Genomic DNA, 46,331 nt, shown 5'->3' with positions numbered 1-46,331 from the left:
TCGACGAACGCAACCGGCTCTACGAGCGTGGGACGGTCGTCGTCGACGACGGACGTATCACAGAGGTTCGGAAGTCCATCGACGGCGACGCAAGCATTGCGGCCGAGGAGGTAATCGACGGCGATGGAAAGCTCGTGATGCCGGGGCTCGTGAACGCCCACACACATCTCGAATTCACCCCGCTGATAGGTGCGTTCAGCGACCTCGGGTTGCTGGAGATGATGGGCAGCATGACTGCTATCTTCGGTCGTCTCGCCGATGACGAGTTCGACTATCTGGTGGAGGCTGGATACGAACTGGCCGCACTAAACTTCGCGCTTGGCGGCGTTACGACGGTCAACTCGATGGATGTCCAGCCCGGCGCAGGTGCAGAGGCGTTCGGCCAAGCAGGCCTGCGTGGCTTGTTCGGTCCGGTGATTACGGACCTCTTCTGGGATGAACCGATCGATGAACAGTTCGACCGCGCTCGCCAGTTCATCGAAGAGTATCACGATACCTACGGCGGGCGTATTCAGGCAACGATTTGCCCACACGACGACTGGTCATGTACACGTGAGCTATGGGAACGAACAGAGAGCCTCGCTTCAGAATACCCCGACTTGCTCGTGCATACGCATCTCCTGGAACTCGAAGAGAGTAACACGATGGCACGAGCCAACGGCGCCGCCGACTCGCTCGACCTGCTCGACGATGTCGGCCTCCTCGACGACCGCCTCCTTGCTGCGCATTTCCGTCTCGCCGACGAGGACGATATCGAGCGAACTGCAGCCTCGGAAGCGTCCGTCGCGCACTGTCCCTCTGTCTTCGCCTACTGGAACCCCGACGCTGAGATGCAGTGGACGCCGGTACCCGAGTTACGGTCGGCGGGCGTCGATGTCGGGCTGGGAATCGACGACCACTACTGGCACGATTCGTACAGCCTGTTCGGCGAAGCCCGACAGGCCCGCCTCGCTGCCAATCTCAAGCGGACGGCCGGACAGTACACCTCGATGGAGCTCGTCCGAATGCTCACCGTCGAGGGAGCACGGGCCTTGGGGATAGGCGACGAAATCGGGAGTCTCGAAGCCGGCAAACGTGCCGACTTGATCCTCCTGGATATAGAGAAGCCGAAGTTCACGCCCTTGACCAACATCCCCGCTCACATCGTAAACAACGCTGCTCCAGCCGACGTAGAGACGGTCATCGTTGACGGCGACGTGGTCATGCGAGACAGAAACCCGGTAACGATGAACGTCGACGAGGTGCGACGGCAGGCGGAGCAGGCTGTCGACCGCTTCGCAGACGAGACTGGATGGGAAATGGATATCGGCGGTGCTGAACCGCCGGGGACGCTTGATACTGTTCGAGACCTCCCGAAGCGAGGACCGACACGGCTGTTGTCGCGGCTCGCGCTTCAGTCAGTACGCGACACGTTTGAATGGTAATCAAAACTGGTACACCGCCGTCTCACTGACGATTACATATGATCATGGGACACACCAGAGTGAGGTGTGAGGGATGAATCGCCGGCGTGCAGATACAGCTGCCGGCCTCCTCGTCGCGGCTATCTGTCTCTTTGGCGGAGCGCTCAGCTGGCAAGCATACCAGCGACAGCAGGCGTTCGAACAGATGGGGTCGATGATGGGGATGGGGTCGTCGATGGGCGCTGCGCACGGAACGAGTCCACTCTGGTACGTCTTCGGGACGCTCTTCCTCTCCGCTGTCGTGGGTGGCGGGTATCTCTTGATTCGAGATGAGTTCACTGGCCCAGATGCAGAGACGCGTTCGCAGGCCTCGGAAGCGAGTGCGGAGGGTCCTGAGAGTACTGCGTCACCGGCGGAACAACCAGCTGGAGAGACCACTCCGAAATCGCAATCACAGGCCCGTGTGTTAGATCTCCTGCCGGAAGACGAGCGCCGTATCCTCGAACCAGTGCTGTCCTCACCCGGCCTCACGCAAATCGAACTGCGGGACCGCTCGGACTTTTCGAAGAGCAAGGTGAGCCAGACGGTCAGTGCCCTCGAGAAGCGCGGCCTGCTGTACCGCGAACGGCAGGGCCGAACGTATCGTATCTATCCGAGCGATGACCTGGAGCACAACCAGACCAGTTGATGACAGACGCAGGGGTCTTTATATCCAGAGTGGTTTTGGCGCATAACATTCGGAGATCGTCACGTTACGCTTCGAAAATATCCCGACTGAATTGATGAGTTAATCGGTCGAAATCTCCCGAAAAGGCCTCTCTAAATCCATTATAGGATGACGCCGAAATCGAGGAAAAATATGGTATCGTATAGACTCATACATGCACGTTGGCAACCGTTCGCTCGACGCGCATCGACTCCCGGAACCGCTGAATCGAATTGCCACCGTCGGCGAGAGACTGACGATTGTCGCCGTCGGACTGGTGGTAGTGGCCTTCCTGACGAACCCATCGCCCACCCAGGACCTGCTAGGGTGGGGGCTGCCGGTAACGCTGCCCGTGTCCCAGCCGCGATGGGGCCACTCGGTTGCGAGCTACATGATTGGCATGTGGCTTCTCGAGTTTACGTTCCCGCTGGCACTGTTGGGGGCGTACGACCGCTGGGCTGACTCGAAGACAGCGAGTCGCCGGTGGCTCTTGGCTATACCAGCAGCGTACATGCTCGTGCTGTCGCTGTACTGTCGAGTTGTCTACGTCCCGAACGTCACGCCCACCCCGCTGGGTCCAGCCGCAACCGGTCTGTGCTGGGCCTACTGTGCGACCGGAATTGGTCTCTGGAGTAACCTCGCTTTCGGTACGGCTGGCCTGGGACTGATTGCATGGGCTGCGTCCCGCCGAGAGTGGCAGTCGGATTGGCTGTTCGCGGTCCTATTCGGCGTCTTTTCGCTACCATTGGGCGTGCCAGCCATCTGGTATGGCTTCCGTTCCCGTCGTCGAAACGATAGCCTCTCGAACACAGATGCCTCGGGTAGGTCCTATCTCTCCTGACGGTCGGAGTTAGCTGCAGTTGCTTTCGTCGGGGTTCCACTTACACGCATCGCCCGTCACGAGATTGTTGTCGTCGATATAGGCTGATAGGCAGGCGTGGTTACAGAAGTAGTTGGGTGACCCACAGTCATCGGTGCAGTCTCGGACACAGATTGGCTCGTGGTCGAAGATACGTGACCCACAGTACGCACATGTTTCGTCTGCGTCAGGTGTCTCGACAGTCGTTGACATACGTTTGCGAAGTGGCGCGCTACTGAAAACGGTTCTTCTGAGTATGACGGCTACCTCACCAGTACTTAGCCAATCGACTCTCTTGGCTATCGGACGCGAATCGTGATTCACTGAAGATTCACATTCGGACGCACGCTTCTGCATGCTTCTGAGACAACGGAGTTCTCCACCCTGTCGAATTCGGCTGCTATGAACGGTCCTGTTTCTGAGAAACGATTAGAACGCTCTATACACGTTCTCGAACGCTCTCCTATGTCAGTTCACACCCATCGTGATAACTCCAAAGCGGGCCTACGACTACCTGAGGAGAAAGACAATGACCAATTTCACCATCGGCCGCTGGCTGCTCGTAGTGCTCGCAATCGTCGGCCTCGCGCTGGCCCCGGGGCTGGGGAGCGCACACGGTAACGACACGACGGCAGATGAAGCGCATCCGTATGACGAAACCGCTGACGACTGGCCGACGTGGATGGAAGACCACGTGACCGATCACATGGGTCCCGGCGCCGTTGAGTGGATGGAAGGCCACATGGGTGTGACCGTCGGCGAAATGGCCCAGGACCACGACAACCACCAGGGGACGAACGGACAGGACCACGCTGGCGACTATCACGGGCCCTACGGACAGGGTCAGACTGACGATCACCGCGGAACGCACGGACAGGGCCACTGCTGAGGACCCTGCCCAATTCGAATGCATCAACCGACCACCGCGACCCGCCAATACAGAATCATGACCCAACACACTACGCAGATTGGACGCACCGCTTATCGACTCACGTTATCCGTCGCCTTCGGACTGGTCGTGATGACTGGCACTGCTGCTGCCCACGGTGGCAGGGGCTACGGAGGTGGCATGATGGATGGATACACGATGGGAGGCGGCTGGGGACTTCTCGGCGGCGCAATGGGGCTTTGGGGACTCCTCTGGATGGGACTGCTGGTCGCTCTCCCGCTGTACCTCGTCTGGAAGCTCCGGACGCATCGAGACGACGAGCGTGGCGACCGCTCGATGGAGGTCCTCCGCGAACGTTACGCGCGTGGTGATCTCTCGGATGAAGAGTTCGAACAACGGCGAGAACAGCTGGAGCGGTCCCTCTGAAACGCGGTCTCGGACGGATATGGCAGACACAGTTCCCGCCTGTACTTCATCTGGACACTACTGTTAAATATACAACAATTGTACCATGGCGTATGAGCTACACGATGAAAACGTCTGTGACTGGTGCCTTCGACCAGGTGGTCGAACGGACCGTCGATGCGCTCGAAGACGAGGGGTTCGGTGTCCTCTGTGACATCGACGTTCGGAGCACGTTCGAGGAGAAACTCGGGGAGGAGTTTCGACAGTATCGCATCCTCGGTGCCTGCACCCCAGCGCTCGCACATGAAGGGCTGACCGCGGAGCGCGACCTGGGCGCACTCCTCCCGTGTAACGTCATCGTCTACGAGACTGACGATGGCGATGTCACCGTGAGCGCTGTCGACCCGCAACGGCTTGTCGGCATCGCGGACAACGATGCACTCGACTCGATTGCAACAGACGTTACCGACCGATTCGAACGGGTGTTATCGACAGTCGGCAACGGAACTCGATAGTCGCATGTCCGTCGACCAGACGTCCGATGGTCTGCTCCGGGCCGTCTTGCTCGTCCTCGCGGTCATCGTCTTGTTACCAGTGTTGATGATGGTGCTTGCGATGCCGATGATGGGGATGATGGGCTGGTGGTGGAACGGCGGGATGGCCGGTGGCCTCTCGCCACTGTGGGGTGTCGGGATGCTGCTTGTCTGGGTACTTGTTCTCGGTGGGATTGGGTACCTCTTGTATCGTGGTTTCGCCGGTCGCGCTGGAACGTCCGGGACCACTGACCCTGCACTCCGGGAACTTCGGATGGCATATGCTCGCGGTGACCTCTCCGGAGAGGAATTCGAAGAGCGCCGTACGAAACTTAGTCGCCAGGAGTCAAACTAGTCTAATAACAGAATTTCCAGCGTATTACCTCAGTCTTCTATCGATCTTTGTTATGTTAGGTGGAGTTGCTGTGATAGCTACTGATTTTTCAGAGGCGCAATATCGATATCTACGAAATAACTCGGATAGCACAAGACACTTGTCAGTTAGTAATCATCGTAATCTATGTCCAGTGTCCGTGGATCATTCCCCTGTTGTGCACTGGTGGTTTGTCTCACTGTCCTGCTTGCAGGCTGTGGAGGAACTCCCGCCTCACCGCCCGCATCACCGCCAGCAAATCCTGGTTCGCCACCTACAGCCCCAGCCGATTCAACCCCCACATCGTCTACGGAAACACCCATATCGTCCACAGAAACCCCCACAGAGGCGCAGAACATCCACAGTGATCCGTATTCTGTGACGCTCTACGTGAGTGCAAACCCAGTTAACGAGGAACCGGACATGAGTGCAGAGATTCCTTCACTGTCCACGGCCAACCTCACAAATTACCAACGGGAGCAAGTTAGTATGGTAATCGAAGCTGGTCAAACTGAACCCTGGAGCGGGCTGAGCAACGAAACACCTCCCAGAAACCTTCGACTGCTCGTCGCGGCTACTGATCGCCTCCCTCCTAGCCCAGAGAGTCGAATTCCATCGGAAGCTTGGCGTGTTGCACGAGAGACCACAGGGTATGTGGCCTACCAGAATGCAACCTATAGACTTCAGATGGTTAAGGTCGCACCGTAACCTCGCTCAGAGTCTTGACCCTTCTTCTGAATCTAAATAACTCAGTTGTCATTTTGTCAGGTAGTCCTATCGACAAAAGGTAACGGGCCGCAACCTCAACTGATACTGCGATAGCTGGGCCTTAGGTTCCCCATTCGAATAACCAACAGCTGGTCAATGGAGAGACTGGCGTTAGTCGGATTACAGCTGACACAACAGGTGCTGCTGCCGTCAACCACCCCTTTCATCGCGGTATCCCTCAAGAGCGCTGGGAATCAGAACCGGAATTTATTATAGCCGCGTTTGAAATCCGAATGAATGTACAACCGAATTCTCCTCTCGACCGACGGTACCGTCGCGTCTGAACAGGCTGCAGCACATGCTCTCGACCTCGCAGCCACCCACGACGCTACCCTCCATGTGCTCTACGTCGTTGACGAGGACGTCGTGACTGCGTACAGCGGCGACGAGTACGTCGACGAAGCTGAAGGCCCAGAACACGGCCTCGAAGAACACGGCGAAGATACGCTTTCAGAGCTCCGTACTCGAGCGTCGGAAGCCGGCATCGACATCGAAACGGCAATTCACCACGGTCGCCCCGCAGAGACCATCGTTGCGTACGCCAACGATCACGACGCGGACTTGCTCGTACTTGGCACCAAACGGCGGCCGGAAGAATATCGTGCTCTACTTGGGAGTGTCACTGACCGCGTCCTCCGATTGACGACACGGCCCGCGACGGTCGTAAAAACCGAAGTCAATGAGTAGCGAACGACCGTGGTCTGGTGTGATTGGCGGCTTCTCCGTGTAGAGCACAAGCAAAAGATTCCCCGGATTCAGTTCGGTATTGTCATTGCTAAAGAGAGCAGGTGATGGACTGCTCGCCCATTGGTTCGATCGGGTCGAAGACGGATCTGCAAGTCAACGATGACGAGTTATTGATTATTCAACGCGCGCTCGAACGCGTCGTGCAAGGTTACACCTATGCTGAAGCGGCTGAGGAACGCCTGTCGGCAAATCAGTGCTGGGCATGTTCTTCGAGGAACGTCGTGATCTCTATTTTACGCCGAAACTGGAGACGAGCGACTCAAGCGGCCGCAGAAGAACTTGAACCACTAGACGTACCAGATGTTCCCGCTGATAGAAGTATCCCCGAACAAGAAATCAGGACTATGGTTCGCGAGGAAATCTGCCGCCATCAGCAGTAGTGACAATCGTCTTTTCGGCTGGTACGCTAGCTTGCAAGAATCGTTACAGCGGGATTGACTACTGACCGTGGCCTGTGCAGTTTTAGTCAATACTTTTCTTATCTGACTGACTAAGAACCCTATTTTGAACCCACTAATATGTCTTAATGCTTTTCGACAGATTAAGGTGGGTCAGATACAGTTGCTTAATCAAATGGATCCCGCCGATTTCGAGGAGGGGCCAGGATGGATTGACCCATACGAGGACATTCCGTGCTACCAGCCTGCTGGACTCCCACCAGAGCTCACATACAGCGACGATATCCTCCGTGCCTACGGGGATGCACGCTATGCCCTCGGACAGCTCTCGACACTCCACGACGATATCGAGAACGAGAACCTTCTTATCGCACCGTTTGTCGTTCGAGAAGCGGCGATGAGCTCGCAAATCGAAGGGACTGATGTCACTGTCTCAGATATCGTTCTTCACAATCTCGACGACGATCCAGAGCGCTCAGCAGCCAATCTGCGGGACATCCGGGAGGCGTATAACTACGTCGAGGCGATCCGGACAGGCTTCAATGCCTTGGATGATGGCAGACAGACCGATCAAGAACTCCTCTGTGACCTCCATGCATCACTATTAGTTGACGTTCGCGGTGAGAACAAGCGTCCGGGACACATTCGCGATGATATTCCGGTCATGATTGGCCCGGACAACCACGTCGAAAACGCCCGATTCGTTCCGGCCAATCCAAACAGTGTTGCACTTCTTCTTGATCAGTTGCTCTCATACATTAGAAACGGAAGCTACCCGCCGCTGATCGATATCGCTATTACGCACTATCAGTTCGAGACGATTCATCCGTTCCGTGATGGGAATGGCCGACTGGGACGGCTTCTCATCATGCTACAGCTGTACCAGGCGAACCTGCTCTCAGAACCGTATCTCTACCTGTCGGCGTACTTCAACCACTATCGGACTGAGTACTTCGACCGCCTTCTCGCCGTGAGTCAGCACGGCGAGTGGGAATCATGGATTACGTTTGTCCTCAACGCGATTGCCGAACAGGCTATCGATGCCTATCAGTGTGGCATCGAGCTCGTAGCGCTCCGTGCGGACTACCGGAGTCGCTTTCCGAACAGTCCAGCAGTCCGAGATGTCATCGACCACCTGTTCGAAGAGCCGTATCTGCAGGCCCCACGGGCCATTGACGCGACCGGGCGCTCACGACAGGCAGTCTACGACGCGATTGAGAAGCTCAGCGATGAAGGGATTATTGTAGAATTGACTGACAAAGAGCGCAACAGAGTATACAAAGCGCCAGACATTCTTGCTCTCGTCGAATCTCCCTGAGTGCCGGTGAACCGCCTCTAAGTCAAGTGGTCCGAGACGGGAAGCGTCTCGTCATCACGGAAGACTTCGTCTTCCGTACGACCCCAGGGCGCTCGGCCTGCTACGCCTGTAGAGAAACAGACAGCCCTGCCGATGTCTTGTCCACAAGATCCAGTTTACCAATCGTGAACTACCCCTGCCTACTCGCTCACCGCTGACGCGGTTCGCTCCTTGAGGCAGGGGCTTCCTGCTTCCAAGACGCCCTTTGCAGATACCGAATCGGTATCCACAGGAAGCGCAGTCTCCACAGGCGCTATTTCGGAGTGTCCCACTCCTATATCTTCAAGACCGCGAGAAAGGATGTTCCACGCCGCATTTGCATCTCTATCCGCTTCAAATCCACAAGACGGGCAAGAGTGTTCGCGCACCCACAGCGGTTTGTCTGTCTCCACACCACAAGAGGCACACTCTTTGGTTGTCCCTCTTGGGTTGACCGCCACGAAGTGTGTCCCCTGACGCTCGCACTTGTATTCGAACAGCCGCAGGAACGTCCCCCACGCCGCACCTGCCCGGTTCCGTGAGTTGCCCGGCAGTTCGACCAACCCTTTCGCGTCCAAGTCCTCTACAGCCACCAAGTCGTACTCGGTGGCGTAGTAGTTCGACAACTTGTGGAGGAAATCACGACGCTTTCGCTTCAACTGGGCGTGGCGTTCAGCCACAATCTGCCGTTGTTTCTCCCAATTCGCAGAGCCGTGTTCTTTCCGAGATAGGTCACGTTGAGCGCGTTCCAGTCGTTCTCGCTCGTCGAACAGGTCAAGCGACCCGACCGCTGTGCCGTCCGTATCGTGGGCGTATGTGAGAATCCCTACGTCGATGCCGACGCACTTCTCGGGATTTACTGGTTTCTCGGGCGTGGTTTCGTCCACGTCGATGCCGAACGTGGCGAACCACTCTCCCGTGGGTTCTTGTTTGACTGTGACCTGTTTGATGGTCGCGTCCTCGGGAATGTCTCGGTGGAGGTGAATCGGAATCTCACCGATTTTGCTCAACCACAACGTAGGCCGACCACTCGTATTCTTGAGTTCGAAGCCGGACTGGTTGTAGGTGAGCGAGCGATACTCTCGTGGTGGTTTCCACTTGAGCATCCCCACGGCACGTCCGTTCTCTTTCTGTGCTTTGAGCGTGGAGAGGTTGTCGTAGACGCGCTTGACGACCATCTGCAACACTTTCGAGTGAATGTCGGTCAGGTCGTCCCACCACGCTTTGAGGGCGGGAAGGGTGTCCTGAACCTCGTATCGCGCGGGAATCTCGTCGGACTTGTTGAGTTTGTAGAGGACGTGATTGTAGAGTTGTCTACAAGTATCGACGTGGTACAGAAGCGTCTCAGTGAGGCGTTCTGAGGGATTGAGTCGATACTTGTAGTTGTAGTGCATCTATGTCTCTCGTTCTTCGATAAGTTCGTCTAGTTTCTCTTGAACGAACGAGGAGAGGTTCAGATGATTGTCCTGAATCCACTCCTCTTGGTCGTCACGGATGGAGATGTTTTTTCGTGTTGCCACACTATACTTTACACAAGTTGTGTAAATAATGTTTGTGGTTGGCGTGGGCCTGTGAGCCGGTCGTTGAAGTATGTATGTGAGATGATGACGGCGCTGTATCCCTCTCTACTGTGCTACTCGGTCGCTTCGCTCCTTGCGTTGATCCTTGAGGAAGGGGACTTAGCGCCTGCGTCCAGTTAAGCGGGCAGCGACCTTGGTTATAAAAAGCTTAAGATATGAGAAAGCTTCTATGACGGGCTCGTAGTGGCCATGACTCTCCGCATTGCAGAAATAATAATAATATTGTTATTAACCAAGCTCTAAATAATTATTAGAAATAGCGTCTAAATGGGTATATATTAACAGCTAATTTAATAATTATGGCTGTTCAGGACGAGATACGAGACGATTGCAATGGAACATGATCATGCTGCTGAGAATGGTCACGAGCACAGTGTTAGCGGCGGCGATAGCATCCGTAAACTCGGTGCCGTAGCAGGTATCAATCTGGTCGGATTCGTCGCTGAATTGACTGGTGGACTCTTGTTTGGTTCCGTCGCATTACTGAGTGATGCGCTACATATGCTGTTTGACGCGCTGGCGTACGTGATGGCCTTTGCAGCTGCAGCCGTCGCTGACCGGTACGACAGGTCGCCGGAGTGGTCCTATGGCCTGCACCGACTCGAACCGCTCGCCGCGTTTCTGAACGGTGCGCTGTTAATTCCAATGGTAATCTACATCGTCTACGAGTCTTATCAGCGGTTTCTGAACCCGATTGATATTGGAACAGGCCCAACACTCGCAATCGCAGTGGCTGGCCTCGTCATCAATCTCGTGTCGGTCTATGTCGTCCAGGGAGGTGAGATGAATCTCAACGAACGGGGAGCGTTTTATCATCTGCTCGGGGATGCCGGCGGATCGGTTGCTGTTATCGTTTCAGTGGTGGCCATTGACTTTACCGGTCTTCGAGTCATTGACCCCATTGTGGCTATCCTCATTGCCGGGATAGTCCTCTGGTCGGCTGGGAAACTCTTGCGAGGCAGCGGTATCATCTTCCTGCATAAAGGCCCCATCTCTGCTGAGGAAGTTGAGACGGCTGTTCTCCGTATCGACGGCGTCGAAGCTATCGAAGACCTCCACACATGGCAGATCTGTAGCGAACTGACAATCGCGACGTTACACCTACGGACGGCAGTCGAGACACTCTCCGCCGCGAACCGAATTCGCCGAGAGGTCCACGAGGCATTAGCCGATATTGGCGTGAATCACGCCACAATCGAATTCCTGCACAGTGAGCACGACGACCGCCTCGACGCCCACACTCACTGACGATGACTCCAACTACGACTCACGACGACACGCACCAGGACCACACTGGCACCCCGATGTATGAACTCTTGGAGGCAACCGAAAATAATGTCATCGCGCTCCAGATGCACAATGGAACACGATCAGGGTACCAGGAGTTCTACGAGTTGTTAAGTGAGAAAACCAGCCAATACGGGGCGATCCATGTCTACGAGGAGACCACTGACTGGACTGTGTGGACGTTCCTAACCCACCTGACTGGCCTGATCCCTGACCTACGATATGGATCGGAGTTCGCCATCAAGCGATACGCCGCAGTCGGTGACAACGTATGGGCGAGGCTCCTCTATGAATTGTGGAAGGTGATTCGTCCTCTCTGGCCCGTTGCACCGACGGAAATGCGGTATTTCGATGTCGATGACCGCGACGAAGCACTTCGCTGGGTCAAATTCGGTGAGATAGTATGAGAATCTCTCAGGTTACGCGTAATCCCCAGAGTGTGGGGTTCATTCGTTTCTCGTAGGCGCTATCATCGCGACGAATTCCCAGAAAGTAGCGATACACGGAACGTTGACGATTGTCGTCTCTGCCTTCTTCCCATTTGCTGAAGAGCCATGGCTGCGGGAACACTATGGCGAAGAGTATGAAGCATTCCGTGAGCGGACCCCTCGGTTTGTCGGGTGGGATTTGCTGACCAAACTCGTGGGCGTGTCGTAGGACTCTCTCGGTTTCACTACATTCTCAGTCTGCTGGGCTGAAATCGGCAATTTCGCTGGAGCGTGTTGCTGATTCTATCGAGTAGACTAGACTCCCAGTGAACAAAGCAATACTCCCGGCGATAAAGAGTACACCTAGCGGTGATGCTGGGTCAACGAAGACCCAGTACAGTGGCGCCGCAATCGATGGCCCCGCTGCGAGAATCGCGATTTTCGCTACCAGCGGGCCACAGCACCCACAGGTACACGAGCCAACAACTGTCGCTGTGCCTGCAGTCCCCTCTGTAAGTCCAGCACTCTCCTCGATTCGCCAGTACCGAGCGATAATCCCTGCATTGAATCCGATGAGCGAACTCAGGAGACCAACAACTATCACCAGCCCTGGAGAGATTGCGAGGAAGAACGGAATGTGCGGCCGGACGACTTCGAGTGTCGGCCAAGAAACCAGTTGATAAATGACCGGTAAGACGACCAGTTTCGGCTCGTGTGGTAGCCCTTCTTCGGGAAATACGGAGAGATATCCTGTAATGAAGAGGAAAAACAGCCCAACGACGACCGCCACACCAATGCCGAAACGCCGGGCCACTGGGTCACGGAAGACGTCTCGAATAACGTGGGCTGCATCTTTTTTGAGGATATACCCAACAGCGATGGGGAGACTCAATACCAGCAAGTATCCGAGGGGATGGGAGTTACTCGCTGGTCCTGGGATGAGATATGGGTAGGTCACCCACAGCCCCAAAATGAACCCAAGTCCGGTGTATCGAGGGCGCGTCCGCCATCTAAACCAACCGATTGAGAGACTCCCAATCATGATAGTAAGCCCGACAGCGAACGCTATCAAGGGGTACAACGACCGCGAAAACGGCATAGTCGCAGCCGAGTACTGGACATCAATCGAGAGTGCATCGAACAGAACAGCTCCCGTCGCTGCTGTTACGATACCGATAAAGACACCGGTGAGGGCCTGTTCGGGAGTGAGTCGACTATGTCGTTTGAATCCGACAGCTCCACCGACAATAGCAATCCCAACGAGGGTGAGCATGGCCCCGTGTATCTCTGTGAGACCAGCGGCTCCGGTCACGCTATGTGCTGACGCGGTTGGGACCTGTGTCAATGCAATAATACAGGAGACAAGCACCGTTCCTGTCCGAACCCCGACGCCAGTCGAGCGAGTATTTGCTGACCCAGGTTGTATCTGCCACTGAGACCGGGTTCCCGTACTCATAGTACTATAGAATTTGGGTCCATCGTTTTGCATCCACTGGTACACCCTTCGAATTCCGTTGTCGTCGTCGGGATTTATGAAACCACTCTGTCGATTCGCTCTTTTGCTTGCGATGCTTGTATGCTAGATGCTTGTATTTGCGTTTCATGTTCATCCGGAATCCATGAAGGCGATGAACTGAATGTGTTTGAGGAACCAAAACGGGAGGAATACACCGACCAGTGCAGCGAGTAGCACCGCCGTTGACACTTGCCACACAATCTCTGCGATGACTGTTCCAAGAACTAGTACACCGTTGTATGCGATGGCGTTTATGACGATATCCGCTCCTGACTCAGGACGAGGCCAGTCGAGTACAGTGACTGAAATTGTGGGTGCCCGGCCCGTCCATATCACCAGTATGAGTCCTCCAACCCCACAGGAGAACCATGCCAGTACGGTTGGTGGCCACGAGAAGAGAATCGTACTGACGATAATCAGCAAAAGGACCGGAAGTACCGTTCCGACGATTTCGATGGCAGTGAACTCTCTAAACACAGAATAGTCTGTGCCACTCTGCTCAATCATAATAGGCGTTCATCCATTGAAAGTTGGGTAAGTCCTATTCACTTCATGTCTCGAAATCGGGGCTAGCAGCACTGAAACTGCCAACATTCGGGCACTATTCTCTATATCGGTTTTCGCGGTTCGGGTATATCAACGCATGGCGATGTCCTATGATGTGGGAAGCCGCACCTGTCTCATAATCAGGTACTGTATATTGACCAGTATGGAGCGCAGACAACTTCTCAAAACTACCGGCTTGTTGACGACCGGTGGAGTCATTGGCCTCGCTGGATGCAGCTCAGCGGAAGATAACGGTAGCAACCGGACCAATACTAGAGAGCCGAACACTGTCCTGATGATTACTGAGGGCGGTGAGTACTATTTTGACCCAATCGGATTATTCGTCGAGCCTGGTGAGACTGTCACATTTGAAATCCGGGGTGGCCGTCATTCAGCGACAGCGTACACTGAGGAGGCTACTTCGGCGTCGGTAACGCGCATTCCTGTGGGTGCTGACTCTTTCAATAGTGGCACTCTCAACGCGCAAGGGGCCACGTTTGAGCATACGTTTGAAACAGCAGGGACATACGATTATTTCTGTATCCCACACAAAACCATTGGAATGGTTGGCCGCATTGTGGTCGGTGAACCTGGTGGACCGGCTCAGGGGAGTATGCCACCAGACGGTTCTGTCCCAGAGAGTCAAACAATCGTTAACCAGGGCTCGGTATCTTATGAAGACTTCACCGGATGATGTACGGTATGACCGATAGCTTGTGTCGATTCGCCGTGTAGAAGAAGGGACACATACGTGGTATCAGAATCCACCAGTCGAAGAAATATATGCACCTGCGAACTGTAATGCGTTGTACGCGCCGTGCATCAGGGCTGGGACGGTGAGATTGCCTGTGTACTCGTATGCGCCACCCAAGACCAGTGCCAAAATAAAGGCAATGGCAATGTAGACCAGTTTCCCCTCGCCCGACAACGAGAAGAGGTGGATTGATGCGAACAGTGCGCTTGCCAATATCACTGCTCTTGTGGGGTGGAGTGACTCTGCGAGTGTCCCCTGAACGAGTCCTCTGAACAGCAGTTCCTCACCTGGGCCCACTAACAGAAACGAGAGCGGGATGAGAATGAGAAACACGACTGGGTTCTGTTGACCGATGGTAACAACGGTGTTCTGCGCTGATTCGATATCCAGTATTGAGATTATTCCTGAGACTGACAACAGAAGAAGGATAAGAGCGATTGTCCCAACGACTGTGACTGCGATATCACGTTTATTAGGTACCGAAACGGGGACGAATCCGAATCCGAGCCCTCGAATTTTGAGATATACGAGTGCAAGGCCGCCAAAGGTGAGTCCCTGCAGTAGAACTGTACTCAGGAGTAGCCGTAGCGATGGCCGTGATGAGACATCGATTCCGACCACAAGCAGCACTGACGAGGCTCCAAGGACTACCACCGACCCGATAACGATTGGGACAAAGGTTAGTCCGATTGCAGTTGCGACAGAACGGATTCCTGTATCGAACCCGGATGTGTTATTCAATATGCTACCCCACCATCTAGCAACTGCTTATTTTTACCATGGTTATACATCTGGCGAGAATCATCAGTGACTCTGCTGTCAGCCTGTTTCTGAGACATTGTAATGCGCCGATAGCACGATTTTTGGGCCAACAAATTCAGTCAAGAATTCACAGTTCAGTAGTATAGTGGCACCTCGGATTCCTACCAACTGGGACACCGCCGCATGTTCATACGATACGGGCACCTTCTGTGTGATAAGGACCACCATGACTTCCGGGGGGACGTAACGATGTCTGATGATATCACTACACGGACCAGCGGTGACCGTGAACATGAGTCCCGGAAGCAGGAACCAGAGCGCGATGGCTCTGCCATCGAAGCCTGCCCAGAGTGTGGTGGTGGTATAATTGAAGACGAGGCTCACGGTGAACAGACCTGTGAGAGCTGTGGGTTAGTTTTCGAGGAAGCTCTCGTCGATCGAGGACCAGAGTGGCGAACCTTCGAAGCTGGCGACAACAGCAAAAAGAGTCGTGTAGGCGCTCCGACAACTGAGCTGATGCACGATAAGGGACTGAGTACAAAAATCAGCTGGCAGGACAAAGATGCCAATGGGGCAGCCATAGCTGCTCGGAAGCGGGCACGCTTACAGCGTCTTCGAACGTGGGACGAACGATTTCGGGCCAAGGACGCCACTGAACGGAACCTCAAACAGGCGTTCGGGGAAATCGACCGGATGGCATCCGCATTAGGTATCCCGGAATCTGTTCGTGAAACTGCTGGTGTACTATACCGGCGGGCAGCCGAAGAGGATCTACTCCCGGGGCGGTCAATAGAGGGCATGTCAACAGCAGCGTTGTATGCAGCCGCGCGGCAACAGGGAATGCCCCGTCCCCTTTCAGCGTTTGCTGATGTCAGTCGAGTCGAAGAGATTCGGATCCAACGGGCCTATCGATATCTCTCCCGTGAGCTCGGACTGACACTCGAACCCGAGGATCCTACGGAATACTTGCCTCAGTTCGCTTCTGCACTCGATGTGAGTGAGGAAGCACAGCGAGTGGCTCGCGACATTCTAGAAGTAGCGACTCAAAACGCGATTCAAAGTGGGAAGAGTCCAGCCGGATTAGCGGCCGCAGCATTGTATGCTTCTACCCACCTTACAAACGAGCAGTTAACACAAGAGACTGTGAGTAACGTCTGTCACATCTGCCAGACGACTATCCGGAGTCGCTATCAAGAACTCCTCGAAGTATACGCGGAACATCAATAACAGTGCCTGCATGTTCGAGACCCTTTCAGCGACTGAACACACCGAGTTGTATCGAATACACCGATGGTCGATTAGCATTCAATACCGCCATAACAAAACTCACATCTTCTCTCGCAAAAAAACGAGGCAGACAGCAAATGGGTGACAATCCGGGTTCTACCGTCGACACACCCCCTTTTCAGGCTGTTGTTGACGCGTTAGATGACCCAGATTGTCAAGCTATCCTCCGTGAAACAGTTGACCCTATGACTGCAACAGAACTTACCGAAGCGTGTGACATCCCTAAATCAACGTTGTACCGAAAACTGGACCTATTGAGCACGGCATCTCTCGTTCGAGAACGGGATCAAATAAATCCTGGTGGTGGGCGTGTCACGCAGTATGAACGGGACTTCGAGGATATCACCATTTCCATGACCAAGTCTGGTGAGTTCTCCGTCGCTGTTGACAGAGACCAGCGGACGACGGACGAACGGCTTGCAGATATCTGGTCCAAGATGGGTGACGAGCTGTGAACGCTGTTTTGACCGCAATTGCGGCCGTGAAGTTGGTGATTTTGCTCCTTGGTGGCGCAATTACCTATATTGCGTTTAGGGCTTATCGGCATACTAATTCCCCCTCGTTACGAGTGCTCGGTGTCGGATTCGGAATTATTACCTTCGGAGCGTTTCTCTCGGGTATCGCCAATCAGTTCTTTGCCGTCTCACTTGCAGTCGGCGTGCTCGCAAATAGTGTCTTCGTCGCTGCTGGTCTTGCTGTAATCATGTATTCACTCTACATCCAGCAGTGAATTTTCTCGGCGACCGGATTGAGCTTAATAGGTTTCATCCCCGATGATGTTATAGAACGATTCCCAAGGTGTTGTTTGCATCCGCAATTAGGTGAACTAGCTATTAGAACGAGCATGCGAACCTGATGCTGGCACAAAGTGTTTATCGACGAATCCAGACATTATCTCTATGAGCAGATTCAGCCCGGTCGTCTGGGGAAGCGTTCTCCTCATGCTCGTTATTCTCGCGTTCACGCTCTATCGGTTCAGTAGAAGTAGAGTCGCGTAGAGCCGACGCGTGTGGACAATAGGTCAACTGTATCGAACGATTCGCAATGCGAACACTACAGTGTGTGGAACTGTTCTATAACACTCTTTACATCTCTTACTTAGCGAGGTCTACTTGATGAGAACACACAATCAAGGAGTGGTAGTTCAGGATTATTCGATGTCCTTTGAAGATGAAGTATCTACACTTTCCGGGGTGTTATTTTGAGTGTCTCCTCCTTTTTCGCTCGGTACTTTTGCTAACTCGCCCCATCCTGATATTTCCCATTCTGGGCCGTCTTTAGCTGATGAGTCGGCAGTTGTATCTTCGTTTTTAGAACTATCGCCCGTCTCTCGACCTGCCGGCCCAACGAGTTCTACCGGTCGGAGCCAGACAACCCATATAATGCAAACTGCGACACCATAGCCGAGTATCCACACAAAATCGGCCACTAAAGGGAGATTCGCCTGCTCCATGGTGTAGACTAGCAGTCCCGAACCAGCGACGACTGTGGCACTAAGCAGGACAAGAAATGGTCCGTAGGGGAGTCCAGATTGTTCATCGGCAGTGGGACTCTGTTCGGTGTCTTCGGATGTGCTACTCATCGGTGTGAACCTCCGCTGGAAATCGTTTCAGCCCCGCTGTCTTCTGGTGGACGAATTCTGGAGAGGCGCATTGCATTCCCGGTGACGGCAGTCGTCATCCCTGCATCGCCGGCGAGCACTGCCAACCAAATTGGGACGTAACCAAACGGTACTGCCAATGCCAGTGCGGCCTTGACTCCGAGACTGGCCCAGATGTTCTGCTGGATAACGCCGTTAGCGTCATTGGCCAGTTCGTAGAGATACGGCAGCTTGCCCAGATCATCACCCATTAGTGCGATATCGGCCGTCTCCAGTGCCGTGTCCGTCCCAGCGGCGCCCATAGCGACGCCTACGGTAGCGGTGGCAAGGGCAGGGGCATCGTTTACACCATCTCCAACCATCGCGACACCGTCGTGCTCATCGGTGAGTTTCTCGATCGCAGTGACCTTATCTTCTGGAAGGAGTTCTGCGTGAAACTCATCGATACCCACCTGCTCGGCGATAGCCTGTGCAGTCCGCTCATTATCTCCCGTTAGCATCACTGTTCGTTTGACGCCGAGGTCTTGGAGTCGGGCTATCGTCTGTTTCGCTGCTGGCCTGACTTCGTCGGCGACGGCGATGAGCCCTTCTAGTTCTTCGTCTGTCCCGACAAGCACCACAGTCTTCCCTTCACTCTGGAGTTCTGGGACCGTCTCTTCCAGCAAATCGAGGCAATTATGCCGGTCACATAGTGACTGGGCTGTGTCGGTAACCACGCCTCCATCGGTGGTCGCGTGAACGTGTGACAGATCGAACTCAAGTTCTTCAAACAGGCCGGGCTTCCCGGCAAAGTGATCGGTCCCGTCAAGCTCTGCCCGAACCCCCTTACCGGTGATACTCTCGAAATCCGAGATTTCGCGCTCTGCGACGCTTGCACCGTCTGCTTCCGCGACTATTGCTTCTCCGATAGGGTGCTCGCTACGTTGTTCAAGGCCACGGGCACACCGAAGGACGTCGTCCTCGGAATTTCCATTGAGGGGGATGACATCAGTTACCGTGAGTTCCCCCTTCGTAAGTGTCCCCGTCTTATCGAATGCGACGGCGTCGACTTCGCCCATTGCCTCGAGATGGTTTCCGCCTTTAATCAGCACGCCGTTCTTCGCCGCGCTCGTAATGCCCGAGACGACCGAGACTGGCGTCGAGATGACGAACGCACAGGGGCAGGCGAGTACGAGCAATGTAAGCCCGTAGACGATAGCTGTTGGCCACGTCGTGCCGAGAACGTAGGGGCTCCCAATCGTGACGAGGATAGCAAAAGCGACGACAGCAGGTGTGTAGTACGCGGAGAATCGCTCGACGAACTGTTCGCGCTCGGTTTTGTTCGACTGGGCGTCCTCAACCATCTCGACGATACGCGAGAGGGTATTATCGCTCGCCGTAGCGGTGACTTCCACTTCGAGATACCCCTCTTCGTTGATTGTCCCGGCGTACACCTCTTCACCCTCGCTCTTATCCACTGGAACACTCTCGCCAGTGATTGGTGCCTGATTCACCGCACTCTCCCCGTCTACGACCGTGCCATCCATGGGAATCTTCTCTCCTGGCCGAACGACGACGATGTCACCGACCGTTATTTCCGCAACAGGAACAGTCTCTTCGCCCCCATTGCGTTTGACGACCGCTTCATCCGGAGACAGATCCATCAGCTCTTGCAGCGAGTTGCGGGCACGGTCCATCGAGTAGCGCTCGAGAAGTTCGGCCACGCTGAAGAGGAACGCAAGCGTCGCTGCTTCAAAATAGAGACCCTCCCCGAATGCAACACTTGCCACCAGGGCACCCAAGATCGCAATGGACATCAACAGATCAATGTCGAGGTTCCTATTTCGCAACGAGTAATACCCGTTGCGGAGAATTTCGTGGCCACCGAGCGCAATCGCGACAAGAAAGAGGGCGTCAGCTAACACCAGGTCGCTTCCGAAGAGGCTCGCGACCTGTATATTCTCCCCGGGTAGGAAGAATTCCAGCAGGAGTCCACCGGCGAGGAACACACCACTAATCCACGTCTTGATAGCCCGGCGGCTTCGCCAGATACTGTCACCAGATTCGCTATTATCTTTGTTACCCTGCTGTGCGGTCGTATCTGTAACTTCGTATCCTGCGCCCTCGATGGCGGCACTGATGTCTGAACCCGTCACGGTTGCAGAATCGTATGTGACTGTGATTTTCCCAGTCGTCGGGTGGGGTTCCGCCGTTGCAATGCCGTCGAGACTGTCCAGTGCCTTCGTGACCTTCTCCGCACAGGACGGACAATCCATTTCTGGGACAGAAAACTTCTCCGTGACCTCGTCGCTGTTTTCGACAGTGTAGCCAGCTTTCTCGACGCGCTCGGTGATAGCCTCCGTCGACGTGATGTCGGCCTCGTATGTGACTGTGAGAGTTCCTGTCGTCACCTGTGGCTCGATTTCTTTGATTCCCTCGACCTTGCTAACACTGTTTTCAACTTTCCCCGCACACGACGGGCAGTCCATATCGGGCACTGAGAGCTGTGCCACACTTCCATCATGGGCTATCGAAGGATCCGATACTTCATCTCTCTCTGAATGTTCACGATCAAAATGGTCATGTGAATGATCGTGTTCATGCGAGTCGTCTGTCTCATCTGACTCGTCACTGTTCTCGTCTGATGAGGTCATTAGCGAATTCTAGACAATCGTATTTTATTAAACTAGCTGTTATAAAAGCCGCATATGACAATAGGTACTATTAACAATATGCGCCTAAGTTAATAATACGGCCATCGATAAGATCTCGTTTTCGAGATTCCGTGTTCTCCGTCGCTATTCCATCGGTTGGGTCGTTCGCTCAGACGTCCTCTCGGACCGCTGCAAAGTTACAGTTAGTCGAGCACTGGCAAGGACAGAACTACCGATCGCTTCGACGGCGTCGTCATGTTTCGTGCCCGCCTCGATATCCAATATCTCACCGAGTGCATAGAGTTGGAATCGGTGCTCGTACGGTTGGCCGGGCGGTGGACACGGTGCTTTGTATCCTACTTCACCGCCACGCTGTCGACCCTGAGGAGCACCACCCAGTGTCTCTACAGTCGGTGTCCGCGGTATACCGGCGGGGATCGTGGTCCGCTCAGGAGGGATATTCCATATCGACCAGAACACTGGCTCATTTATCGGCCCACGGTCGTACTCTCCGGTAATCGCCAGTGCCGCTGTCGGATCCGGGTGATTCCGTATCTCGAACGGGGGTGACTCTCCAGCCCCATCACACGTGTACCGGGCTGGGAGTGTCCCCCCGTTTTCCATGGCAGGACTCGAGATATTAAATGAGCGTTGCGTATCGGTTGTTCGACTTGCACATCCAGCGATCAGTCCTGTAATTGAGGCGCTGGCCGTCTGTATCAGTCGTCGTCGAGTCAGTTTCATTGTATTGTCGTTTTAGAGGGTTCTGTCGTATGTATCAGGTCAGACAAGCGCGTAAATCATGAGCAAGCAAAAATACAGCAGTATAAGCACACCAAGAGCTCGGAGGCGGAATCGTCCGAGTTCTCCTTCCTCTGCCTCGTACGCTGTCTGAAACGCTGAAATATGCTCCTCAGATAATTCGTTAGGATGCTCTAGCCCCCGGTGTAAGTCTAGCCACTCTTGCTGGCTGAAAGGACGACCGCAGTACTCACACACATGGGGCGATTGGTCCTTTCCAATTGTATATTCGTGATTGCTCATATGTATGGAAGTGCCACCTCGGGGCGAGTGATGACCCACAGACTGGTCATCGTGTAGAACACCATCACCGCGATAAACGGATACTGTGACCTGATCGCCTGAATCCGACTGGGGAACAGGTCATAGGCCGCCGCATGTGCGACCCAGATAGCAACTAGATGGCCAATAACCACGGCCGCAATACCAACTCCACCGAACCAACTTGGCGGTTGATATACTGGGACTGTGCCGGGATCTGAAAACGGTGAGAGGAGTGCCAACCAGAGAGCTGGTGCGAGTTCAAGAAAATACCCGAGATAGTGAGCGAAGTGATACCCAGCAGCAATTGCAAGCAATGGTGGAGCAAACTGAACTGCCACCATGCGTGACTGGAGATAGGTCTCTGCAGTTCGTCGACTGAGTTCAACCGCGATAAGGTAGATTCCAAAGAAGAGGCCAAAGCCAGCGAGGAGCGCTACCGGATACAGTACTTGTGGAGGGAAACCGCCTGCGACAAGAGGTTCCGTCAGGGTACGCCACCCAGGTGTCGTAACGAATCCGTCGAAGGTTGTCCCCCACAGCAACGCTATAATAAATACGACTTCATCGAAATCGTCTACCAAACGGGGAACGGAAAGGTCCATACCGAACAACCGAAATTTAATTTTCCGTCCAGTTTTTCCGATGGGTGCCACACGACCGTAGTAGCGGAATACTCTCTCTACGGGATCCGCCTTGTCAAACCACGTGTCCCGTCCAAAAATACCGACACCAAACAGGGTCACTACGCTGTACGCGACCACAGCGGTAGCGAGTAATTGTGGGTCAGCAGCTAATGGACTTATGACCTCGATCCAGATTAACGCCAAGAGTCCAATTACGCTAGGCCATGCCCCGTACGAGTCGGGATAGCGTCGATTTAGCGAGGGCAGCACCAGTGCGATGGTAGAAAGTGGGTTGAGAGTCTGCCAAGTGTTCCCAACCAGATAGCTTGTCATCGCTAGTCCCGCCCACCAGCCAACCCACACAAGAAGTATCGCCGCATTGGTTTGTGGCGTGGAGGGACCGATGAATCCGATGACCAGGACAGTAACATAGCCCACCAACCCGAGTACACGACCCGCAGTAACAGCCACGTGACTGTTCTCAGCATGAATCGGGAAGCCCCACTGATGGAGCTGTCTGATAAATTGTCTATCTGTCACAAAGGAGGCTAACAAAAAAGATGCCCCGACTGCCGCTCCGCCCGTACTCAGAAACAGCCATGTCGGAACGCGTATGGGTTCACGTGAACCACTTGAGAGACTTGCTCCGTGAGCAGAGACTGTCCCAGCTGCAAGAATTAAGAGCAGGACGCTCACAGTTAGTTGCGTAATCCGTTGCTGGTTTTCTCTCATCATTGGTGTTGATATATTCTACTGGGACTCATCAATCGAAACGTGCATATCTCACAGCAAAAAGATTCGAGTGTTTCACGCAGTCTATTATTTTTTACAGCGGTACTTTGGCCCAACAGTTTGGTCGTCATGTGTCGCGTTAGATAGTCCCCTGTGTAGTGTTGGATTCGTCTTGGCTACATCCGACTTTGGACATGTTCGGGAGATATAGTGGTACCAAATAAAACTCTCAGGCGGATTCCCACCTAATGGGACAGCGAGCTCAAGCAGGGGCTGGATGTATGAGTACGCCGAGGGAAGTGGTTCATCCCGAGTGACCTCGCAGTTGATACATCAACCACTATCGATTCATCCAACATCACACTAAAGGGGCTGATTGGGGGGTTTCCGGTACCAACCACGCCGGGACGACTCGCGTGAGGACCACCATACCCGTCAGCTCGACGAGCGTCTGAGTAACGACCACCGCTGGTGCGAGCCCATAGCCCGATGGCAGCGCGAGCGCCAGCCGAAGAATGACAAGCGAGTTCCGTGTGACAGAGGTGAACACGAGGGCCCGGCTCTCGCCAGCTCCCATCCCGAGCACTCCAGCCACTAACCGACCGAGCAACGGCATAATGACCAGAAACGCAACATATATCGGGACGACCGACACGATCTGTCCGATTGAATCCTGGACGCGCGGCAGTTGGGAGGCGATCACGACAAACAGTGTTGCCCCCATCATCGGAACCGGAAACCAGCCCATCGTGTTCTGCCACTGAGCGCCGCGCTCGGACCGGTCAGCCCAGTATTCAGTCGCCCATGCGAGCGTCAGCGGCAGCGCGATAATGACGACGAACGCCTCGATGAACGGCCCTGCCTCGATGAATTCGGCCACCTGCTGGCCCATGAACAGCCAGAGATACAGCGGGAGCAACAACAACTGGATGAGCATCAGCGCCGGAGTCGCGGCAGTAATCTGCTCGGCGTCACCGCCTGCGAGTTCGGTGAACGTGATGACGTAATCGACACACGGCGTCAACAACACCCGCTCTTCGGTAGACTGGCGGAACTAGCGGAGTACATTGACGGCGATGCAATCTACGAGACCGTGGATCGGTGCCCCAGTAAGGTTCAGTGACCGGAGGAAGCCGTAGGTCCGAGCGGCCTGCTCCAAGCCCTGCTTGGACAGGCCGCGGAACTTCGCCAACCACGGACGGAGCAGTGACCAGAGACACTCTACCTGGTTCGTGTGGACGCCTTCGTCGGAGACGTACCTCTCGTCGTGGACAACGTATCGGTGATCATGCTCCATCCCTCGGTAAGCTGGCAGTCCATCGGTCCAGACCTCTCCCAGCGGCTGGGAGAGGTCGTCCGCTTCCTCGATAACTGGCCCAAGGTCATCTTCATAGTCGCTTCCTCGATAACTGGCCCAAGGTCATCTTCATAGTCGCTTCCTCGATAACTGGCCCAAGGTCATCTTCATAGTCGCTTCCTCGATAACTGGCCCAAGGTCATCTTCATAGTCGCTTCCTTCCTGAGCTGAGACCACGCGAAGCACGTCGCGGCAGGCCGCGACGAGCGTCAGTTCGTCACCCTGATCCCCTGTCCAGCGGGTACGTCCACCCTCGGGCGACCCGCCGCGGTCGAGTCCCTCCCGCGGCGGATCTTGGCCTTTGAAGCCCGAACACACCTGCTGTGTTTCATCGACCTGTGTTGGCCCATCGACTGTCTGGGAGACGCGCTCCCAGACAGTCGGAAATCCCTGACAGAACGCGGTCTCAAACTCTCTGAGCTGGTCGTGAAGCGTCGTGTAACACGGTGAGAGGAGTTCAGCGATTTGGGTAATGCTGAGCAGTGTGTCAGCGTAGAGGATGAAGGCGATGAGGAACTCACCTGGGGTGAGTTCCGAATCGTAGAAGGGTGTCCCTCGCGTGTACGTGGTTTTCCAGTCACAGCGGCCACACCAGATACGGTCAGAGCCGTTGAGAGCGTGGAGGCTGTCTGCGCCGCAGTGTGGACAGGAGCGTTCTTCCCAGATCGTTTTGAGACGCCGCTCGACGATGGCGTCGAGCGGCTCGGCCCGAAATTCTATTACCCCAAGTTCCGCAAGTTCCGATAGCCTCTGGCCGAAGGCAGGACGGTCTTCATGCATACCCGTTTTTGCCGGGCCAGAGGCACTAATGCTCCTGGTTCCGCCAGTCTACTGAAGAGCGTATCTCTTTGAGTATCAGGCCCCCATGTCAGTTTGTCTGGACCGGAGGAACTGGAAGGTCACAGCCAGCCCTATTCCGTATGCCCAGTGAGCGACGAAGACGAAGGTGAGATAGCCGACGAATGCGAGCCCCTGCTGGTCGGTGTAGAAGGCAACCGAGAAGCCGGTTGCGACTAGCGTCGCGAACACCAGCCCTGTCTCGAACATCCGGCGGCCGGGGAGATACTCTTGGAACGCCAGAAAAACCAGCGGCCAGGTGACGGTCCCAGCGACCAGAAACAGCCCCGCGCCGATGAGCGGACTCTCCCCCAGACCGACTAGGTCGGCGATCTCACCGAACGACGAGGGGTCGAGCACGCCGATAACGATTGCAGTTCCGATCCCGCCGGTCATCAGGAAGGTGCCGACGAAGCCGGCGATAGCGGCCAGTGACGCGTTCCGGTAGACGTTCTGTGCGACGCTGCCGACGCCGCCAAGCAGCCCTATCGGCTCAAGTTCCGGCGCGTAGGACCGCCGGGTGGTTTCGGGCTGGGCCGGCTCCATGTCGTACTTCTCGACCATACGGTCCTCGAACCACTGCCACTCACGGGTGAACTGGTTCGTCGCCTTCAGTTCCCAGGGGTCGGTCGTCTGGACCACGTCGCCGCGCCAGTAAGATATCAGCATGTTGTAGAGCCACATCAGCGCGCTCAGGCCGATGACGTAGGCGCCGACAGTGGCTATTTGCTGGGCGAACTGGTACTCGGGTGGGTAGATGGCCTGCCTGCGCGGCAGTCCCATGCCGCCAATGACGAGTAGAACCATGAACGTAACGAAGGCGCCGACGATGAGAAGCCCCGACTGGAACTTCGCCAGCCGCCTGTCGTACCAGCGACCGGTCATGATGGGATACCAGTAGTAGCTCGCGGCGATCATCAGCATTGGGATGATCCCGACGACGATGAGATGGAAGTGGCCGACGACGTAGTAGGTGCCGTGATACAGGATGTCGATGGGAATAACGGCGAGAAAAATCCCGGTGACACCGCCGATTATGAACGTTCCGATACCCCCGGCACACAGGATGAAGGGCGCAGAGAGGCGTATGTCGCCGTCCCACATCGTCGTTATCCAGTTGAACACTTTGATAGCACTCGGGACGGCGATAGCGATAGAGATGGCCATGAATGACGCTTTGAGTCGTGGGTCAATGCCGGAGGTGAACATGTGGTGGGCCCAGACGCCGAAGGACATCACGGCTAGCCCCAGCGTGGAGTAGACGATGAACTGGTAGCCAAACAGTTTCCGGCCGACGAACTTCGGGAGGATGAGGCTCATCAGCCCTGTCGCGGGCAGGAAGAGAATGTATACTTCGGGGTGGCCCCAGAACCAGAACAGGTTTTGCCAGAGTATTGGACCACCGCCTTCTGTCGCAAAGAAGGTTGTTCCGAGGTTTCGGTCCATCAGAAGCATTAGCAGGGCACTCCCCAGCAGCGGGAACGCGAAGAGGGCAAGACTGCTGGTTACCATCATATTCCACGAAAAAATATCAAGGTTACTCCAGGTCACACCGTCGGCACGTTCGTAGATGATGGTTGCAATGAAATTAATGGCACCCACCGTCGTCGCGATACCGCTCAGATGCAGGCCGAGCAACAGGAGGTCTATCTGGGGGTTCGGTTGCACCACCGACAGTGGCGGGTACAGTGTCCAGCCGACACTCACCTCCCGGAGTGTCAGGAAGAAGCGAATCGATTTCTCCGGCAGAAAGAGGCTCAACACTTGCCCACCGACCTGGACGATGAGACCGAAACGGACCATCAGCAGGGCGGGCGGGAGGAGCCAGAAGCCGATGGCGTTGACTCGCGGGAACGCCATGTCGTCGGCTCCGATAAGAAGCGGGAGGAAGTAGTTCCCGATACCGAAAAAAACGGGTAGGACAAAGAAGATGAGCATCGTCAGTCCGTGGGTGGTAAAGAGGGCATTGTACGTCTCGGGCGTCCAGATGTCCGCTGGTGGGGTCAGAAGTTCCGTCCGCAGCATCATCGCGTCCATCCCGCCCCAGAGAGCGGCGACAGTTCCGAAAGCGATGTAGAGGATGCCGATTTCGCGGTGGTTTGTCGTCGTCAGCCAGCGCAGCGTCTCGTCTTGGAGACGGCTGAGTTCGAACTGAAGTTCCTCACGGGTGAAGTAGCCACCGTCGCTGGTCGGACGAGCCTTGTACCGGGCTCGCAGCCAGAGCGTGAGAATAGCGATCGCAAGGATACCCAGCGCTGAGCCTTCGATGACAGCTCTGTTCATCATCGTCGGGAAGCCATTGGTAGAGCCGCAGTAGCCAGCTTTTCATACGGACCGTTGTAGCTGTTTACTGGTAACCGCGCTCTGATGAGCGACGATACCGATAAGACACTACATCGGTACGCATTGGTCGGTGAGGGCATTATTGGATTCTCACGGATCCATTGATATAAAACTACGCGACGACGGGCAGTATCTAGCGGTATAGTGATTTGGGTTGACTGGCAAAGCTATTTTATACTCCCGACACAAGCGATATCGATGCGTTTCACTCGTGGACTATCCTGGCTCTTCGTTATTGCAATAGGTGCGGTAGTTTTTAGTTCACCGGCGGCTGCCCAGTCGGTCAATCGGGCGGCCATCGACGAGCTGAACGAACAGCTACTGTACGTCGCTCTACCGCTGACGCTGTTCGTCGAACTGATGCTTGTCTATGCCATCTACCGGTTCCACAACAACGACAACCCCAGACCAACCATAGACGACCCCGCGCTCGAAGTGACGTGGACCGCCGCCACCGGTGCGATTCTGGTGTTCGTCGGGATATCAGGATTTTTTGTCATGACCAACCCCTATATTACGCCGGCCGCGGCCGATACGACGGCCGACGCCGGCGAGGAGGTCGAAATAGATGTACTGGCCTATCAATACGGCTGGGAATTTAGCTACGAGGACACTGGTGTCACCACCAGTGAGCGACTCGTCCTCCCAAAGGGGATTGACGTCAGGTTTACCATGACCTCCTCGGAGGTGATACACGCCATTTATATACCCCAGTTTGGGGTGAAACAGGACATCTTCCCCAGTCAGGAAACAGTTGCCCGGACCAGACCGACCGAAACCGGGTCGTACCGCCTCTACTGTGCCGAACTCTGTGGTCCGGGTCACAGCAAAATGCAGGCCACCGTCGTCGTGATGAACCAGTCCGACTACGACGCGTGGCTTACCGAGCAACAGGGCCGCTTGAACGAGACTACCGCGGATAACACGCTCACGACGAATGCGACCGCCGCGTCTCTTGTTCGGCCAGCGTGAGAGATATCTGGTGTAGTGCCACTCAACTAACTTAATTTAGCCATCCGAAAAAATGTGAACTACCCTACTCGCTCACGGCTGAGGCCGTTCGCTCGTTGAGGGTAGGGCTTCCTGCTTCCACGACGCGCTTTGCAGACACCGAATTGATGTCCGTAGGGAGCGCAGTCTTCACAGGCGTTGATTCGGAGTATCCCACTCCTATGTCTTCAAGGCCGAGAGAAAGAATGTTCCACGCCGCGTTCGCATCCCTGTCCGCCTCGAAAGCGCAGGCAGGACAGGAGTGGTCACGGACCCACAGTGTTTTCTCCGTCGAAACACCACCGGACGCGCACTCCTTGGTTGTCCCTCTCGGGTTGACCGCGACGAAGTGCGTCCCCTCGCGCTCACACTTGTATTCGAGCAACGAGAGGAACGTCCGCCACGCGACAGACGCCGTATTGCGGCTGTTCGACGATGACTCCATCATCCCCTTCACGTTCAGGTCTTCAACCGTTACGAGGTCGTATTCCCGAGCGTAGTACACCGAGAGTTTGTGCAAGAATCGCGGCGCTTGCGCCGAAGGTAGGCGTGACACTCCGCTACGCGCCGTCTTTGCTTCTCGTAGTTGTTCGACCCATGTTGTTTCTGCGAGAGCTTCCGTTGCTCGCGCTTCAAGCGGTCACGCTCGTCGGAGAGGCTGGCACCCGACCGCCGTGCCGTCGGTATCGTGGGCGGACTTGAGTGTCCCTACGTCGATGCCGACGCATTTCTCGGGATTCTCAGGCGGTTCGGGCGGTTCGCAGTCCATTGCGACGCCGAACGTGGCGAACCATTCACCTGTGGGTTCCTTCTTGAGCGTGACCTGCTTGAGTGTGGCGTTGTCGGGGATAGCTCGGTGGAGCCGGATTGGTATGTTCGCGAGTTTCGAGAGTGACAGCACAGTCTGACCGCCCTTCTTGTCGAGCTTGAAGCCAGACTGACTGTACGTGAAACTGCGGAACTCCCGTGGCGGCTTCCACTTGAGTTGCCCGACGCCGTAGCCGTTCTCTTTCAGCGCGGAGAGGCCTTTGAGGTTGTCGAACAGACGTTCCACGACGGTTTGGAGAACCTTCGAGTACACGTCCGAGAGGTCGTCCCACCACTGCTTGAGGTCGGGAAACTCCGACCGCAGGGTGGTCATGGACGGCAGTTCGCCGTGTTCGTCTTGGTACTCGTTGAGGCGGTAGAGCGTGTGGTTGTAGAGTTGCCTACAAATGTCTCGGTGACGGTCCAACTCCCCGCGGTGGGCGTTGGACGGTTTGAGACGGTTAGGCGTAGTACATGGCTCTCTACTCGTGTTCCTCGATGTACTCGTCAAGTCGCTCTCGGATGAACGACGAGAGATTCAGGTGGTGTTCCTGAATCCACTCGTGTTGGTCCTCTCGGAGAGTAATTGTGGTCCGTTTCACTGTATGCATAGTATATACTCTATGCGCAAAAAACATTACTACTGCATGGGCCTGTGGACCTGCCACCGAATCGTGTATGAGAACTGTGCGGCGCTGTATCCCCTTCCTGCTCGCGCCTTCGGCGCTCGCTGAGGAAGGGGGCTTAGCACCTCAGTTAGGCTAACCCCTTTCCTCAGTGAGTGCGACTGCAAAGAGGAACCCACGAGCAGAGAAGCGGTTTAGTGTCACACAGTCATCAGTATCCCCATTTTCCAGGTCTCAAAGTGAACTCTGGTTGACGCGGTAAATTATGACTTCCCCCGAGCGGTGTATTTCGACTACACTGTCCAAGTGTTGGACCGTGATGGTTGAGTAGCGGGCCTGTTCCGCTGGACCGTTATAAATATATTTCACATTATATTTCTGGAGAAGTTCGCGCTGTTGAGCGTGCTGGCCACTGTAGATGGCTTCGACGTCGTTTACACGCTGGTAGTAGACACTGCGGTTCCGATACTGAATCTGGTGAACCCACCCTGCCACCGTCGGGATTCCTGTCAGGCTTGACGGGGCACTGGCCCCTTTGCCCTCACTGGGTACCCAATAGTAGCCAGCTGGCGCTGCAGTGACCATGTTCGGGCGACCGTCTATCTCACGGTTCAGCCAACGGATAGCTTCAGATTCTCCAGGATGAGAATCGTTGAGGTATGCCATCCCATTAAGCGTTGGTTCCCCGGCGCGGTTGACATGGTTCGGCAGCGCAATGGCGGCGTACACCGATGTCGAACAAACCAGAAAGATAACAAAAATTGTCGTTCCAGCCTTTATGAGTTGCCCCTTTGTCTCGCTATCCGGACACCAGCGCGTCAGCAACCATGCGAGTATCGGTCCGACAGCAGCGCCCCACAGCACCCAAACCTGCATATATGTCTTGAAAACGGTGTTCATCCGCCCGAGGTTCTCCTTAATGAAAATAAACTCCACAAAGATGACCAGTCCAGCTCCCGCCACCACCAGCACAGTCTCGAAGCCGACCGAGCGCTCGCCGCCGTCGGTCAGCGCCGGCAGCACCCCCCATGTCGGCCTGCCGTCAGGCGCGCGAGCAAATAGCCAAGCCCCCACGAGCAGCGGGAAGACGAGGCCGATAGCGGCTAGGTCAACTAGTGCGCCAACTACGACCGTGATGAGAAATCCTAGGCCGACAAACCGAGCCTTTCTGGTGGCTGTATTTCTGCCAATGTGCGCGTATAGGTACACGGCAAAAGGAATGAGGAATGGCCCGTGGATGGCCAGCAGCTCGGGTAGACTGCTCCGGTCAGGCAGATACGTGACTTCGCGGCCGCTTCCGACCCCCAGCCAAAATGGGAGCGACCAGAGTAACCCAAGAATAGCGATGACAGCAGCGACGGCGATTGAGAGTCCGATTCGAGATCCCTCGGCTGCTAGTCCCTCTTGGGGGAGTGGATCACGAAACACGGCCGGTAGCAACGTCTGCGGACTAGTCGGCGACATAGCGACGGTCACCATTGCGAGTCCGGCGATAGAGGGGAACGACCACGTGTTTGTTACTGCCATGAATCCAGCGACCAACGGAAGGGCCCCAAACAGAAGCAATAGCCGCTGTTCACGCTTTTCACCTGGAGTCTGGTAGTAGCTGAAACACAGTGCTGCTGCAAGGACGAGAAATCCCGTACTCATCATGTGAGCGTGGAGGTCGCCGTTGAGCCAGGCGAACAGGGGGAATTCGTTTACACTGTATCCCTTCGCGGGTGTATACGTGGCGAAGTCTGTGGGATCGTCTTTGATCACGCGGCTGGCGTCCCAAAAGTAGAACTCGCTGGGACCGTTGGCTAGACCACTTAATTCATAACCAGCAGCCCCGGCTACCGCACCGGCGACGCTATCTGGCAGGAGCCACAGTAGTCCACGAGCTGGCGTCGTGAGGTTGCTAGCGATACCGACAAAAAATGCTGAGAGTCCTGCGGCGAGTCGGCGAGGAAGATTTCGAGCGGCTGCGACGGCGCCGGCCAGTCCGTAGACACCCGTCACTAACGTCGCGTAGAACCCTGCGAGTGCGAGATTATAGGCATATTGGCCGGCCGTCCCCGTCAATCGGGTTAGAATCGCTGTTAGCAAGTGGCCGCCATAATAGTACGCGACCGGCTTACCAGCAAACCACATGTCTTCCGGCGGGAGGGTATCGGACCGCAGCAGAGACTGGACAAGCCCGAAATCAAGGAACTTTTCGCCAGCCATCGGAGAGATAGCTGGGTCGAGGGCCCGAATCCACACCACGAAGAGAAACGCGATAGTGAACACAGAGGCAACCTCACCGAACGACCGGAACTCGATAGGCTCTCGGCGATAGGAGACTGAGGCGGCCCCCACGAGCACTATCACCCCCAGCCAAATACCGGCCGTTATTGAGATGCGACCGACGAAATACGTACACAGCCAGAGAATCACCAGTGCTACCGGCAAGCCAAAGGCGACCCCACGCTCGGCAAGATTGGGGAACAGTGCCGAGGCGATAGTTGCACCAACGTAGGCCAGCAGGAGATAGAAAGCGAGCCAGATGATGATGAGACCGTATTCCATCACAAGAGCCGATGAAGTGCTTATTGTAAGAATATATCTTGGTGTCCCACTCTTTGGGAATTCGATTTACAGTGCTTCCTCTTGTGAAGCGCATATATACTGAAAAATAGAATACCCGCGCCTGAAGGCGGGATGAATCCGACAACTTTTATCCACCGCGATGGCAAGGCCAGATATTCCACGCTAACCGATACCACTAATAAAATAAGTCGCTCATCCGTAGCACATTACTTATATCACAGCGTTGCTCGAATAGTGTGTTTGAGTCAGTTTCAGCATAGATCCCGGAACAGCTACTGACGTAGCTGGAACGCTATGAGATACGGTGTCAGCTTGTCCTTGAACTCGGCTTTCATATTACAATCTGATATTTTATCGGACGAAAACGGCGTGTGAGACCGTATTAAAGCGGGTATGCGGATTCCAGTTGTGGGTACATATTCTCAGTTGGAGATGCGAACGGTGTGAACGCCGTCTCCAGCACTCCCACCGACGCCTCGGTAGCGGTGAAATCAGACTCCAAATCCGCCAGTAGAGCGTTTCTTGTAATCATCTTTGCATTCCAAATGTCAATGTGACAACGTGCAAAGCTGAGCTTGAAGATACCTTGGTGGGGCGAGAGCCACTGCCGCGTTAATGGCGCGTGGTTCTCGCAGGTGTTGACGTGTACCTTAGTTGGTGGCTTTCGACAGGATTCCGTGCTGTCCGGTGCCACGGTCGCCGATGATGAAGATTGGCGCCTTATCAGTTTTTGTGACTGCGCCCAAGCGCGCGCGGTGGCGCCGGAATTCCTCCGGCGGGACGTAGCTTTCTGGCACTTCGCCCAACCGGAGGAACCGTGCAAGGTTCTTGGCGTCCTTGCGGTCGTTTTTCTGTTTCTGATTTTCGAGCCAATCCGCCTTGGCCGGATTGGCGAGAGTTACGTCCAACTCTTCGTCGAGTCTGTCGTAAATGGTGAAGTAGTTGCTTCCCGCCTCGAGCGCAGCGTTACTACCAGAGTACTTCTGTGCAATCTCGTCGAGGTCCGCGTTGGCGACGCGGACCTCTTTAACGACCTCGCCTTCATCGTCGAGAACAGCAACTTGTGCTCGCCGTTTGTGGAGGTCAATGCGCAAATAGTGATCAGTGGTTGCGGTCGTGATGTCCTCTGGAGTCCTGAATGCGTGATGCGGAACGACATCGCTGCGGGCTTGCAGCCACGGCCGACCGATATCGGCCGGGCTGCGATCCCAATTCTCCTGTTCCTTCGCATCCGAGGTCCGTCATCCTCCCGTACTCGGGGATGTATGTCATAGATTTACCTTCGGGACTCCATGACGTACTTCACGCTCTAGGGATTTCAGCGGGATTCTCATGGAGTCACTCTCTTTACCCTTTGACATCGGAAGCACTCTCTACTCATCATTGAGCAATAATCTTATGAATGTACTCCTGTTGCAGGTGTATATGCGATTGAATCGGTACAGAGTGTTCTTATTGCTTGCTCTCGGTCCCTCTGCAGTCGTCCAGATTGCCTACCTCCGTACACACGAGTTCCCGGCGCTGCTAGGTGGGCTCTTCCTGGAGATGGCGGCGACTGTCGCCAGTTCTGATGCACTGGTACCGGCGACGATTTCGGGCTTTACGAGCGACGGGATTCCGTTCGGTTATCCGCCGCTGGGCTTCTACGTTATCGCGCTCTTCCAGAAATTGGGCGTTGATGGTGTCAGTCTCTTGCGGTTCGGGGCGCCAGTTATTCTGCTGTGCAACGTCGTGATGCTATACCATTTTATAACTGTGATCACTGATAGCCCGGAGACCGGGTGTATTGCCGGCATTATCACCGGCACTAACCTCTCGCTGAACGTGTATCTAATTGGTGCAAGTGGATTTGTCCGTGGACTTGGTTTTTTGTTTATGCTGGTCGCGATGCTCGGGGCCTACCAATACTATGCGAACGGTGAAGGACAACGGGCTCTTGCCATCGTTGTCGTCGGCTGGGGGCTTGTGGTTCTGACCCATCCCGTCCAGGCCGCAGCGGCGGGGGCGGCTATCGCTGCCGCGTGGCTCGTCTGGGATCGCTCGCTACGGGGGCTCGCGACTGGGGCGGGTATTGCTGTCGTTGGGCTTATTATCGCTAGCCCGTGGTGGCTTACCGTTGTTTCTATTCATGGAGTAGACATTTTTTTTGCCGGGGCGGGCTCACAGGGTTCAATTAATAATAGTCTGTCAGATCTGGCGGACCTTGTCCGATGGTTCTGGGGTAGTAGCTACGTGCTGAACTGGCCGGCAGTCTTTGCACTTATCGGCACCGTGGCAATGGTTTCCCGGGGTGAGTGGCGCCTGCCCGCTTGGCTTGCCACACCAGTTTTCCTTTTGGTGCCACCCCATGGCCGTCTCGGGATACTGATTGTTGCGCCGCTGGGGGCGGTGGGATTCATATTCATCCTCTCCGCTCTCACGGGACTGGATACTGACCTACCGGATATGTCCGTACAATGGTTCTCCCGTCCAACTCTGTCTGGTATGACATTTGTCTTGCCGGATCTGTCCTCAAAGCGAGTGGTCGCGATTATGTTCATTGTCCTTCTCGTTGGCCCGTTCATAAGCCAGAACATGGTCGCTGCGTCCAGAACCAGCTCGGACAGTCCGCTCCCAGTGTATGTCGACGCTGAGGACCGATCGGCAATGGAGTGGATTGAAGATGAGACCGCCGTAGACGCACAGATAGCCGTTTTCGGAGGAGCTAGCGAGTGGTTACCGTATTTCACAAATCGGACATCGGTCATCGTAAAATACGGGACTGAGTGGTTGGGTCAAGAGACGTTCCGGAGACACGAATCGGCTCAATCACAGCTCGGGAACTGCTGGAACGCCTCGTGTGTGAATGCAACACTCGTCAAGTACGAGTTCGCTCCGGAGGTTGATTACGTCTACGTACCCTACGGCAGATTCATGTCCGGCCGCACTGCAACGTCAATTCCACCGGCGCTTCATCGGTCAATGGTTGCGAACCCCCAATTCACTCGGGTATACCGTAACAGTGGTGTTAGTATCTACAAATACAACCAAACTGTACCGGTAGACCGTGAGAATTGACCATAGACGGCCAAGGCGTGACTGTTGGAGGCCACAGCCATAGTTTAACTCAGCTTTGCACGTTGAAGTAGGAGCGTGACGTAGACGGTAGCAAGAACGGATGATGCCGATTACGGACTTCCATCAAGCAATCGCTAAAACGGTTAAATCAAGCTAAGTCTGGCGATTCACCACGGCCAGTTGAACGGTCTTTTGAGCTTTGAGTTTGACAGTTCCGTTCAGAACCGTACTCGCTCTTTGGCAAATTTCCTCGGGCTAGTAAAATCCATTATTAACCGGCCAATACCTACTGTTGGTATGATTAGTTCTTTCCGAATCAACATGACCTATCTTATTCTCATACTAATGTGGGCAACGTTTTTGATGCAGTTCGTAATATTCCCTGTTTTTTTTCGGATCCCTCCCGGATCTTTATTATGGCGGTCAATATTTGTTCTCTCGCCACAGCAGCCGCTAAACGTCTTGACATGGGTCACGTCTATATTCTCTCATGGCAGCTTTGTTCATATCGGAATTAATAGTATCGTGCTATTTTTTGTTGGCCCAGTCGTTGAGCGGCGCCTCGGAAGGGTGCATTTTGTAGTGTTGTTTCTCGTTTCGGGTATAATAGCCGGGCTTGCACAGGTTGGTACGACACTGGTCCTAAACACGGGGATTCAGCCAGGTATCGTTGGCTCATCGGGTGCCATTATGGGTATATTGGGGGTACTAACCCTCCACAGGCCCAATATTAAAGTATATTTATTTTTCTTAATCCCAGTGCCCTTCTGGATACTAATTGTCGGATTTGCTGCTTTCTCGACCGTTGCTGGCTTCTCTTCGATGGGTCCTGGGGGTGTAGCAAACTGGGCCCATCTCGTGGGGCTCGGTATCGGAATTACATATGCAACCGTCTTCCAGAAACAGCATGCTCTTTAATTCCTCTCGGAAGTGATTTATTTAATATTACTTCCGAATCTGGGTGCGAAACTATTAGAAAATCTTGACGATATTAGGTTATGATTGACACAACGGTGAATTTCAAGAAGAGGATCTATACGCATAAAAGCGAAGCAAGTCCTGTTGACCGGGATTAACACGAACTTCGTAACTACAATATAGACGTTTGGATTAGAATTAGCCGATTAGAGAATGCCACGGCCAATGGCTCTGGACTTAACAACGAAGGCTGTCGAAACGACGACGGAAGTAGACAGAGATAGCAATACAGATTCCGAGGGTATGTTTGATGCTTAGACCTAAGAAAATGTGCCGCGTCTCGGTGACGGGGTCGAAACGGACCATGGAGCCGGTCATTGAAGCCGTCCACGCTCTCGACATCCTTCATGTTACCGAGTATGATGGCTCGTGGGATGGGTTCGAACCTGGTGACCCGGTCGAGGGGGCCGACGAAGCATCGGACCAGCTGGTCACCGTCCGTTCGCTGGAATCTATCCTCAACGTTGGCGAGGAAGACGCTGGCTCGATGCAACTCGTCGCTGACGAGACCCTTGAAGAGGATCTTGAAGAGGTCCGCTCAGAGGTCACCGAACTTGATGACCATCGAAACGAACTCCGCGACGAGCTGCGCGCGGTTGAAGACGAGATCAACGCGATGGAACCTTTTGTCACGCTAGGTATCGACCTCGATTTGCTTCGGGACTACGATACTCTCTCGGTGACGGTTGGCGAGGGTGACGCCGCTGAAGTCCGGTCGGCACTCGCCGACAGCGCACTGGACACTTTCGAGGTGTTCGCCGAGGACGGCGTGCTGGCGGTGTTCGCTCGCAGCGGAGCAGATGACCTGCAAGATGTTTTAGTCGGCACGACCTTCTCGGCGTTGGAGGTACCCGAGGGTGACGGCGATCCCAGCGAGTACTCGGAAGAATTGAACCACCGTAAACAGAAGCTCGAATCAAAACTCGAAACCGCCGAGAGCGACCTCGAGAACCTCCGACTTGACTACAGTAGCTTCCTGCTAGCTGTCGAAGAGAAACTATCAATAAAAGTTCAGAAAGCCGAGGCCCCACTCGCATTCGCGACGACTGAGAATGCTTTCATTGCGGAGGGATGGATTCCCAACAAGGATTACGAATACTTCGAACGCGAAGTAGGGAATGCTGTCGAGACAGCCATTGACATCGAGAAACTAGAAGTCGCTGAATACGACGACCAAGGACATGTCCATTCGAAAGAGAAAATCGAGTCAGAGAATGGCGAGTCCAATGAGACTGAGGAAACCAGCCCGACTATCGAGGACGAGAAGGGGTCGGAAGAAGCTGCAGCAGACGGTGGGACAGTCACGATGAGTGATAAAGCTCCCCCAGTAATTCAGGACAATCCTGGTGGAGCTCGCCCCTTCGAATCACTCGTTGAGGTTGTTAGCCGCCCGAAGTACGGCGAGTTCGACCCGACAGTGTTTTTCCTTCTTTCCTTCCCAGCGTTTTACGGATTCATGATAGGGGATATCGGCTACGGACTTCTCTACTTTTTCGCTGGCTACGCTATCTACAACAAAGTCGATAGCGACGTACTGAAAAGTCTTGGTGGCGTTGCAATGTGGGCAGGTGGGTTTACGATCCTCTTTGGTTTCCTGTATGGTGAGATATTTGGTTTACTCATCGTATCGGACGTTATCTGGCCGATTCTTGGCTTCAAGAGCGCGCCAATACACAAGGGGTTAAAACCTCAGTACGGAGAGTACGCTATCGCGTGGTTGACCATTAGTGTCCTCGCTGGTGTCATCCACCTCTCCATTGGGTGGGCGCTTGATTTTGTTCAGAATCTTTCCCACAGCCTCTGGGATGCGCTCACTGAGAGTGGGTCATGGCTGCTGATGATGTTTGGGCTATGGGCTTGGGTATTCTCTGGGGCTAACGGAGCTGCACCAAACTTCCTTTACACAACTCAGGAAGGGATCTTCGCTGGCAATCCATTCCCGTTCGGATTTGCCGGCCTTCCGGCAATGAACCTGTTCACGCTACCGATTGTTAATGCGCCGTTCTCGGCGTGGTTAGTCGTTTTCTTTGTCGGATTTGGTTTACTCGCACTTGCCGATCCAATTGAACTTGTGGAGTTCCTCAACGTCTTTGTGAATGTATTGTCGTATACCCGACTGGCTGCGGTGTTGCTCGCCAAAGCGGGGATGGCATTCGTAGTTAATCTCCTCTTTTTCGGCGTATACGTCGATAGCGAGGGAGGATGGCACTTCGGCGTATCTGGAATGCCAACGATACCCGAAGGTGCGGAATCCGTAATGTATCACGGTCACGAGGTGGTCAATATAATGTTCCCCGGCCTGATGCATTCCGGCATTGCTGCCGTCGTTGGTGGTCTGCTGATACTTGTACTGGGCCATGCATTGGTACTTATTCTTGGCGTTACCAGTGCAGGCCTGCAGGCGGTACGTCTTGAGTACGTCGAGTTCTTCGGGAAGTTCTATGAGGGTGGCGGCAGACCATACAATCCCTTTGGCTACGAGCGGACCTACACAACTGAAGAATAATGAATTTTTGATATTTTGTTCTTTGTAATCTGATTAAATTCATTTGACTTGTGAGCAGTCGGGAACACATCTTCGAACGGTGTATGTAAGTTCTCCGAACCGGCGAAACTGCCTGATTCAACGACGTCATACCATCGCGTGGGTTGTTTTGTATTTCCCGAGTGTATACGGCCTACAGCTAACTGGTGGCTGACTTTTTCCAAACTGAACAATTGGTGAATATGGTGAACGCCAGGGGGCTTGGATGTAGTCAGCAGTGACTGAACAACACTCGTGGTGACTGTTCCAGTTGCTCGCGCCTGATCGGGAGCGCGTATCCACCAGCCGGAAGATTTGCTGTACGCCGATGACCAATTGAGCCGCTCATATAATCCGGTATAGCTCAACACCGAGAGGTAGTTGGTGATAAGCCCAGAGTTGTTGCACAAGCGAGTCGCTACCGGCGATATCTCGGTCGTTCGAGCTAAGCTCTGTTAACTGGTAATATTTAGACGTTACGCTTGACACTGCCCCTACTGGGGAATTTCCACCTGGCGGGGTTCAGTGCATACACGAACGTGGTTCTTTTTGCCATCGACCTGAACACTGCGCCGAGTCTTAGGAGGAGCGTGATGTCCGCACGAGAGACAGCCTTGAGTTCTTTGAGTGTGTCAGCGAGCTATAAGTTTGTCAATCCACGAGAAAGCCCGATACTAACTCCGGCAACACCGGGATGCCATAATCTTCGGTAGTTGTTTCGCTCAGTTCGGCAAGGGCTCCCTCTGTCATGGACTCTCTACCGATGACGAAGAGCGATCCACTGATGCGGGACGAGGTCGTCAGGATTGATATTGCTTCCATTCCTGTCCCCTGCTGAGGTAGAAACGACAGACATGACAGGCCGTCACCATCGGCTTACACCGGTTTTAAATACTTAAAACGCAACGGCCGGATTATGAGCGCCTTTGAGTCCCTTCAGGAGGAGTCCGGTGCGGCCCGCCTGTGGGTGGGATCCCTCCTTAGCATCGTCGTCTTCGTCGCGGGTGCGGCGATGGCAATGCCGACCCGCATCTGGGACCGCTTTCTTTGGCACTACTTCTGGGGGCCGGTGTACGCCGACGCCAAAGCCGCAAGCTGTGCAGTGATGACCAACAGCGGCCCAGAACCGCTGTATCAGGGATGCGAAGCCGCTATCGAGCGCGGCGCAATCGTCGCCGAACCTGGCTATACTGTCGTCTCGGAAATCGGCTACATGCTCATACTGGTGTACATGCTTGTCGGCGTCTACCTGCTGCTGGAACGACTGGATATCGCTGACGACCCGAACCTCTACTTTGCCTTCGTCCCGTTCATGTTACTCGGCGGGGCCCTGCGGGTGGTCGAGGACGGCACCGACCGGGCCATCGACGCGGGTGTGACACCGCTCGTGGAGTACCCGCTGAATTCGCTCATCATCAGTCCTATCATCTACGGGACCGTCTTCCTCGTGACGTTGGTCTCGCTTGTGGGCTGTCTCGCGCTTCAACGATGTGGCTACATCGAGAACTACTACCGTGGCACTTCCGGAGTTGGCGTCACACTCGTGGTGGGGACGCTTGCCTATCTAATGCTGGGCACACTCTCGTATGAGTACTCCACGCTGTACCCGTCCGTGTTGCTCTCGACGGTGGGAATTGCATCGGGGCTGTCCGTGGGTCTCTACATCCTGTTTGAAAAATATGCTCCCGAAGTCAACGCCGGCACCAGTTACATCGGACTGCTGGTCATCTGGGGCCACGCTATCGACGGCGTTGCGAACGTAATCCTCGCGGATTGGCTTGATGCGTTGTCGGTGCCACTGACCTACTACCCGAAACACCCGGCCAACGCCTTCATAATCGATACCACTGAATCGCTCCAGGCCGCTAGCCTAACGGCCGTTATCGGCACCTCGTGGCCCTTCCTCTTTGTCAAGTTGGGCGTGGCATCCGCTGTCGTCTGGCTGTTCAACGACCAGTTCCTCGAGGAGTCACCGCGCTACGGACTGCTGTTGCTGGTGGCCGTTACCGCCGTGGGCCTCGGCCCCGGCACGCGCGATATGCTTCGGGCCACCTTCGGCATCTAGGGAAACCGGTTGTGGCCTCTGTCGAGTCGCGCCTCAAAGACTATTTCCTCAGGCACGCACTCAGTCCGCTTGCCGAAGTACGAGTCGTCAAAAAAGATCGGTTGGTAACGGTGTCAAGGTTCGAGCGTTGTATTGTGGAGCGTGGCGAAGGCTCTGAGCCATGACCTAGTGGATTTGGTGGAGCTACAATACGGAAATCGGTACCAGAAGCGTCTGGTTCGGCATTTGAACAGGCCGAACCAGGCTTTGATGAGTGACCGATTTCCCTACGTTTCGCGTTCGTCCTCACAATTTAGGAGTTCGAGCGGCCAGTCGTACCACGGGCCGCAGTTGGCCCGCACCTGCGGGCGACCGCAGCACCGTTCGAGCACGTATTTGGGAAACAACAGCGCATCCAGACTCGACCGACTGGGCGAAACATTCATTGCTAGCACTTCTAGCATGTCACAATCGACTGCCACCCAGGCATAGATTTCCTCACCGTCGATTTCGATTTTCGTTTCATCGACGGCGACCTCTTGTCGGTCTCGGCAGTCGGGCTCGAACAGTCCCTTCAACCGATGAAATCACTGTCTGATAGCTTCGTAGGACCGGTCCACGAACGGCTCTATCTTTCTATACCACAAGCCAGCATGATGCAGAAATGCCGCGAGGACACGCCGCTCCGTCGGCGTGTCCTCGCGCGAAAATATTTCTTTTTCGCGTGCCTACTCAACCGTACGGTCGAGTATTGTTGAGTCACTAACTTACCCTAACTCGACCGCTTCCTTCACGCTAAGGTTGACACCGCTCTAAGGACTCGACGCAAAAACAACTGAAAAGATCCAGAACTAAACAGTGTGTTAAACTCAGAAATGACACATAAGTGTTACAAACACCAATTAAAGTTACAACTGAATATGCCCATTCAAGTACTGCGGAGGTAAGAGAGTATGAATAATAATAACTGCTCCAAAAAATACACATATTACAGATGCTAGCTGAGTCAACCGTATATCGTAATATCGCGGCGTGTTTCTTTCAGCACATTTCTCTCGATTCCGATACTCAATTAGGTTCACGAATTTGGCAGTCTTCACTGGCTCAAAGATTCCATACGTTCCGATTAATAATAGTAACCAGCCAACTATTACATATCCATAAAATACAATCATATTACTAATTGACAACTCACTACCGAGTTTCCAAATAAATTAGTGGCTTCTCTATGGTCGATTAGCCATGCTCTTCGTACACCTCGAGAAGCTCCTGATATCGAATTCTGATGGTTAATGGTGTGATATTGGCTACTTCACTCACCGTCTCCTGTGTGAGTTGTTCGTTCGTAAGATGTGTTCCAGCATATAAAGCGGCGGCTGCCAATCCTGCTGGACTCTTCCCACTATGGACAGCATTGTTTGTTGCTACATCAAGAATTTCACGAGAGCGCCGTTCTGCTTCATCGCTTACCTCAAGCAAGGATGCGAATTGTGGGATATATCGAGTTGGGTTTTCTGGCTCAATTTCTAATCCGAGTTCAGAGGACAGATATCGGTATGCCCGCTGGACTCGAACTTTTTCGACACGGCTGACCTCGGCGAACTCAGTCAGAGATCGTGGTAGTTTGTGGTGTCGGGTGGCCGCATATAATGATGCTGTAGACATACCTTCGATAGAGCGACCGGGAAGCAGATTCTTTTCTACAGCCCGACGGTACAGGACGCCTGCAGTTTCCCGGACTGAATCTGGAAGCCCGAGAGCGGATGCCATCCGGTTGATTTCACCGAGAGCCTGCTTGAGATTCTCCTCATGCGCATCCTTCGTTCGGAACCGCTCGTCCCATTTCCGGAGTCGCTGTAACTGGGCGCGTTTTCGACCAGAGACATCCTGCCCATAGGCATCTTTATTTTTCCAATCAATGGTTGTACTCAGCCCCTTGTCGTGCATCAAATGTGTCATGGGAGAACCAACACGACTCTTTTTATCCTTCTCACCCGACATGAATGCACGCCATTCGGAACCAAGGTCAACTTTATTTTTCTCGAAAACTAATCCACAGCCATCACATGTCGCTTCACCTCGGTCGCCATTTTGAGTAATGGTGTCTTGGCACTCAGGACACGTGTTATCCTGGAGAGACTCTGGGTTGTGCTCCTGACTGTCTGAGGACTGTCTATGGGATTGTAATTTATCCTTCATAACGTGAATATATTAAAGTATTCTGTCAGCCGGTTCTGGGTACTATAAATAATTTGTTGCGTGGTTACGTAATGAAGCAATGGTGGCATCCCAATCAATGGGAATCCGACTTAGAACTTTATCAATATGAATAAGAGTTATACGTTGGCGGCGGCAGTTGCGTGAACGAAGAGGTGGTCGATTTCTTGCATGAGGTCTTCTACGCCACGCTCATCGTTGTCCCGAACCCATGAGAGAAGGTTATAGACGGCTTCCTTCAGAGAATGTTCGAGGTTCGCTCGAAGGCGTCATCGCTTCGAGCGAACCGTCCCCAAGGCGCTCGACTCAGGATCAAGACGAACGAGGCTGTAGGCAGCCATGAGAAGGTGCCAGTGCCGACTGGCACCTTCGTCAGTCTGCATCTCGCAGTCTTCTAGGCCGAGATCCTGCTTCGAGTCCTCGAAGAACGTCTCGATGCGCCACCGCATCCCGTAGGAGCGGATTACGTGCTGGATTGGTGCGTCAATTTTGTTGATAGCGAGGTACTTGACCGGGTCTTCATCTGTTTCTTTCTCGGCGATGACCAGCTTCACGTCTCCCAGTTGGGAGACGGGAAGCTTCTTCGTCCAGATGTGATAGGTGTCGTCCACAATGTTGCGCTCAACCGTGTCGATGCGCTCTGCCAGCGCATCGACGCGGAGTTCTTCGAGGCGTTCGTGGTTGAACTGCTGTTGCCTTGTTTTGCCTGCTAGTGGCGGCAGTTTCAGACGCTCAGACGGAGATATTCCGTTAAGCTATCCCGGAAATGGACGCCGTCTGGCGATATGGCATCGCTCAGACGGCTAGCGTGGATGTGTCGAGAACTTGCCAAAGAACACGTAGACGATCCTGACGTACCCGCCGCGCCGAAAGGCGCGGACGGGTACGCCGAATGGACACAGATAGCGTTGATTCTGTTCTGTGTCGAACTGGAAAAGAGTCTCCGAGAAACTGAAGACTATCTCAATGAGATGTCCGGTATTTTAGCTGTATTCGGTCTTGAGGAGGCTCCACACTACAGCTCGATTTGTCGGTGGGAGGATGAGTATCGGATGCGTGAGCTCCGCCGCCTGCTCCGCGCTTCGGCGGAGCAGGCGGGCTGGAGCGGCGAAGCAGCGATTGATGCAAGTGGCTTCCAGCGCGATCAGACGAGCTACCACTACCGCGACCGCGCAGACTTCTCATTCCAGACGATGAAGACGACGATTCTGATTGACGTGAACACGCTAGCAATCAAAAATACCCATTACACGACGCAGAAGGCGTGGGACGGCCATATTGGGATGCAGGTCTTCCGCCGGAACGCGGAAGACCTGCGTGTGTTGTCTGCTGACGCCAACTACTCTTGGAGCGACCTCCGTGAGGAGTGTCGCTCCAACTCGACGCGGTCGTTGATCAAGCACCGAGAGCAGACACCGCTACAGAAAGCGCACAATGCACGAATGAACGAGGACTACAACCAGCGCTGGATGAGTGAAACCGGGTTCTCGCAGTTGAAGAAAGACGACGGCGAGAAGCTCCGCTCCCGGAGCTAGCACGGCCAGTTCCGGGAGCTCACACGCAAGTGCATCGTCCATAACCTGACGCAGGCGGCGAGTTAGGGCTCGCCGCCTGCTCCCCTTTTCTGGACGTATCCAGGAGAGGCATCGCCGTCGTCACTTGACCGTGGGAACAAAATGGCATAGTTCTGATTATTCACCAAGCGCCAGTAGCGACAGCTACTGCATCGTCTGGTCCCGAAATTGTGGCGTTGACGCTGTGAAAATGTGTCTGAGTAACTCTACCCCGCCGCTGTCTTGTGATTAAACAAAGCAACATCGTCTCCATTCCACTCATCGTTACTATCGCCTACGTCGCCTCGCGGAAGCGAGACCTCGGCGACGAAACGGAGGGGCAAGATACGCGTCGCGACGGTGAACAGGGAAGCACGTCGTCTGGCGGCCAAACAGCGACGCACGGTCGCCACCGCCAGGAGAATCTCCTTCGGATTCAGAAGGAGGCCGTTACCGTCCTGATACTGCCGTATCTCGGAATCCTCGGTCTGGTCGCCGTCCTCACGCTGCCGGAATCCGGGCGGGGACTCCAGCCCATCGATGGGTGGATTATGGGGGCAGCCTACCTCGCATATCTGGGCCAGGCGTTCTTCAGGGGTCGCTCCGAGTCGGAGGACGTGCAGTGGACCAAGAAAGAACTCGGCCTTGCCGGTGCCGGGCTGGTCGTCCTCGCGTCGGGAGCGTACGGTATCGTTCTCTCGACGGAGAACATCGTGGCTGCACTCGGGATCTCGAGGCTCGTGGGCGGGTTATTCGTAACGGCGATTGTGACGGCGATCCCCGAGATGTTCGCGACGTGGAGCGTCGTCAGAAGCGGTCAGGTCACCGCCGGGACGACGAGCGTTATCGGTGACAACGCTGTCACGATGACCGTAGCGTTCGTGCCGCTCGCACTCGTCACGGTTCCAATCGAGGACTTTCAACTCTATTGGGTGAATCTGCTATTCGTTGCGCTGATGCCGGCCGTGTACGCGGGACTGACCCACTGGGGAGCGGCTGCACACGGGTTCACGCGATTGCAAGTCCTGCTGTTCGACGGTCTCTACGTTGTGTATGTTGGTGTAATGGCCTTCAGTGTACTCAACATACTCTGAATGGGTACCTTTCATGTATAGAGAGTATCGAAGACAAGTAGAGCGAGAAAACGCATATCCGAGATAGAATTTCGATTGATCACAACCAGCCTGTGCTGAAGCG

General features: G+C 54.6%; 35 protein-coding genes and 6 pseudogenes. 23 read left to right on the top strand and 18 right to left on the bottom strand.

What is annotated here, in order from left to right:
* The 3 genes from EGD98_RS18245 to EGD98_RS18235 all read left to right on the top strand — a co-directional run.
* On the top strand, positions 1–1,424 hold a 1,424-nt coding region (locus tag EGD98_RS18245), incomplete at its 5' end, for an amidohydrolase family protein (RefSeq protein ID WP_220589803.1).
* A gap of 73 nt (positions 1,425–1,497) precedes the next feature.
* A complete protein-coding gene (locus EGD98_RS18240; protein WP_220589802.1) occupies positions 1,498–2,091 on the top strand; it encodes a helix-turn-helix transcriptional regulator in 594 nt (197 codons plus the stop codon).
* A gap of 193 nt (positions 2,092–2,284) precedes the next feature.
* Positions 2,285–2,950, top strand: a complete 666-nt coding sequence (locus EGD98_RS18235; RefSeq protein ID WP_220589801.1) for a hypothetical protein — start codon at positions 2,285–2,287, stop codon at positions 2,948–2,950.
* Between the two features lie 9 nt (positions 2,951–2,959).
* On the opposite strand, the gene EGD98_RS18230 is transcribed toward EGD98_RS18235, so the two are convergent.
* Positions 2,960–3,181: a hypothetical protein gene (locus EGD98_RS18230; RefSeq protein WP_220589800.1), complete on the bottom strand. Its 222-nt coding sequence runs from the start codon at positions 3,179–3,181 to the stop codon at positions 2,960–2,962.
* 316 nt (positions 3,182–3,497) lie between these two features.
* On the opposite strand from EGD98_RS18230, the gene EGD98_RS18225 reads away from it, so the two are divergent.
* From EGD98_RS18225 to EGD98_RS18195, 7 genes are all read left to right on the top strand, one after another.
* Positions 3,498–3,857, top strand: coding sequence for a hypothetical protein (locus EGD98_RS18225; RefSeq protein ID WP_220589799.1), 360 nt, complete (start codon positions 3,498–3,500; stop codon positions 3,855–3,857).
* A 180-nt stretch (positions 3,858–4,037) separates the two neighbouring features.
* Positions 4,038–4,283, top strand: a complete 246-nt coding sequence (locus EGD98_RS18220; protein WP_236039612.1) for an SHOCT domain-containing protein — start codon at positions 4,038–4,040, stop codon at positions 4,281–4,283.
* A gap of 92 nt (positions 4,284–4,375) precedes the next feature.
* Positions 4,376–4,777 carry a DUF302 domain-containing protein gene (locus EGD98_RS18215; RefSeq protein ID WP_220589797.1) on the top strand — a complete coding sequence of 134 codons (402 nt, stop codon included), beginning with the start codon at positions 4,376–4,378 and terminating at the stop codon, positions 4,775–4,777.
* 4 nt (positions 4,778–4,781) lie between these two features.
* Positions 4,782–5,150 (top strand): SHOCT domain-containing protein, encoded by a 369-nt coding sequence (locus tag EGD98_RS18210; protein WP_220589796.1) that lies wholly within the window; start codon positions 4,782–4,784, stop codon positions 5,148–5,150.
* A 1,023-nt stretch (positions 5,151–6,173) separates the two neighbouring features.
* Positions 6,174–6,623: a universal stress protein gene (locus EGD98_RS18205; protein WP_220589795.1), complete on the top strand. Its 450-nt coding sequence runs from the start codon at positions 6,174–6,176 to the stop codon at positions 6,621–6,623.
* Positions 6,624–6,727: 104 nt separating this feature from the next.
* Positions 6,728–7,063 carry a hypothetical protein gene (locus EGD98_RS18200; RefSeq protein WP_220589794.1) on the top strand — a complete coding sequence of 112 codons (336 nt, stop codon included), beginning with the start codon at positions 6,728–6,730 and terminating at the stop codon, positions 7,061–7,063.
* Positions 7,064–7,256: 193 nt separating this feature from the next.
* Positions 7,257–8,399: a Fic family protein gene (locus EGD98_RS18195; RefSeq protein WP_220589793.1), complete on the top strand. Its 1,143-nt coding sequence runs from the start codon at positions 7,257–7,259 to the stop codon at positions 8,397–8,399.
* 179 nt (positions 8,400–8,578) lie between these two features.
* On the opposite strand, the gene EGD98_RS18190 is transcribed toward EGD98_RS18195, so the two are convergent.
* Both EGD98_RS18190 and EGD98_RS21105 read right to left on the bottom strand, forming a co-directional pair.
* A complete protein-coding gene (locus EGD98_RS18190) occupies positions 8,579–9,811 on the bottom strand; it encodes an RNA-guided endonuclease InsQ/TnpB family protein (RefSeq protein WP_220589792.1) in 1,233 nt (410 codons plus the stop codon).
* On the bottom strand, positions 9,812–9,937 hold the full coding sequence (locus EGD98_RS21105; protein WP_268899198.1) for a hypothetical protein: 126 nt from the start codon (positions 9,935–9,937) through the stop codon (positions 9,812–9,814).
* A gap of 393 nt (positions 9,938–10,330) precedes the next feature.
* On the opposite strand from EGD98_RS21105, the gene EGD98_RS18185 reads away from it, so the two are divergent.
* Positions 10,331–11,245 carry a cation diffusion facilitator family transporter gene (locus EGD98_RS18185; protein WP_220589791.1) on the top strand — a complete coding sequence of 305 codons (915 nt, stop codon included), beginning with the start codon at positions 10,331–10,333 and terminating at the stop codon, positions 11,243–11,245.
* A 56-nt stretch (positions 11,246–11,301) separates the two neighbouring features.
* The gene (locus EGD98_RS18180) at positions 11,302–11,691 is read left to right on the top strand and encodes a SpoIIAA family protein (RefSeq protein ID WP_220589790.1); all 390 of its coding nucleotides are present in this window, start codon (positions 11,302–11,304) and stop codon (positions 11,689–11,691) included.
* A 274-nt stretch (positions 11,692–11,965) separates the two neighbouring features.
* Here EGD98_RS18180 and EGD98_RS18175 read toward each other — a convergent pair whose 3' ends face one another.
* Positions 11,966–12,985 (bottom strand): hypothetical protein, encoded by a 1,020-nt coding sequence (locus EGD98_RS18175; RefSeq protein ID WP_121512962.1) that lies wholly within the window; start codon positions 12,983–12,985, stop codon positions 11,966–11,968.
* 333 nt (positions 12,986–13,318) lie between these two features.
* Positions 13,319–13,735, bottom strand: coding sequence for a hypothetical protein (locus EGD98_RS18170; protein ID WP_121512961.1), 417 nt, complete (start codon positions 13,733–13,735; stop codon positions 13,319–13,321).
* A gap of 136 nt (positions 13,736–13,871) precedes the next feature.
* Between EGD98_RS18170 and EGD98_RS18165 the strand changes: the two genes are divergently transcribed.
* A complete protein-coding gene (locus EGD98_RS18165; RefSeq protein ID WP_328763293.1) occupies positions 13,872–14,468 on the top strand; it encodes a plastocyanin/azurin family copper-binding protein in 597 nt (198 codons plus the stop codon).
* A 63-nt stretch (positions 14,469–14,531) separates the two neighbouring features.
* On the opposite strand, the gene EGD98_RS18160 is transcribed toward EGD98_RS18165, so the two are convergent.
* Positions 14,532–15,269: a CPBP family intramembrane glutamic endopeptidase gene (locus EGD98_RS18160; protein WP_220589789.1), complete on the bottom strand. Its 738-nt coding sequence runs from the start codon at positions 15,267–15,269 to the stop codon at positions 14,532–14,534.
* A gap of 270 nt (positions 15,270–15,539) precedes the next feature.
* On the opposite strand from EGD98_RS18160, the gene EGD98_RS18155 reads away from it, so the two are divergent.
* From EGD98_RS18155 to EGD98_RS18145, 3 genes are all read left to right on the top strand, one after another.
* Positions 15,540–16,517, top strand: coding sequence for a transcription initiation factor IIB (locus EGD98_RS18155; protein WP_220589788.1), 978 nt, complete (start codon positions 15,540–15,542; stop codon positions 16,515–16,517).
* Positions 16,518–16,654: 137 nt separating this feature from the next.
* Positions 16,655–17,032 carry a winged helix-turn-helix domain-containing protein gene (locus tag EGD98_RS18150; RefSeq protein WP_121512959.1) on the top strand — a complete coding sequence of 126 codons (378 nt, stop codon included), beginning with the start codon at positions 16,655–16,657 and terminating at the stop codon, positions 17,030–17,032.
* The gene (locus tag EGD98_RS18145; RefSeq protein ID WP_121512958.1) at positions 17,029–17,307 is read left to right on the top strand and encodes a DUF7521 family protein; all 279 of its coding nucleotides are present in this window, start codon (positions 17,029–17,031) and stop codon (positions 17,305–17,307) included. Before EGD98_RS18150 ends, EGD98_RS18145 begins: the two co-directional genes overlap by 4 nt.
* A gap of 420 nt (positions 17,308–17,727) precedes the next feature.
* On the opposite strand, the gene EGD98_RS18140 is transcribed toward EGD98_RS18145, so the two are convergent.
* The 7 genes and pseudogenes from EGD98_RS18140 to EGD98_RS18105 form a co-directional block, all read right to left on the bottom strand.
* Positions 17,728–18,159, bottom strand: a complete 432-nt coding sequence (locus EGD98_RS18140) for a DUF7996 family protein (protein WP_147439938.1) — start codon at positions 18,157–18,159, stop codon at positions 17,728–17,730.
* On the bottom strand, positions 18,156–20,810 hold the full coding sequence (locus EGD98_RS18135) for a heavy metal translocating P-type ATPase (RefSeq protein ID WP_220589787.1): 2,655 nt from the start codon (positions 20,808–20,810) through the stop codon (positions 18,156–18,158). Before EGD98_RS18135 ends, EGD98_RS18140 begins: the two co-directional genes overlap by 4 nt.
* Positions 20,811–20,954: 144 nt before the next feature.
* Positions 20,955–21,434: a YbhB/YbcL family Raf kinase inhibitor-like protein gene (locus tag EGD98_RS18130; protein ID WP_236035631.1), complete on the bottom strand. Its 480-nt coding sequence runs from the start codon at positions 21,432–21,434 to the stop codon at positions 20,955–20,957.
* Positions 21,435–21,850: 416 nt separating this feature from the next.
* On the bottom strand, positions 21,851–23,230 hold the full coding sequence (locus tag EGD98_RS18125; RefSeq protein ID WP_220589817.1) for a hypothetical protein: 1,380 nt from the start codon (positions 23,228–23,230) through the stop codon (positions 21,851–21,853).
* 358 nt (positions 23,231–23,588) lie between these two features.
* Positions 23,589–24,260, bottom strand: a pseudogene (locus EGD98_RS18120) (arsenic resistance protein); the annotation flags it as partial.
* A 24-nt stretch (positions 24,261–24,284) separates the two neighbouring features.
* Positions 24,285–25,367 (bottom strand): annotated as a pseudogene (locus tag EGD98_RS20880) (transposase).
* 75 nt (positions 25,368–25,442) lie between these two features.
* Positions 25,443–27,710: a DUF6789 family protein gene (locus tag EGD98_RS18105; protein WP_220589785.1), complete on the bottom strand. Its 2,268-nt coding sequence runs from the start codon at positions 27,708–27,710 to the stop codon at positions 25,443–25,445.
* A gap of 255 nt (positions 27,711–27,965) precedes the next feature.
* Between EGD98_RS18105 and coxB the strand changes: the two genes are divergently transcribed.
* Positions 27,966–28,739, top strand: a complete 774-nt coding sequence (gene coxB / locus EGD98_RS18100) for a cytochrome c oxidase subunit II (RefSeq protein WP_220589816.1) — start codon at positions 27,966–27,968, stop codon at positions 28,737–28,739.
* 64 nt (positions 28,740–28,803) lie between these two features.
* On the opposite strand, the pseudogene EGD98_RS18095 reads toward coxB, so the two are convergent.
* The 3 genes and pseudogenes from EGD98_RS18095 to EGD98_RS18085 all read right to left on the bottom strand — a co-directional run.
* Positions 28,804–30,075 (bottom strand): annotated as a pseudogene (locus tag EGD98_RS18095) (RNA-guided endonuclease InsQ/TnpB family protein).
* A gap of 349 nt (positions 30,076–30,424) precedes the next feature.
* A complete protein-coding gene (locus tag EGD98_RS18090) occupies positions 30,425–32,740 on the bottom strand; it encodes a DUF2298 domain-containing protein (RefSeq protein ID WP_220589784.1) in 2,316 nt (771 codons plus the stop codon).
* A gap of 770 nt (positions 32,741–33,510) precedes the next feature.
* Positions 33,511–33,882, bottom strand: a pseudogene (locus tag EGD98_RS18085) (IS110 family transposase); the annotation flags it as partial.
* A gap of 211 nt (positions 33,883–34,093) precedes the next feature.
* On the opposite strand from EGD98_RS18085, the gene EGD98_RS18080 reads away from it, so the two are divergent.
* The 4 genes from EGD98_RS18080 (at position 34,094) to EGD98_RS18065 (ending at position 41,385) form a co-directional block, all read left to right on the top strand.
* Positions 34,094–35,818 carry a glycosyltransferase family 39 protein gene (locus EGD98_RS18080; RefSeq protein ID WP_220589783.1) on the top strand — a complete coding sequence of 575 codons (1,725 nt, stop codon included), beginning with the start codon at positions 34,094–34,096 and terminating at the stop codon, positions 35,816–35,818.
* A gap of 297 nt (positions 35,819–36,115) precedes the next feature.
* Positions 36,116–36,736 carry a rhomboid family intramembrane serine protease gene (locus tag EGD98_RS18075; protein ID WP_220589782.1) on the top strand — a complete coding sequence of 207 codons (621 nt, stop codon included), beginning with the start codon at positions 36,116–36,118 and terminating at the stop codon, positions 36,734–36,736.
* Between the two features lie 310 nt (positions 36,737–37,046).
* Positions 37,047–39,302, top strand: coding sequence for a V-type ATP synthase subunit I (locus EGD98_RS18070; protein WP_220589781.1), 2,256 nt, complete (start codon positions 37,047–37,049; stop codon positions 39,300–39,302).
* A 934-nt stretch (positions 39,303–40,236) separates the two neighbouring features.
* The gene (locus EGD98_RS18065) at positions 40,237–41,385 is read left to right on the top strand and encodes a DUF63 family protein (protein ID WP_220589780.1); all 1,149 of its coding nucleotides are present in this window, start codon (positions 40,237–40,239) and stop codon (positions 41,383–41,385) included.
* A gap of 1,215 nt (positions 41,386–42,600) precedes the next feature.
* On the opposite strand, the gene EGD98_RS18060 is transcribed toward EGD98_RS18065, so the two are convergent.
* Positions 42,601–43,563: a transcription initiation factor IIB gene (locus EGD98_RS18060; protein WP_220589779.1), complete on the bottom strand. Its 963-nt coding sequence runs from the start codon at positions 43,561–43,563 to the stop codon at positions 42,601–42,603.
* Positions 43,564–43,700: 137 nt separating this feature from the next.
* Positions 43,701–44,249: pseudogene (locus EGD98_RS18055) on the bottom strand (transposase); the annotation flags it as partial.
* 117 nt (positions 44,250–44,366) lie between these two features.
* Here EGD98_RS18055 and EGD98_RS18050 point away from each other — a divergent pair.
* Both EGD98_RS18050 and EGD98_RS21215 read left to right on the top strand, forming a co-directional pair.
* Positions 44,367–45,182: pseudogene (locus tag EGD98_RS18050) on the top strand (IS5 family transposase).
* 197 nt (positions 45,183–45,379) lie between these two features.
* A complete protein-coding gene (locus EGD98_RS21215) occupies positions 45,380–46,228 on the top strand; it encodes a sodium:calcium antiporter (RefSeq protein ID WP_220589778.1) in 849 nt (282 codons plus the stop codon).
* The last annotated feature ends 103 nt before the right edge of the window (positions 46,229–46,331 follow it).

The organism is Haloarcula salinisoli (genome assembly GCF_019599405.1).
Taxonomy (GTDB): Archaea; Halobacteriota; Halobacteria; order Halobacteriales; family Haloarculaceae; genus Haloarcula; species Haloarcula salinisoli.
The sequence above is the reverse complement of the archived record's forward strand: the minus strand, read 5'-3'. Positions and strand labels throughout refer to the sequence as shown.

Bases quoted from the DNA above. Each gene is read 5' to 3' on its own strand.
- EGD98_RS18215 (WP_220589797.1), top strand. From the start codon at position 4,376: ATGAGCTACACGATGAAAACGTCTGTGACTGGTGCCTTCGACCAGGTG.
- EGD98_RS18135 (WP_220589787.1), bottom strand. From the start codon at position 20,810: ATGACCTCATCAGACGAGAACAGTGACGAGTCAGATGAGACAGACGAC.
- EGD98_RS18125 (WP_220589817.1), bottom strand. From the start codon at position 23,230: ATGAGAGAAAACCAGCAACGGATTACGCAACTAACTGTGAGCGTCCTG.
- EGD98_RS18205 (WP_220589795.1), top strand. From the start codon at position 6,174: ATGTACAACCGAATTCTCCTCTCGACCGACGGTACCGTCGCGTCTGAA.
- EGD98_RS18195 (WP_220589793.1), top strand. From the start codon at position 7,257: ATGGATCCCGCCGATTTCGAGGAGGGGCCAGGATGGATTGACCCATAC.
- coxB (WP_220589816.1), top strand. From the start codon at position 27,966: ATGCGTTTCACTCGTGGACTATCCTGGCTCTTCGTTATTGCAATAGGT.
- EGD98_RS18130 (WP_236035631.1), bottom strand. From the start codon at position 21,434: ATGGAAAACGGGGGGACACTCCCAGCCCGGTACACGTGTGATGGGGCT.
- EGD98_RS18170 (WP_121512961.1), bottom strand. From the start codon at position 13,735: ATGATTGAGCAGAGTGGCACAGACTATTCTGTGTTTAGAGAGTTCACT.
- EGD98_RS18240 (WP_220589802.1), top strand. From the start codon at position 1,498: ATGAATCGCCGGCGTGCAGATACAGCTGCCGGCCTCCTCGTCGCGGCT.
- EGD98_RS18070 (WP_220589781.1), top strand. From the start codon at position 37,047: ATGCTTAGACCTAAGAAAATGTGCCGCGTCTCGGTGACGGGGTCGAAA.
- EGD98_RS18180 (WP_220589790.1), top strand. From the start codon at position 11,302: ATGTATGAACTCTTGGAGGCAACCGAAAATAATGTCATCGCGCTCCAG.
- EGD98_RS18235 (WP_220589801.1), top strand. From the start codon at position 2,285: ATGCACGTTGGCAACCGTTCGCTCGACGCGCATCGACTCCCGGAACCG.
- EGD98_RS18200 (WP_220589794.1), top strand. From the start codon at position 6,728: ATGGACTGCTCGCCCATTGGTTCGATCGGGTCGAAGACGGATCTGCAA.
- EGD98_RS18075 (WP_220589782.1), top strand. From the start codon at position 36,116: ATGATTAGTTCTTTCCGAATCAACATGACCTATCTTATTCTCATACTA.
- EGD98_RS18225 (WP_220589799.1), top strand. From the start codon at position 3,498: ATGACCAATTTCACCATCGGCCGCTGGCTGCTCGTAGTGCTCGCAATC.
- EGD98_RS18080 (WP_220589783.1), top strand. From the start codon at position 34,094: ATGGAGTCACTCTCTTTACCCTTTGACATCGGAAGCACTCTCTACTCA.
- EGD98_RS18155 (WP_220589788.1), top strand. From the start codon at position 15,540: ATGTCTGATGATATCACTACACGGACCAGCGGTGACCGTGAACATGAG.
- EGD98_RS18220 (WP_236039612.1), top strand. From the start codon at position 4,038: ATGATGGATGGATACACGATGGGAGGCGGCTGGGGACTTCTCGGCGGC.
- EGD98_RS18060 (WP_220589779.1), bottom strand. From the start codon at position 43,563: ATGAAGGATAAATTACAATCCCATAGACAGTCCTCAGACAGTCAGGAG.
- EGD98_RS18175 (WP_121512962.1), bottom strand. From the start codon at position 12,985: ATGCTCACCCTCGTTGGGATTGCTATTGTCGGTGGAGCTGTCGGATTC.
- EGD98_RS18230 (WP_220589800.1), bottom strand. From the start codon at position 3,181: ATGTCAACGACTGTCGAGACACCTGACGCAGACGAAACATGTGCGTAC.
- EGD98_RS18210 (WP_220589796.1), top strand. From the start codon at position 4,782: ATGTCCGTCGACCAGACGTCCGATGGTCTGCTCCGGGCCGTCTTGCTC.
- EGD98_RS18165 (WP_328763293.1), top strand. From the start codon at position 13,872: ATGGCGATGTCCTATGATGTGGGAAGCCGCACCTGTCTCATAATCAGG.
- EGD98_RS18185 (WP_220589791.1), top strand. From the start codon at position 10,331: ATGGAACATGATCATGCTGCTGAGAATGGTCACGAGCACAGTGTTAGC.
- EGD98_RS18150 (WP_121512959.1), top strand. From the start codon at position 16,655: ATGGGTGACAATCCGGGTTCTACCGTCGACACACCCCCTTTTCAGGCT.
- EGD98_RS18090 (WP_220589784.1), bottom strand. From the start codon at position 32,740: ATGGAATACGGTCTCATCATCATCTGGCTCGCTTTCTATCTCCTGCTG.
- EGD98_RS18190 (WP_220589792.1), bottom strand. From the start codon at position 9,811: ATGCACTACAACTACAAGTATCGACTCAATCCCTCAGAACGCCTCACT.
- EGD98_RS18065 (WP_220589780.1), top strand. From the start codon at position 40,237: ATGAGCGCCTTTGAGTCCCTTCAGGAGGAGTCCGGTGCGGCCCGCCTG.
- EGD98_RS18105 (WP_220589785.1), bottom strand. From the start codon at position 27,710: ATGATGAACAGAGCTGTCATCGAAGGCTCAGCGCTGGGTATCCTTGCG.
- EGD98_RS18140 (WP_147439938.1), bottom strand. From the start codon at position 18,159: ATGAGTAGCACATCCGAAGACACCGAACAGAGTCCCACTGCCGATGAA.